The organism is Pseudomonas sp. S44 (assembly GCF_016624805.1).
Taxonomy (GTDB): Bacteria; Pseudomonadota; Gammaproteobacteria; order Pseudomonadales; family Pseudomonadaceae; genus Aquipseudomonas; species Aquipseudomonas machongensis.
In genome coordinates, this window is sequence record NZ_JACVTY010000027.1 from 1 (window position 1) to 57,092 (window position 57,092).

49 protein-coding genes, 2 tRNA genes and 1 pseudogene (1 of these 52 running past the window's edge) are annotated in these 57,092 nt (G+C 62.3%); 35 read left to right on the plus strand and 17 right to left on the minus strand.

Annotation, left to right across the window (positions count from 1 at the left end; genetic code table 11):
* Window positions 1–62 precede the first annotated feature (62 nt).
* The gene (locus IAE40_RS19030) at window positions 63–950 is read right to left on the minus strand and encodes a LysR family transcriptional regulator (protein WP_200603696.1); all 888 of its coding nucleotides are present in this window, start codon (window positions 948–950) and stop codon (window positions 63–65) included.
* Between the two features lie 77 nt (window positions 951–1,027).
* Between IAE40_RS19030 and IAE40_RS19035 the strand changes: the two genes are divergently transcribed.
* A complete protein-coding gene (locus tag IAE40_RS19035; RefSeq protein WP_197892113.1) occupies window positions 1,028–1,792 on the plus strand; it encodes a sulfite exporter TauE/SafE family protein in 765 nt (254 codons plus the stop codon).
* On the opposite strand, the gene IAE40_RS19040 is transcribed toward IAE40_RS19035, so the two are convergent.
* A complete protein-coding gene (locus IAE40_RS19040; RefSeq protein ID WP_065861559.1) occupies window positions 1,782–2,096 on the minus strand; it encodes a putative quinol monooxygenase in 315 nt (104 codons plus the stop codon). The genes IAE40_RS19035 and IAE40_RS19040 overlap by 11 nt on opposite strands.
* Before the next feature lie 196 nt (window positions 2,097–2,292).
* On the opposite strand from IAE40_RS19040, the gene IAE40_RS19045 reads away from it, so the two are divergent.
* From IAE40_RS19045 to IAE40_RS19060, 4 genes are all read left to right on the plus strand, one after another.
* Complete coding sequence (locus IAE40_RS19045; RefSeq protein WP_063542698.1) at window positions 2,293–2,883, plus strand: NAD(P)H-dependent oxidoreductase; 591 nt, start codon at window positions 2,293–2,295, stop codon at window positions 2,881–2,883.
* Window positions 2,884–2,956: 73 nt separating this feature from the next.
* Complete coding sequence (locus tag IAE40_RS19050; protein ID WP_054892645.1) at window positions 2,957–3,853, plus strand: LysR family transcriptional regulator; 897 nt, start codon at window positions 2,957–2,959, stop codon at window positions 3,851–3,853.
* Window positions 3,854–3,970: 117 nt separating this feature from the next.
* On the plus strand, window positions 3,971–5,638 hold the full coding sequence (ggt, locus tag IAE40_RS19055; protein ID WP_125930824.1) for a gamma-glutamyltransferase: 1,668 nt from the start codon (window positions 3,971–3,973) through the stop codon (window positions 5,636–5,638).
* Between the two features lie 128 nt (window positions 5,639–5,766).
* Entirely contained in the window at window positions 5,767–6,504 is a 738-nt protein-coding gene (locus tag IAE40_RS19060) for a hypothetical protein (RefSeq protein WP_153774493.1), read from the plus strand.
* Between the two features lie 50 nt (window positions 6,505–6,554).
* On the opposite strand, the gene IAE40_RS19065 is transcribed toward IAE40_RS19060, so the two are convergent.
* The 4 genes and pseudogenes from IAE40_RS19065 to ypfJ all read right to left on the minus strand — a co-directional run bounded on the left by IAE40_RS19065 (window position 6,555) and on the right by ypfJ (window position 11,336).
* Window positions 6,555–7,610: a methyl-accepting chemotaxis protein gene (locus IAE40_RS19065; protein ID WP_442798145.1), complete on the minus strand. Its 1,056-nt coding sequence runs from the start codon at window positions 7,608–7,610 to the stop codon at window positions 6,555–6,557.
* A 144-nt stretch (window positions 7,611–7,754) separates the two neighbouring features.
* A pseudogene (locus IAE40_RS26110) lies at window positions 7,755–8,165 on the minus strand (methyl-accepting chemotaxis protein); the annotation flags it as partial.
* Between the two features lie 180 nt (window positions 8,166–8,345).
* Window positions 8,346–10,265 (minus strand): methyl-accepting chemotaxis protein, encoded by a 1,920-nt coding sequence (locus tag IAE40_RS19070; RefSeq protein WP_054892640.1) that lies wholly within the window; start codon window positions 10,263–10,265, stop codon window positions 8,346–8,348.
* Window positions 10,266–10,454: 189 nt separating this feature from the next.
* A complete protein-coding gene (gene ypfJ / locus IAE40_RS19075; protein WP_197892120.1) occupies window positions 10,455–11,336 on the minus strand; it encodes a KPN_02809 family neutral zinc metallopeptidase in 882 nt (293 codons plus the stop codon).
* Window positions 11,337–11,578: 242 nt separating this feature from the next.
* On the opposite strand from ypfJ, the gene pcaH reads away from it, so the two are divergent.
* Window positions 11,579–12,298: a protocatechuate 3,4-dioxygenase subunit beta gene (gene pcaH / locus IAE40_RS19080; protein ID WP_063542708.1), complete on the plus strand. Its 720-nt coding sequence runs from the start codon at window positions 11,579–11,581 to the stop codon at window positions 12,296–12,298.
* 11 nt (window positions 12,299–12,309) lie between these two features.
* The gene (gene pcaG / locus IAE40_RS19085) at window positions 12,310–12,915 is read left to right on the plus strand and encodes a protocatechuate 3,4-dioxygenase subunit alpha (protein WP_065861563.1); all 606 of its coding nucleotides are present in this window, start codon (window positions 12,310–12,312) and stop codon (window positions 12,913–12,915) included.
* A 42-nt stretch (window positions 12,916–12,957) separates the two neighbouring features.
* On the opposite strand, the gene trmA is transcribed toward pcaG, so the two are convergent.
* From trmA to IAE40_RS19115, 6 genes are all read right to left on the minus strand, one after another.
* Window positions 12,958–14,043: a tRNA (uridine(54)-C5)-methyltransferase TrmA gene (trmA, locus tag IAE40_RS19090; RefSeq protein WP_054892636.1), complete on the minus strand. Its 1,086-nt coding sequence runs from the start codon at window positions 14,041–14,043 to the stop codon at window positions 12,958–12,960.
* Window positions 14,040–15,335 carry an NCS2 family permease gene (locus IAE40_RS19095; protein WP_054892635.1) on the minus strand — a complete coding sequence of 432 codons (1,296 nt, stop codon included), beginning with the start codon at window positions 15,333–15,335 and terminating at the stop codon, window positions 14,040–14,042. Before IAE40_RS19095 ends, trmA begins: the two co-directional genes overlap by 4 nt.
* Window positions 15,336–15,551: 216 nt before the next feature.
* Complete coding sequence (locus tag IAE40_RS19100) at window positions 15,552–16,775, minus strand: MFS transporter (protein WP_063542712.1); 1,224 nt, start codon at window positions 16,773–16,775, stop codon at window positions 15,552–15,554.
* A gap of 264 nt (window positions 16,776–17,039) precedes the next feature.
* Window positions 17,040–19,850 carry an FAD-binding and (Fe-S)-binding domain-containing protein gene (locus IAE40_RS19105; protein ID WP_200603698.1) on the minus strand — a complete coding sequence of 937 codons (2,811 nt, stop codon included), beginning with the start codon at window positions 19,848–19,850 and terminating at the stop codon, window positions 17,040–17,042.
* A gap of 74 nt (window positions 19,851–19,924) precedes the next feature.
* On the minus strand, window positions 19,925–21,070 hold the full coding sequence (gene lldD / locus IAE40_RS19110) for an FMN-dependent L-lactate dehydrogenase LldD (RefSeq protein ID WP_197892130.1): 1,146 nt from the start codon (window positions 21,068–21,070) through the stop codon (window positions 19,925–19,927).
* 63 nt (window positions 21,071–21,133) lie between these two features.
* Complete coding sequence (locus IAE40_RS19115) at window positions 21,134–22,804, minus strand: lactate permease LctP family transporter (protein ID WP_054892631.1); 1,671 nt, start codon at window positions 22,802–22,804, stop codon at window positions 21,134–21,136.
* A 254-nt stretch (window positions 22,805–23,058) separates the two neighbouring features.
* Here IAE40_RS19115 and IAE40_RS19120 point away from each other — a divergent pair, with 254 nt between their 5' ends.
* Complete coding sequence (locus IAE40_RS19120) at window positions 23,059–23,826, plus strand: FCD domain-containing protein (RefSeq protein ID WP_153774498.1); 768 nt, start codon at window positions 23,059–23,061, stop codon at window positions 23,824–23,826.
* Between the two features lie 35 nt (window positions 23,827–23,861).
* On the opposite strand, the gene smpB is transcribed toward IAE40_RS19120, so the two are convergent.
* Entirely contained in the window at window positions 23,862–24,344 is a 483-nt protein-coding gene (gene smpB / locus IAE40_RS19125; protein WP_027917703.1) for an SsrA-binding protein SmpB, read from the minus strand.
* Window positions 24,345–24,504: 160 nt separating this feature from the next.
* Between smpB and IAE40_RS19130 the strand changes: the two genes are divergently transcribed.
* Window positions 24,505–24,939 (plus strand): type II toxin-antitoxin system RatA family toxin, encoded by a 435-nt coding sequence (locus IAE40_RS19130; RefSeq protein ID WP_054892629.1) that lies wholly within the window; start codon window positions 24,505–24,507, stop codon window positions 24,937–24,939.
* Window positions 24,932–25,234: an RnfH family protein gene (locus IAE40_RS19135; protein WP_065861569.1), complete on the plus strand. Its 303-nt coding sequence runs from the start codon at window positions 24,932–24,934 to the stop codon at window positions 25,232–25,234. Before IAE40_RS19130 ends, IAE40_RS19135 begins: the two co-directional genes overlap by 8 nt.
* A gap of 70 nt (window positions 25,235–25,304) precedes the next feature.
* On the opposite strand, the gene IAE40_RS19140 is transcribed toward IAE40_RS19135, so the two are convergent.
* Window positions 25,305–25,826, minus strand: a complete 522-nt coding sequence (locus IAE40_RS19140; protein WP_054892627.1) for an outer membrane protein assembly factor BamE — start codon at window positions 25,824–25,826, stop codon at window positions 25,305–25,307.
* Window positions 25,827–25,923: 97 nt separating this feature from the next.
* Here IAE40_RS19140 and fur point away from each other — a divergent pair, with 97 nt between their 5' ends.
* A complete protein-coding gene (gene fur, locus IAE40_RS19145; RefSeq protein WP_046788147.1) occupies window positions 25,924–26,328 on the plus strand; it encodes a ferric iron uptake transcriptional regulator in 405 nt (134 codons plus the stop codon).
* 81 nt (window positions 26,329–26,409) lie between these two features.
* Here fur and recN read toward each other — a convergent pair whose 3' ends face one another.
* Window positions 26,410–28,083 (minus strand): DNA repair protein RecN, encoded by a 1,674-nt coding sequence (gene recN, locus IAE40_RS19150; RefSeq protein WP_200603699.1) that lies wholly within the window; start codon window positions 28,081–28,083, stop codon window positions 26,410–26,412.
* Window positions 28,084–28,263: 180 nt separating this feature from the next.
* Between recN and grpE the strand changes: the two genes are divergently transcribed.
* The 8 genes from grpE (at window position 28,264) to IAE40_RS19190 (ending at window position 38,584) form a co-directional block, all read left to right on the plus strand.
* The gene (gene grpE / locus IAE40_RS19155; RefSeq protein WP_054892625.1) at window positions 28,264–28,818 is read left to right on the plus strand and encodes a nucleotide exchange factor GrpE; all 555 of its coding nucleotides are present in this window, start codon (window positions 28,264–28,266) and stop codon (window positions 28,816–28,818) included.
* A gap of 101 nt (window positions 28,819–28,919) precedes the next feature.
* Window positions 28,920–30,845 (plus strand): molecular chaperone DnaK, encoded by a 1,926-nt coding sequence (gene dnaK, locus IAE40_RS19160; RefSeq protein ID WP_054892624.1) that lies wholly within the window; start codon window positions 28,920–28,922, stop codon window positions 30,843–30,845.
* Window positions 30,846–31,046: 201 nt separating this feature from the next.
* Entirely contained in the window at window positions 31,047–32,171 is a 1,125-nt protein-coding gene (gene dnaJ / locus IAE40_RS19165; RefSeq protein ID WP_200603700.1) for a molecular chaperone DnaJ, read from the plus strand.
* Window positions 32,172–32,184: 13 nt separating this feature from the next.
* Entirely contained in the window at window positions 32,185–32,991 is an 807-nt protein-coding gene (gene dapB / locus IAE40_RS19170) for a 4-hydroxy-tetrahydrodipicolinate reductase (protein ID WP_063542722.1), read from the plus strand.
* A 222-nt stretch (window positions 32,992–33,213) separates the two neighbouring features.
* Window positions 33,214–34,350 (plus strand): glutamine-hydrolyzing carbamoyl-phosphate synthase small subunit, encoded by a 1,137-nt coding sequence (carA, locus tag IAE40_RS19175; RefSeq protein WP_054892621.1) that lies wholly within the window; start codon window positions 33,214–33,216, stop codon window positions 34,348–34,350.
* Between the two features lie 106 nt (window positions 34,351–34,456).
* Window positions 34,457–37,678: a carbamoyl-phosphate synthase large subunit gene (gene carB / locus IAE40_RS19180; protein WP_200603701.1), complete on the plus strand. Its 3,222-nt coding sequence runs from the start codon at window positions 34,457–34,459 to the stop codon at window positions 37,676–37,678.
* Window positions 37,675–38,157 carry a transcription elongation factor GreA gene (gene greA, locus IAE40_RS19185; RefSeq protein ID WP_162714345.1) on the plus strand — a complete coding sequence of 161 codons (483 nt, stop codon included), beginning with the start codon at window positions 37,675–37,677 and terminating at the stop codon, window positions 38,155–38,157. Before carB ends, greA begins: the two co-directional genes overlap by 4 nt.
* On the plus strand, window positions 38,135–38,584 hold the full coding sequence (locus IAE40_RS19190; protein WP_081255198.1) for an MFS transporter: 450 nt from the start codon (window positions 38,135–38,137) through the stop codon (window positions 38,582–38,584). Before greA ends, IAE40_RS19190 begins: the two co-directional genes overlap by 23 nt.
* 12 nt (window positions 38,585–38,596) lie before the next feature.
* Here IAE40_RS19190 and yhbY read toward each other — a convergent pair whose 3' ends face one another.
* Window positions 38,597–38,905, minus strand: a complete 309-nt coding sequence (yhbY, locus tag IAE40_RS19195; RefSeq protein WP_200603702.1) for a ribosome assembly RNA-binding protein YhbY — start codon at window positions 38,903–38,905, stop codon at window positions 38,597–38,599.
* A gap of 102 nt (window positions 38,906–39,007) precedes the next feature.
* On the opposite strand from yhbY, the gene rlmE reads away from it, so the two are divergent.
* The 16 genes from rlmE to IAE40_RS19275 all read left to right on the plus strand — a co-directional run bounded on the left by rlmE (window position 39,008) and on the right by IAE40_RS19275 (window position 55,001).
* Entirely contained in the window at window positions 39,008–39,634 is a 627-nt protein-coding gene (gene rlmE / locus IAE40_RS19200; protein WP_054892618.1) for a 23S rRNA (uridine(2552)-2'-O)-methyltransferase RlmE, read from the plus strand.
* 203 nt (window positions 39,635–39,837) lie between these two features.
* On the plus strand, window positions 39,838–41,745 hold the full coding sequence (gene ftsH, locus IAE40_RS19205) for an ATP-dependent zinc metalloprotease FtsH (protein WP_054892617.1): 1,908 nt from the start codon (window positions 39,838–39,840) through the stop codon (window positions 41,743–41,745).
* 8 nt (window positions 41,746–41,753) lie between these two features.
* Entirely contained in the window at window positions 41,754–42,605 is an 852-nt protein-coding gene (gene folP / locus IAE40_RS19210) for a dihydropteroate synthase (RefSeq protein ID WP_153774502.1), read from the plus strand.
* Window positions 42,606–42,622: 17 nt separating this feature from the next.
* Window positions 42,623–43,963 carry a phosphoglucosamine mutase gene (glmM, locus tag IAE40_RS19215; protein WP_054892615.1) on the plus strand — a complete coding sequence of 447 codons (1,341 nt, stop codon included), beginning with the start codon at window positions 42,623–42,625 and terminating at the stop codon, window positions 43,961–43,963.
* Between the two features lie 66 nt (window positions 43,964–44,029).
* A complete protein-coding gene (tpiA, locus tag IAE40_RS19220; RefSeq protein WP_153774503.1) occupies window positions 44,030–44,785 on the plus strand; it encodes a triose-phosphate isomerase in 756 nt (251 codons plus the stop codon).
* Between the two features lie 4 nt (window positions 44,786–44,789).
* On the plus strand, window positions 44,790–45,182 hold the full coding sequence (secG, locus tag IAE40_RS19225; RefSeq protein ID WP_054892613.1) for a preprotein translocase subunit SecG: 393 nt from the start codon (window positions 44,790–44,792) through the stop codon (window positions 45,180–45,182).
* Window positions 45,183–45,203: 21 nt separating this feature from the next.
* Window positions 45,204–45,289: transfer RNA gene (locus IAE40_RS19230), tRNA-Leu, on the plus strand.
* 98 nt (window positions 45,290–45,387) lie between these two features.
* Window positions 45,388–45,464 (plus strand) — tRNA-Met (locus tag IAE40_RS19235).
* 130 nt (window positions 45,465–45,594) lie between these two features.
* Window positions 45,595–46,053, plus strand: coding sequence for a ribosome maturation factor RimP (gene rimP, locus IAE40_RS19240; protein WP_054892673.1), 459 nt, complete (start codon window positions 45,595–45,597; stop codon window positions 46,051–46,053).
* A gap of 59 nt (window positions 46,054–46,112) precedes the next feature.
* Window positions 46,113–47,594, plus strand: coding sequence for a transcription termination factor NusA (gene nusA, locus IAE40_RS19245; protein WP_054892612.1), 1,482 nt, complete (start codon window positions 46,113–46,115; stop codon window positions 47,592–47,594).
* A gap of 27 nt (window positions 47,595–47,621) precedes the next feature.
* Window positions 47,622–50,159 carry a translation initiation factor IF-2 gene (gene infB / locus IAE40_RS19250; protein ID WP_153774504.1) on the plus strand — a complete coding sequence of 846 codons (2,538 nt, stop codon included), beginning with the start codon at window positions 47,622–47,624 and terminating at the stop codon, window positions 50,157–50,159.
* A 118-nt stretch (window positions 50,160–50,277) separates the two neighbouring features.
* Entirely contained in the window at window positions 50,278–50,676 is a 399-nt protein-coding gene (rbfA, locus tag IAE40_RS19255; RefSeq protein WP_054892610.1) for a 30S ribosome-binding factor RbfA, read from the plus strand.
* A 3-nt stretch (window positions 50,677–50,679) separates the two neighbouring features.
* Window positions 50,680–51,597 carry a tRNA pseudouridine(55) synthase TruB gene (truB, locus tag IAE40_RS19260; RefSeq protein WP_065861581.1) on the plus strand — a complete coding sequence of 306 codons (918 nt, stop codon included), beginning with the start codon at window positions 50,680–50,682 and terminating at the stop codon, window positions 51,595–51,597.
* 151 nt (window positions 51,598–51,748) lie between these two features.
* Entirely contained in the window at window positions 51,749–52,018 is a 270-nt protein-coding gene (rpsO, locus tag IAE40_RS19265) for a 30S ribosomal protein S15 (protein WP_029613930.1), read from the plus strand.
* Between the two features lie 259 nt (window positions 52,019–52,277).
* A complete protein-coding gene (gene pnp / locus IAE40_RS19270) occupies window positions 52,278–54,383 on the plus strand; it encodes a polyribonucleotide nucleotidyltransferase (protein WP_065861582.1) in 2,106 nt (701 codons plus the stop codon).
* 264 nt (window positions 54,384–54,647) lie between these two features.
* Entirely contained in the window at window positions 54,648–55,001 is a 354-nt protein-coding gene (locus IAE40_RS19275; protein ID WP_054892607.1) for a BON domain-containing protein, read from the plus strand.
* A gap of 96 nt (window positions 55,002–55,097) precedes the next feature.
* Here IAE40_RS19275 and IAE40_RS19280 read toward each other — a convergent pair whose 3' ends face one another.
* Window positions 55,098–57,092, minus strand: the 3' portion of a protein-coding gene (locus IAE40_RS19280) for a DUF748 domain-containing protein (RefSeq protein WP_442798133.1). The gene runs 987 nt beyond the window's last position; 1,995 of the gene's 2,982 nt are visible here — the last part of the coding sequence; its start codon lies off the right edge, out of view; its stop codon occupies window positions 55,098–55,100.

The following is a 57,092-nucleotide window of genomic DNA, read 5'->3' on the forward strand; positions in this document are numbered from 1 at the left end:
CCCCCCCCCCCCCCCCCCCCCCCCCCCCCCCCCCCCCCCCCCCCCCCCGCTCCCAGGCTAACTCACTCCTCAAGCCCAAGCCGCTCGACCAGCGCCGCCGCATACCCCGGCAACCCGGCAAAATCCCGCGCGCACAGCTGCAGCCGACGATTGGCCCAGTCTTCCTCCAGCGCGACCCAGCGCAAGGGCAGCACCCCCTCCCAGCGTCTCACCGAGGCCAACGGCACCACGCCGACCCCGGCACCCCCGCCCACCATGCGGATCACACCGTCAAAACCCTCGGCCCGCACCCGCACCTGCATCCGCCGCCCAAGGCGTAGCGCTTGTTCTTCCAGGTGCAAGGCGAGGGCGCTGTCCGCTGCCAATCCCACATGACCGTGTACCAGGCTGTCGACGAACCGCGGCGACGGCTCTGCCGCCAGCGGATGGGCCAGGGGCATGATCAGCACCAGCGGGTCCTCCCGAAATGGCCGCACCTGCAAGTGCTCGCTCGGTGCTGCGGTGGAAATGATGCCCAGGTCCGCAATCCCCTGGGTGATCGCCTGCACGATGCGCAGGCTCGGTTGCTCCTGCACGTCGACGCTGACGCCGGGAAACGCCACCAGGTATGCAGCCAGCAACTCCGGCAGGTACTCGGTCAGCGCCGCGGTATTGCACAGCAGGCGCACCTGCCCCTGTTGGCCTTGGGCATATTGGCCGAGGTCGTACTGCAACCGCTCGACCTGCTGGGCGATCAGCCGCGCATGCTGCAACAGCGCCTGGCCCGCAGGCGTTGGCTGCACCCCTCGGCGGTTGCGTTCGAGCAAGGCAATACCCAGCGAGGTTTCCATTGCGCGGATCCGCGCACTGGCCGCAGGCAGCGAAAGATGGCTGCGGCGGGCACCGGCGGTGATGTTGCCGCATTCGAGCGTGTGGCGGAAAAGGCTGAGGTCGATCAGGTCGAAATGCATGTGCCTCTGTCCTGGCAAGAGTCTGGCTGAGTATATGGCAGATTTTCAGCCCATCGCCGAGGGTGCAGGATGGCGTCATGAATACCTTTATCGCGTTGTATCAAGACATGGGGCTGGCGCTTTCGCTGCTGGTTATCTTTACCTTCGCCCTGGCCGGTGCGGTCAAGGGGGTGATCGGTCTGGGAATGCCGACCATCGCCATGGGCATGCTCGGGCTGGCTATGCCTCCGGCGCAGGCAGCGGCGCTGCTGATCGTGCCCTCTACCCTCACCAACCTGTGGCAGCTCGCCTCTGGCGGGCACCTGCGCGGGCTGCTCAAGCGCCTGGGCGGCATGTTGATGATGATCGTCGTGGGTACGCTGCTGGGTAGCCTGTGGCTTGGCATCGACAGCGGCCCATGGGCGGCGCATGCGCTCGGCGGGGCACTGCTGGTGTATGCGTTGTATGGGCTGGTGGGGCCGGGTTTGCGGGTCGCGCCGCAATGGGAATCGTGGCTGGGGCCGCTGTGCGGCCTGCTGACCGGTGTGGTGACGGCAGCGACCGGGGTGTTCGTGATGCCCGGTGTGCCCTACCTGCAGGGCTTGGGCCTGAATCGCGATGAGCTGGTCCAGGCGATGGGGCTGTCGTTCACGGTCTCGACCCTCGCCCTGGCGCTTGGCCTGGCCGGGCAGGATGCGCTCGACGGCCCGGCCCTGGGTGCGTCATTGCTGATGCTGGTGCCCGCCCTGCTCGGCATGTTCGCCGGCACCTGGCTGCGTCAGCGCATCAGCGCCGCGCTGTTCAAGCGCTGCTTTTTCATCGGCCTGGCGCTGCTCGGCGGGCACCTGTTGATCAACGGCTAGCGGAAGAAGGGCTGAGCATTTCGATCATCTGGATATCGAAGTCGCGCTCCAGATAATCCATGCGCTTCTCGAAGAACGCAGCCATGTGCGGCAGCGCCGAGTGCACGTCGAGGGCGGCCTTGTCGGCCCAGACCTCGTAGAACACGAACAGGCTCGGATCTTCCTTGTCACGCAGCATGTGGTACTCGATGCAGCCGGGCTCCTGGCGGCTCGGTTCGACGTAGGCGCGGAACAGGGTTTCGAAGGCTTCGGCCTTTTCAGGGCGGGTCTTGGCTTTGAGGATGAAAGCGAACTGCTCACTCATGGCGATGGCCTGTGCGGGGGAAAGTGAGCAGATTGTATTGCAATAATCAGATGTATATTCGTGACTTGAAGGCAAATGTATTTTGCCGCCACCCGGCTTTTTCCTGCGCTCGCGACTGCCTAATCTGCCGCCATCACTTTTGACTCGGTCGGCAGGCGTACTTGCCTCGGGCCGACCCAGACCTGCGAGGCTCACCATGAAAAAGATTCTTCTGCTCAACGGCGGCAAACAGTTCGCTCATTCCGACGGCCGCCTGAACCGCACCCTGCACGAGGCCGCCCTGGCCTATCTGGACCGCGCCGGTTTCGATGTGCAGCAGACCTTCATCGACGGTGGCTATGACGTCAAGGAAGAGGTGCAGAAATTCCTCTGGGCGGACGTGGTCATCTACCAGATGCCAGGTTGGTGGATGGGCGCGCCCTGGACCGTGAAGAAATACATCGATGATGTCTTCACCGAAGGCCATGGCAGCCTTTACGCCAACGATGGCCGCACCCGTTCCGATGCCTCGCAGAAGTACGGCAGCGGCGGCCTGATCCAGGGCAAGCAGTACATGCTCTCATTGACTTGGAACGCACCGCAGCAGGCCTTCGACGATCCGACCGACTTCTTCGAAGGCAAAGGTGTGGATGCGGTGTACTTCCCGTTCCACAAGGCCAATCAGTTCCTTGGCATGACCGGCCTGCCGACCTTCCTGGCGGTGGATGTGATGAAGCGCCCGGATGTGCCGGCAGCACTGGCAGCGTATGAAGCGCACCTGGCCAAGGTGTTCGGCAAGGCCGAGTGATGACGCGGCGCCACTTGCGCCGTTATCGCCCAGCAGCTATCAATCAGCACTACCCCAAGCCCAAGGCCGCCGCGTGAAAACCCGATCCGAAGAACTCCAGGTATTCGTCGCCGTCATCGACTGCGGTTCGATCTCCGCCGCCGCCGAGCAGATGGGCCAGACCCCGTCGGCGGTGAGTCGCACCCTGTCGCGCCTGGAGGGCAAGCTTGGGACCACGCTGGTCAACCGCACCACCCGGCGCATGGACCTGACCGAGGAAGGGCGTTTCTTCCTCGAGCGTTCGCGGGCCATCCTCGAGCAGATGGACGACATGGAGGAGCGCCTGTCGATGAATCGCCAGACCCCGTCCGGGCGTTTGCGGATCAACGCCGCCGCACCGTTCATGCTGCATGCCATCCTGCCGTGGATCGGCGAGTTTCGCCGCCAGTACCCCGGCATCGAGCTCGAGCTCAATACCGATGACCTGATCATCGACCTGCTGGAACAGAGCACCGACGTGGCCATTCGCATCGGTGAACTGGCCGACTCCAGCCTGCACGCCCGTTCGCTGGGGTGCAGCCCCGTGCAGGTGCTTGCCAGCCCGGATTACCTGGCCCGGCGCGGCACACCGCAGAAGGTCGAAGACCTCAGTGCGCACTGCCTGCTGGGGTTCAGCGCACCTGAAACGCTCAATCAGTGGCCGTTGCGCCATGCTCAGGGCGATCGCTGGCCGATCCGCCCGGCGATCCTCGCCTCCAGCGGCGAGACCCTGCGTCAGCTGGCATTGGCCGGTGAGGGCATCGTCAGCCTGTCGCATTTCATGACCCACGAAGACATTCGCGCTGGCCGCCTGCAGGTGGTGCTGGCCGAGGCCAACAACGGCTATCGCCAGCCGATCCACGCGGTCTACTACCGCAATACTCAACTGGCGCTGCGTATCCAGTGCTTCCTCGATTTCATCCAGCGCAAGCTATCGATGTACGCCTGCTGAGTTGCCTGAACGCGACAGATTTGCCCAAAGACGCCTCCCTTCCTGTGTGCCGTTTGCTTAGTCGCAACGGTTGAGCCTTAAATGAGTGCTCGACAAAAACAACACCAAGGAAGTGTCATGCGTATCGTCATGTTCCAGTCCCTGGCCCTCGGGGCCGCGATCCTGAGCTGTTCTTCCGCCTATGCCGTGACACTCGAAGGTGGCGCGGTGGCGGCGCCCGATCAATATGGCGCACAGGTAGCCGCCGACATTCTCAAGAAGGGCGGTAACGCGGTGGATGCTGCGGTCGCCACCGCCTTCACCCTGGCGGTCACCTACCCGGAAGCCGGCAACATCGGCGGCGGTGGGTTCATGACCCTGTTCGTCGACGGCAAGCCGTACTTCCTCGACTACCGTGAAGTCGCGCCCAAGGCCGCCACGCGCAACATGTACCTGGACGACAAGGGCGAGGTCATCGAAAACCTCAGCCTGGTTGGCGTGCGCGCTGCTGGCGTGCCCGGCACGGTGATGGGCCTGTGGGAGGCGCACCAGAAGTTCGGCAAGCTCAAGTGGAGCGAGCTGCTCACCCCGGCCATCGGCTACGCGCAGAACGGCTTCAAGATCGCGCAGAAGCAATATCAATATCGCGACGATGCCCAGGGCCTGTTCAAGACCGCCACCAACTTCAATGACTACTTCGGCAACATGAAGGTCGGTGAGCTGTTCAAGCAACCCGAGCTGGCCAAGACCTTGGAGCGCATCGCCGACAAGGGCGTCAGCGAGTTCTATCAGGGCAAGACCGCTGACCTGCTGGTGGCGCAGATGCAGGCCGACAAGGGCCTGATCACCAAGGAAGACCTGAAGGACTACAAGGCCGTGTGGCGCGATCCGATCGCCATCGACTGGCGTGGCAATGTGGTCTATACCGCGCCACCGCCAAGCTCTGGTGGCGTCGCTCTGGCCCAGCTGTTGGGCATCAAGGAAGACCGCGCAGCCGACTTCAAAGGGGTCGAGCACAACTCGGCGAAGTACATCCACCTGCTGGCCGAGATCGAGAAGCGCGTGTTCGCCGACCGCGCCGACTACCTGGGCGACCCGGCCTTCACCAAGGTGCCGGTCAAGGAGCTGGTGGCCAAGGACTACCTCGCCAAGCGCGCGGCGCAGGTCAACCCCAATGCGATCTCCGACACCGACAAGGTCAAGCCGGGCCTGGAGCCGCACCAGACCACGCACTTCTCCATTGTCGACAAGCAGGGTAATGCGGTGAGCAACACCTATACCCTGAACCTCGACTATGGCAGCGGCGTGGTGGTCAAGGGCGCGGGCTTCCTGCTCAACGACGAGATGGACGATTTCAGCGCCAAGCCGGGAGCGGCCAACGCCTTTGGCGTGGTGGGTGGGGATGCCAACGCCATCGAGCCGGGCAAGCGCATGCTCTCGTCCATGAGCCCCAGCCTGGTCACCCGCGACGGCAAGCTGACCCTGGTGGTCGGTACGCCCGGTGGTTCGCGGATCTTCACCTCGATCTTCCAGGTGATGAACAACCTGTACGACTATGGCATGCCGCTGGAAAAAGCCGTGGCCGCCCAGCGCGTGCACCATCAGTTGCTGCCCAAGGACACCATCTATTTCGACAGTTATGCACCGCTCAAGGGACAGGTGGCGGAGGATCTGAAGAAAATGGGCTATGTGCTCGAGGATCAAGGCTGGGAGATGGGTGATATCCAGGCGATCCGGGTCACCGGCGACAAGCTCGAGACCGCTTCCGATCCGCGCGGGCGCGGGGTGGGGTTGATCGTTCGCTAACCTGACAAGGGGCGAGGGCATCTTGTGCTCGCCCCTTTGCATACCTGTTATTTCTGTCAGTTGTTGGACCTGCTCACGTTCTCTATAACTCAGGCGACCCTAGTCTGTTCGCCAGTGGAGATTTCGTGATGAGCGTGTCCCAACCCTTGAAGTTCCTGGTGCTGCCGCCCGGCGTATGCCACCTCGAAGCGCCGACGCTAGAGGGCAGTCGCCCTCATCCTGGCTATCCTGGAAATGCCTCGCGGACCTGGTATGACTACGCTTTTGTGCATGCCCAGCGTCACAACAACTTGAACGTTCGTGTCCCCACCACTCATATGAGCGTTGGTGACAAGGTCGTCGTCTCGATCTTTTCTGGCTGGTTGTATGAGTTGCCCGCCGTCGTGATTCAGGCCAGCCATCTGCAAGATGGCCTGGTCCTCGTCCCTTTCCCGGCGAACATGATGATCAGTTGCCAGGGTAAAAGCGCCCATTGCAGCTACCGTATCGAGCGCACTCCCTGCGTGATTGCTGTCTCGAATCCACGTCGCGTGCGTATGGAGTCTCGCATTCGCGAGACGGCTGACGTTCGCACTCCAGCCTTTGTGCGGCCACGCATTTTGCAGGAGGCCGGGAGGCGTGTGTTCTTCATTCCGGCAGTGGGTCTGACCTTCGGCGGCAAGCTGGAGATCAGCTGCTATGACGATGCATTGGGGCTAGAGGTGGAGCGCAATCTTCCTCTGCCTGCGTCAGGTGCTGATTTCAGGCACGACATCACGCCTTGGTTCAATCGTCGGAAATCACCTCGCGGTTGGTTTGCCTACAGCCTGAGCAAAGTGGCAGGCGACAGGGTGTTCTCGGAGCTGCGAGAGTACGATAACTGGTGAACCACCCTGCCACAGTATGACCGGGGCCATGGCACGGCACCGTTCATGACTCAGACGCGGAAGTGGCTGACCATCGTCTGCAACTGCCCGCCCAACCGCGCCAGCTCCACGCTTGACGCTGCTGTTTCCTCGCTGGCTGCCGCCGTTTGCTCCGACACATCGCGCACATTCATGATGCTGCGGCCGATTTCGTCGGCCACGGCGCTCTGCTGCTCGGCTGCCGCTGCGATCTGCTGGTTCATCGCCTGGATCCCCGACACGGTACGGGTGATGCTGGCCAATGAGGTGCCCGCCTTGCGTGCCAGTTCCACGCTGCTGTCGGTCAGCCCGCTGCTGCCTTGCATGGCGGTGGCCACGCGCTGGGTGCCGTTTTGCAGGCTGGCGACCAGCTCTTCGATCTCTTCGGTGGATTTCTGCGTGCGCTGGGCCAGGGCACGGACCTCATCGGCGACCACCGCAAAGCCGCGCCCGGCTTCACCGGCACGCGCCGCTTCGATGGCGGCATTCAGTGCCAGCAGGTTGGTCTGCTGGGCCACCGACTTGATCACGTCCATGACGCTGCCGATCTTCTGGCTTTCCTGTTGCAGCAGGTTCATCGCCTCGGTGGAGTGCTGTACTTCAGCGGCCAGGCGTTCGATCTGGCCGATGGCCTCGTTCACCACCCTGTCGCCGGCACGGGCCTCGCCGTCGGCCTGGGTGGCGGCCTGGGATGCCTGCTCGGCATTGCGTGCGACCTCCTGTACGGTCGCCGTCATCTCGTGCATGGCGGTGGCGACCTGGTCGGTCTCGACCTTCTGATTGTTGACCCCGGCACTGGTCTGCTCGGTCACCGCCGACAGTTCCTCGGCGGCGCTGGCGATCTGGGTCACGCCGTCGCGGATACCGGTGATCAGTGCACGCAGGGTGTCGCCCATGCCCGCGATGCCCTGCTGCAGGGCACCGAGTTCGTCACGCCGGGTGATGTGCAGGCGCTCGGTGAGGTCACCTTCGGCGATCTTCTTCACCACCTCGAGGGTTTCCTGCAAGGGGCGGGTGATCTGGCGGGTGATGACCACGGCGCCGAGCAGGCCGAACACCAGCGCCAGCAGCGCCACGCCCAGTTGCAGGTTGCGCGCCTGGGCGGTATCGACATCGCGTCTGCCAAGTTCGATCTTGTACAGCTCGTCGCTGCGCTTGGTGATCTGCGCCTGCTCCTCGATCATTTCCTGGCGTGCCGTGGCGATCGCCGCCCGGGCGTCGCGTACCGGCTGCTCGGCGTCGGGTTTGCTGGCGATGGCGCGGTAGCCCTGGCGCATCTTGTCCAGCGAGGCGCGGTACTGGTCGATGTAGCTGGCCTGTTCGCGCAGCAGTTGCAGGCTCTGGGGATGGTCGAAGCTGGCGAGCAGTTCCTGCTTGTGCTGTTCGAAGGTGTCCAGGCGGGCCTGCACGGTGGCGGCGGCGCTCTCGTCGCCATCGGCGAGCATGTATTGCAGACGCGCCACCCGCAGGTTGTTCAGGTGCGTGTTGAACTGGGTGATCTGCCCCATCGAGTTGCTGCGTGCGACGAGGTTTTCCAGGCTGTTCCAGCCGGTCAAGGCCAGTGCAGTGGTGAGTAGAAGGACCAGGCCGAAGCCCAGCATCAGTTTGAGTTTGACGCTGATGTTGGCAAACCAGTTGCTCATGGAGGTTCCCCGGGGGAAAGCGCCTGCTCGCGGGATTTCCCGTCACACGGCATTTGTTTTTGTGATGGGCCCTCCGTTGCCGCAGAAGAGATATCGGCAATGTTTGCAGGAGCTGAAACGCCGTTCAGCAGATTTTTTGGGGGAGGGATTGGGGCCGCGACGCGGCCCCGGAAGGCGTGGTCAGACGCGGAAATGGCTGACCAGGGTTTGCAACTGTCCACCCAGGCGCGCCAGCTCGACGCTGGAGGCGGCTGTCTCGTCGCTCGCGGCGGCGGTCTGCTCGGACACATCGCGTACGTTGAGGATGCTGCGGCTGATCTCTTCGGCCACGGCACTCTGCTGCTCTGCGGCGGCGGCGATTTGCTGGTTCATCGATTGGATGCCCGACACGGTACTGGTGATGTTCTCCAGCGACGCGCCGGCCTTGCGTGCCAGTTCCACGCTGCTGTCGGTCAGGGTGCGGCTGCCGAGCATGGCGTTGGCCACCTGCTGTGTGCCGTTCTGCAGGCTGGCGACCAGCTCTTCGATCTCTTCGGTGGACTTCTGCGTGCGCTGCGCCAGGCCACGCACTTCGTCGGCGACCACGGCGAACCCACGTCCCGCCTCACCGGCACGAGCCGCTTCGATGGCGGCGTTGAGCGCCAACAGGTTGGTCTGCTCGGCCACCGACTTGATCACGTCCATGACACTGCCGATCTTCTGGCTTTCCTGTTGCAGCAGATTCATCGCTTCGGTGGAGCGGTTGACCTCGGCGGCCAGGCGCTCGATCTGGTTGATCGCCTCGCCCACCACTTTGTCACCGGCACGGGCTTCGCCGTCGGCGTTGGTTGCTGCAAGCGACGCCTGTTCGGCGTTGCGCGCGACTTCCTGCACGGTGGCGGCCATTTCGTGCATGGCGGTGGCGACCTGGTCGGTCTCGACCTTCTGGCTGTTGGCGCCGGCGCTGGTCTGCTCGGTCACCGCCGACAGCTCCTCGGCCGCACTGGCGATCTGGGTAACACCGTCACGGATGCCGCTGATGAGGTCGCGCAGGGTCGTACCCATGCGCGCAATGCCTTGCTGCAGCACGCCCAGTTCGTCGCGGCGGGTGACCTGCAGGTTGTGGGTCAGGTCGCCACCGGCGATCTTCTCCACCACGGCGAGGGTCTCGCGCAGCGGGCGGGTGATCTGGCGGGTGATGATCACGGCGGCGAGTACGCCGATGAGCAGGGCCAGCAGCGTCGCGCCGATCTGCAGGGTGCGGGCCTCGGCACTTTCGATGTCACGACGTTCGAGCTGGATCTTGTACAGGTCGTCGCTGAGCTTGACGATGTCGCCGCCCTGCACGGTCATTTCCTGGCGGGACACAGCGATCTGGGCTGTCGAGGCGCTGAGCTGGCGAACCGACTCGCCATAGGCACGCACTGCGCCTTCGAACTGCTCGATGGCAGCGCCATCGCTGGTCAGCTGGCGCTTGAGGCCGTCGATTTCGGTGAAGGTCTGCTGCAGTTGGCGCAGCACCGCTTGCTCGGCGACGTCGCTTGGCGCTGCCACATAGCTGCGTACGTCCAGGCGCAACTGGGTCAGCTGCTGGCGGGCCTTGCTGATTACCAGGTATTGCTGCAAGCGGGTCGCATCGCTTTCGTCACGGGCCAGGACATCCTTGCTGATCGTTTCGATCAACTGGATCGCCTTGGTCGCGTTCTGGTCGAGGGTTTCACGGGCCGCAAGGGTGATCTTGTAGCCTGCGCGCATCTTGTCGAGCGAGATGCGATAGTCGGCGATGATCTTGCCCAGCTCACGCAGCAGCTTGAGGTTCTCGGGGCTCTTGAAGGTGCTTTCCAGGTGCTGCTGCTGGGCGCTGAAGGTTTCCAGCTTCGCCAGCGTGTTGGCGGCGGCGGCGTCGTCGCCGTTGGCGATCATGTATTGCAGGCGCGCCACGCGCAGATTGGTCAGGTCAGTATTGAGGCGGGTAATGTCGCTCATCCAGTTGCTGCGATTGATGAGGCTCCCCAGGCTGGTCCAACTGGCCAGGGCCAGCAGGCCGGTCAATACCAGGACCAGGCCGAAGCCCAGCCCGAGTTTGAGGTTCACGCTCTTGTCGGCAAACCATCTGTTCATGCACGCTCTCCAGAAAATGTGTCTTGCAAAATCTCACGTCGCCGGGCGTTGTTCTTGTAGGGGCCAGCTGATGGGTCCACGGGGTTATCGGCCGAATCGGCTGCGGCTGAAACGTTTATCAGCAGAAAAATGACCCATTGGTCGTATTGCGTTCTGGAGAGGCTCTGCAACGCCCGTTGCAGCAGGGCGTTACAGGTTGTGTGCGTTGAAGGTATCGCAGCGGTTGAGGTCGCCACTGCCGAAGCCAGCCTTGAACCAGCGTACCCGCTGCGCCGAGGTGCCATGGGTGAAGGAGTCGGGCACCACGCGCCCTTGCCCCTGTTGCTGGAGGCGGTCGTCGCCGATGGCGTTGGCGGCGTTGAGTGCCTCTTCGACATCGCCGGGCTCCAGCCAGTTGAGACGTTTCTGAGCCTGGTATGCCCAGACACCGGCCAGGCAGTCGGCCTGCAGTTCCTGGCGTACCAGCAGGCCATTGTCGCCCTCCAGGCGCTGGCCGCTGCGGCGTGCGGCGTCGACCTTGGCCGAGACGCCGAGCAGGGTCTGTACGTGGTGGCCAATCTCGTGGGCGATCACGTAGGCCTGGGCGAAGTCGCCGGCGGCAGCGAAGCGGGTTTCCATTTCGCGGAAGAACGACATGTCCAGGTACACCCGCTGATCAGCCGGGCAATAGAAGGGGCCGACCGCCGAGGAGGCGAAGCCGCACGCGGAGTTGACCTGGCCGCTGAACAGCACCAGCTTGGGGTCGCGGTATTGCTTGCCGGCCTGGGCGAACAGGGCTTTCCAGGTATCTTCGGTGTCGCCCAGGATCGAGGCGACGAACTCGGCCTGTTGGTCATTGGCTGGCGGTGCCTTGCCAGCGCCGCTGGGCGCTGCCTGCTGTTGCTCCATCTGGCCGGCGAGCTGGCCGAGGATCTGCAGCGGATCCTGGCCGGTGATCCAGCCGATGCCGATGATCAGCAGCACGGCACCCAGCCCCAGGCCCTTGCCACCGCCGAAGCGCATCCCGCCGCCACCGCCTTCGCCGCGTGCATCCACCACATTGTCGCTGCGTCGGCCTTTTCGCCAATCCATAGAAGTTCTCCGCTGTGAAGGTCGTGCCTGGTTGAAGGGCCGTGCGCTCTGCGCAGCCAGCACCGCAGTCCATCCAGAATAGTCCAGCGCTTCAGATCAGGTCGTCTGACGAAAAGTTGCATAACCAAATGGTTATGTCTGGCGCCCATGTTTTCAATTTTCGCCCTGCGCGACCTGCCGGAAACTGCAAGTCCGCCTGCCACGCACAGGTGGTTCGAACAATTCCAAGAGAGGAAAACGGCATGCCCGCTCAGGACACCAGCCGCTTCGTGATCCGTGATCGCAACTGGCACCCCAAGGCCCTCACGCCTGATTACAAGACATCCATCGCCCGCTCGCCGCGCCAGGCGCTGGTGAGCATTGCCCAGTCGGTAAGCGAAAGCACCGGCCCTGATTTTTCCCACCTGCGCTTCGGCGAGCATGACCATGACCTGTTGCTGAACTTCAACAACGGTGGCCTGCCGATCGGTGAGCGCATCATCGTTGCCGGGCGGGTCGTCGACCAGTACGGCAAGCCGGTGCCCAATACCCTGGTGGAGATGTGGCAGGCCAACGCCGGTGGTCGCTACCGCCACAAGAACGACCGCTACCTGGCCCCGCTCGATCCCAACTTCGGTGGCGTCGGTCGCTGCCTGACCGACCGTGACGGCTACTACAGCTTCCGCACCATCAAGCCCGGCCCCTATCCCTGGCGCAACGGCCCCAACGACTGGCGTCCGGCGCACATCCACTTCTCCATCAGCGGCCCTTCGATTGCCACCAAGCTGATCACCCAACTGTATTTCGAAGGTGATCCGCTGATTCCGATGTGCCCGATCGTCAAGTCGATCGCCAACCCGGACGCGGTGCAGCGCCTGATCGCCCGGCTCGACATGAGCCACGCCAACCCGATGGACTGCCTGGCCTATCGCTTCGACATCGTGCTGCGTGGCCAGCGCCAGACCCACTTCGAGAATCGCTGAGGAGACCCGTCATGCCTATCGAACTGCTGCCGGAGACCCCCTCGCAGACCGCCGGCCCCTATGTGCACATCGGCCTGGCCCTGGAAGCTGCCGGTAACCCGACCCGCGACCAGGAAATCTGGAACCGCCTGGCCCGCCCGGAGGCTCCGGGCGAGCACATCCTGCTGATCGGCCAGGTGTACGATGGCAATGGCCATCTGGTGCGTGATTCCTTCCTCGAGGTGTGGCAGGCCGACGCCAACGGCCACTACCAGGACATGTTCAACCTGGAGAACACCTTCAACAGCTTCGGCCGGACCGCCACCACCTTCGATGCAGGTGAATGGACCTTGCACACGGTCAAGCCAGGCGTGGTGAACAATGCTGCCGGGGTGCCGATGGCACCGCACATCAACATCAGCCTGTTCGCCCGGGGGATCAACATCCACCTGCACACCCGTTTGTATTTCGATGACGAGGCCGAGGCCAACGCCAAGTGCCCGGTGCTCAACCTGATCGAGCAGCCGCAGCGGCGCGAGACGCTGATCGCCAAGCGCTGCGAGGTGGACGGGAAGACGGCGTATCGCTTCGATATCCGTATTCAAGGGGAAGGGGAGACGGTGTTCTTCGACTTCTGAACGAATGCCGGGGCCTGTCAGGTGGCCCCGGCCATCCATCGATCAGCGCCGCACCAGCAGGACCCCGCTTTCCATGTGGTGGGTGTAGGGGAACTGATCGAACAGCGCGCAGCGTTCGATACGGTGGGTATCGTGCAGTTGAGCGATGTTCTGCGCCAGCGTCTCGGGGTTGCAGGAGATGTACAGGATCCGCTCGAAACGCCGGGTCAGCTCGCAGGTGTCCGGGTCCATGCCGGCGCGTGGCGGGTCGACGAACACGGTGCCGAAGTCGTAGCTTTTCAGGTCGATGCCTTCCAGGCGACGGAATGGGCGGACCTCGTTCAGCGCCTCGGTCAGTTCCTCGGCCGACAGGCGTACCAGGCGCACGTTGTCGATGCCGTTTTCGTCGAGGTTGTGCAGGGCGGCGTTGACCGAGGTCTTGCTGATCTCGGTGGCCAGCACCTGGCGCGCGCGGGTGGCCAGGGGCAGGGTGAAGTTGCCGTTGCCGCAGTACAGCTCCAGCAGGTCGTCGCTGCGCTCGCCCATCGCCTCGCAGGCCCAGCCCAACATCTTCTGGTTCACTGCCCCGTTGGGCTGGGTGAAGGCGCCTTCAGGCTGGCGGTAGCTGAAGGTGCGGCCGGCGATGTCGAGTTTCTCCACGGCATAGTCACGGCCGATCACCACGCGCTTGCCTTTGGAACGACCGATCACGCTGACGCCCAGTTGTGCGGCCAGTTGCTGCGCGGCAGCTTCCCAGGCCTCGTCGAGCGGGCGGTGATAGCACAGGGTGACCATGGCATCGCCGGCCAGTGTGGTCAGGAACTCGACCTGGAACAGACGATTGCTCAGGTCTTCGTTGCCCTGCCAGGCGGCCTTGAGACGGGGCATCAGTTCATTGATGCGCTGGCTGGCGATGGGGAAGTCGTCGATCAGAATTGCCTTGTGCTTCTCGCCCGGGGCGAACATCGCGTAGTGGCGTTGACCCTCTTCGCGCCACAGACGGAACTCTGCGCGCAGGCGATAGTGCTCGCGCGGCGACTCGAACACGGCAGGTTGCGGTGCATCGAAGGGCGCCAGCAGCTCGCGCAGGCGCTCGACCTTGGCCTGCAGTTGGGTCGTGTATTGCGAAGGGTCGAAGACGGCACTCATGCGTTGAACCAGCCCAGCTTGATGACGAACAGAATGGACAGGATCACCAGGGCCGGGTTCAGGTCGCGATGACGACCGGAGATCAGCTTGATGGCGGTCCAGGCGATGAAGCCGAAGGCGATGCCGTTGGCGATCGAATAGGTCAACGGCATGGCCAGGGCGGTGACCACTACCGGCGCGGCCTCGGTGACGTCGTCCCAGTTGATCTCGGCCAGGCCCGAGGCCATCAGCACGGCAACGAACAGCAGTGCCGGCGCGGTGGCGTAGGCCGGCACGCTACCGGCCAGCGGCGCGAAGAACAGCGCCAGCAGGAACAGCACGGCTACCACGATGGCGGTCAGGCCGGTGCGTCCGCCGGCACTTACGCCGGCAGCCGATTCGATATAGCTGGTGGTGGTCGAGGTGCCCAGCAGCGAGCCGGCCATGGCTGCGGTGCTGTCAGCGATCAGCGCACGGCCCATCTTCGGCATGTGGCCGTCCTTGCCCATCAGGCCGGCGCGCTTGGCCACGCCGATCAGGGTGCCGGAGTTGTCGAACAGGTCGACGAACAGGAAGGCGAAGATCACGCTGATCAGCCCGACGTCCAGCGCGCCCTTGATGTCCAGTTGCAGGAAGGTCGGGGCCAGCGATGGCGGCATGGAAACGATGCCGCCGAATTGGCTGGCACCCACCAGGATCGACACCACCGTCACGGCGAGGATGCCGATCAGCACGGCGCCGCGCACTTTCAGCGACTCGAGGCCGACGATGAGGAAGAAGCCGAGGGTGGCCAGGATCGGTGCAGGCTGCTTGAGGTCGCCCAGGCCGACCAGGGTGGCTGGGTTATCGACGACGATGCCCGCATTGTGCAGGGCGATGAGTGCCAGGAACAGGCCGATACCGGCGGCGATCGCCGAGCGCAGCGGCAGCGGGATGCTGTTCACGATCCACTCACGGATGCGGAAGATCGACAGCAGGAAGAACAGCACCGCCGAGAGGAATACCGCACCCAGTGCCACCTGCCAGGTGTGGCCCATGTGCAGGACCACGGTGTAGGTGAAGAAGGCGTTCAGGCCCATGCCCGGGGCGAGGGCGATCGGGTAGTTGGCGATCAGGCCCATGGTGACCGAGCCGATGGCGGCGGCAAGGCACGTGGCGACGAAGATCGCGCCCTTGTCCATGCCGGTTTCGCCGAGGATGCTCGGGTTGACGAACAGGATGTAGGCCATCGCCAGGAAGGTGGTGACGCCCGCGAGGATCTCGGTGCGCACGTTGGTGTTGTGTGCTTTTAGTTGAAACAGCCTTTCCAGCATGCCTGCTCCCATGGCGCCGCGGCGCCGTGAATGTATTCGACCCCATCAGCAAAGCACAGACCGTACCGGTTGCCGTGGTTTTGTGGGGGCGGAAAAAAGCCGCGCATCATACCAGCATGGGGGGCGGGGGCCTATGGCTGTTGGTCTTTGTGGCGTGGCGCCCACTGTCGGCGCGGCCTGGTGCCGCGAAAGGGCTGCCAGGCAGCCCCATGAAGACTATTGCGGAGTGTGCATGCGGTCGCGGTTGGCCAGGGTCGGGAACAGCTTCATCCACACGCCGGTGACCACCAGCGTGCCCACACCACCCAGTACCACCGCCGGAACTGTGCCAAACCAGTGCGCAGTGACCCCGGATTCGAACTCGCCGAGCTGATTCGAGGCACCGATGAACAGCCCGTTCACCGCGCTGACCCGGCCGCGCATTTCATCGGGTGTCTCCAGTTGCACGAAGGCGCTGCGGATAACCATGCTGATCATGTCTGCCGCGCCCAGTACCACCAGCACCGCCAGCGAGAACCAGAACGAGGTCGACAGACCAAAGGCGATGGTCGCCACGCCGAACACGCCGACGGCGGTGAACATGGTCCGGCCGACCTTGCGTTCTACCGGGAAGCGCGCCAGCCACAGCGACATCAACAAGGCACCTACCGCCGGGGCCGAGCGCAGCAGACCCAGGCCCCAGGCGCCGGTGAGCAGGATATCCTTCGCGAACACCGGCAGCAGCGCCGTGGCACCGCCGAGCAGCACGGCGAACAGGTCCAGCGAGATGGCGCCGAGGATGTCCGGGCGACTGCGAATGAAGCGGATGCCGGCCAGCAGCGACTCCAGGCTGGCACGGCCGCGCTGGGGTGTCTGCTGGCGCGAGTCGAGGCTGAGCATCAGCAGGCAGGCAATGGCGTACAGCAATACCGTCGGGCCATACACCCAGATGCTGCCGAAAGCGTAGAGCAGGCCGCCGACCGCCGGGGCGACGATGGTCGCTGCCTGGGTCGCCGACGCCGACGCAGCGACGGCGCGCGGGAACAGCCCCGGCGGCACCACGTTGGGCAGCAGTGCCTGGGTCGCAGGCATCTCGAAGGAGCGGGTGGCACCGAGCAGGAAGGCCAGCACGAAGATCAGTTCACGGGTGACGCTGTCGGTGGCACTGCCCAGCGCCAGGGCCAGGGCGATGAGCCCTTGCAGGCACTGGCACAGGGCGGCGACCTTGCGCCGGTCGTAGCGGTCGGCGACATGCCCGGTGTGCAGCATGAACAGCACCCGTGGGGCGAATTCGACCAGGCCGACCAGGCCCAGGTCCAGGACGTTGCCGGTGAGCTGGTAGAGGTGCCAGCCGATGGCCACGGTGAGCATCTGGAAGCCACTGGCGGTGAAGACCCGCGCAAGCCAGAACGCGATGAACGGACGGTGGTGACGCAACAGCAACGGTGCGGACTCAGACATCGGGGGCCAACGGCAGCGGAAGAAGGGGGCTGCAGATTAGCATTTACTTGTAACAAATGGTTGCTAGCTGCTGGGTCAATCGCCTGGGTAGCCGCTCCATTGTAGGAGCGGGTTTACCCGCGAAAAAAACACCGCGCTGCCTGGCACGGGCTACGCCCGTGTTCGCGGGACAAGTCGCAGCGGCGAACCGCCGCTCCCACAGGGGATTGGGCTGACCTTTAGATTTTGAACAAGACAGTTGCACACACAGGGATTGGGCTGGCCTCAGATAGCTCGCGCCCGGGTCACCCGGTCCACCAGATAGACCAATCCGTGATAGTCGATACCACTATGGCTCGACAGCCCGATCTCGCAGGTACGGCTGGTGGAAATTCCTTCGCTGCAGTACTGCACCGCATCTCTCAGGCTGCGCAGGGAATGGGCATTGAGCTCTGGCGTGGTGAAGCCCTTGTCGCCAGCGAACCCACAGCAGTGGATACCCTCGGGAATCACCACCTGCTTGCTGCAACGCCGCGCGAGGTCGATCAGCGCCTGGCTTTCGCCCAGGTGCTGGGTGCTGCAGGTGACATGTACGGCCACAGGTTCCTCCTGTGGGGTGAACTCCAGCTTGTCGAGCAGATACGTGCGGATGAAGCGCACCGGATCGTAGAGGTCCAACCGGGTTTCCCCCAGGTCCTGTACCAGGCGCAAGGTGCAGGGGCTGGTGTCGCAGTAGATCGGATCGAGGCCGCCGCGGCTGGCATGCAGCAGGGCGGCGATCAGTTCCTGGCGCTTGTGCTCGGCCTGCTCGGCGTAGCCCTTGGAAGCAAATGGCTGGCCACAGCAGAGGCTGTCGGCGTTGTCGGGGAAGATCACCTGGTAGCCGGCCTTTTCCAGCAGGGCCTGGGTCTTGTCCAGCAACGAGCGCTGCTCGCGATCGCCATAGGCCGGACCCATGACACGCGACACACAGGCCGCAAGGTAAACCACCCGGGGTCGTGCATCGTGGCTTGCCGGGCCGAAGTCGATCGGTTTGAGCGGTTGCGGCATGGCCGCTGTCCACTGCGGCAGGCGACCGTTGCTGACCTTGCGCAGGCCACTGCTTAGGCGCGCCAGGCGTGGGGCACCGAGCAGCTTGCGTGCGCCGTTGGCCGCGGCGAGGGTCAGGCGTGCGCCACTGAGGGCCGAGTGGAAGTGCTCGGCCAGCCAGTCGGCAGTCTTCAGGTGATCGGCGGCCTGGCCGCGCAGTTTTTTCACCAGTTCGCCGGTATTGATCCCCACCGGGCAACGCTGGGCGCACAGTCCGGTAGCGGCGCAGGTATCGATGCCCTGGTATTGATAGGTCTGCAGCAGCTCGCGGGTGTCGAGGCCGGCACGACGCTTGGCCTGGATATCGCGCCACATGACAATGCGTTGGCGTGGGCTGAGGGTCAGCCCCTTGGACGGGCATACCGGCTCGCAGAAGCCGCACTCGATGCATTTGTCGACGATCTCGTCGGCCGCCGGCAGTGGCTTGAGGTTTTTCAGGTGGATGTCCGGATCGTTGCTGAGCACCACATCCGGGTTGAGGATGCCGTTGGGGTCGAGCAAGCGCTTGAGTGCCCACATCAACTGGTAGGCGTCGTTGCCCCATTCCAGCTCGACGAAGGGCGCCATGTTGCGTCCGGTGCCGTGCTCGGCCTTGAGCGAGCCGCCGAATTCCACCGCCACCAGTTGCGCGACGTCCTCCATGAAGGCCTGGTAACGCGCGACTTCCTCGGCGCTGTTGAAGCCCTGGGTGAAAACGAAGTGCAGGTTGCCTTCCAGTGCATGGCCGAAAATGATCGCCTCGTCATAGCGATGCCTGTCGAACAGCTGGATCAGGCGGTTGACGCCCTCGGCCAGTTGTTCGACCGGGAAGGTCACGTCTTCGATGATCACTGTGGTGCCGGTCTGGCGCACGGCGCCGACGGCAGGGAAGGTGTCCTTGCGAATCTTCCACAGCAGGTTGTACACCGTCGGGTCTTCGCTGAACTCGACCTTCTGCTCGAGCGGGAATTCGGCGATTGACCCCATCACCAGCGCCAGTTGTTCGTGCAGCAGGCTCTGGCTGGCGGCGCGGGACTCGATCAGCAGGGCGCAGGCGTTGTTCGACAGGCCTTTCACCCAGGCCGGCATGCCTGGCATCTCCTGCACCGAGCGCAGGCTGCGGCGATCGAGCAGCTCGACCGCCGACACGGGCTGGCGCTTGAGCACGGTCACTGCCCGGCAGCAGCTTTCGACAGTGGGAAACACCAGCAGGGCGCTGGCCTTGTGCGGGTGGTCAGGCACGGTGTCATAGGTGACTGCGCTGATGAAACCCAGGGTGCCTTCTGAGCCGACCAGCAGGTGCTGGAGGATATCCAGCGGCTGGTCGTAGTCCACCAGTGCGTTGAGCGAGAGGCCGGTGGTGTTCTTCAACCTGTACTTGTGGCGGATGCGGTCGGCCAGTTCGGTGTTGGCGCGGGTTTCCCGGCCAAGTCGGGCAAGTTCGTCGAGCAGTGCGGCGTGGCTCTGCTCGAAGGCGGCGACGCTGGCCGGGTCTTCGCTGTCCAGGCGAGTGCCGTCGGCCAGTACCAGGCGCAGGCCAGCAAGGGTGTGGTAGGTGTTCTGGGCGGTACCGCAGCACATGCCGCTGGCATTGTTGGCGACGATGCCGCCGATCTTGCAGGCATTGATCGACGCCGGATCAGGTCCGATCTTGCGCCCGTAGGGGGCCAGCCAGGCATTGGCCTGGGCACCGATGACCCCGGGCTGCAGGCGGATCTGTTCGCCCTGGTTGCGAATCTCGCGGCCGTTCCAGTTGTCGCCCAGCACGATCAGCACCGAGTCGCTGATGGCCTGCCCGGAGAGGCTGGTGCCTGCAGCGCGGAAGGTTACCGGCACGCGCTCTCGCTGGGCCAGGCGGATCAGCTCGACCACCTCGTCCTCGGATTCGACGCGCACCACCAGCTTGGGGATCAGCCGGTAGAAACTGGCGTCGGTGCCGAAGGCCAGGGTCGAGGTCGGGTCGTCGAAACGGCGTTCGGCAGGGATCAGGCGCTCGGCATCACGCAGGAACGCAGCGGGCAGGCTCATGCAATCTCCTCGCGGGGCCGGCGCGTCTGGCGCGCGACGTGCCCCGGACTATCAGGCGTTTGTTTCGTAAGGGCTCAGGCGCCCAGCTCGCGTACCAGTGAATCGCGGCTGATCTCGCCGATCGACTTGGCGCCGGTCAGCACCATGGCCACGCGCATTTCTTTCTCGAACAGCTCCAGCAGGTTCTTCACCCCAGCCTGGCCATGCACGGCCAGGGCCCAGAGGAAGGCGCGGCCGATCAGCACCGTGTCGGCGCCCAGGGCGATCATGCGCACCACGTCCAGGCCGCTGCGGATACCCGAGTCGGCGAGAATCTTCAAATCACCCTTGACCGCGTCGGCGATGGCCGGCAGGGCGCGGGCGCTGGACAGCACGCCGTCGAGCTGGCGGCCGCCGTGGTTGGAGACGACGATGCCGTCGGCACCGAACTTCACTGCGTCGCGGGCGTCATCGGCGTCGAGGATGCCCTTGATGATCATCGGGCCGTCCCAGAATTCGCGGATCCACTCCAGGTCCTTCCAGGAAATCGACGGGTCGAAATTGTTGCCCAGCCAGCCGATGTAGTCGGCAAGGCCGGTCGGGTTGCCGCGATAGGTGGAAATGTTGCCCAGGTCGTGGGGGCGTCCCATCACGCCGACGTCCCAGGCCCATTCAGGGTGGGTCATGGCTTGCAACACACGACGCATCGGGCCGTTGGCGCCACTCATGCCGGAATGGGCGTCGCGGTAGCGGGCGCCGGGCACGGGCATGTCGACGGTGAACACCAGCGTCTTCACCCCGGCGGCCTTGGCACGCTCCAGGGCGTTGCGCATGAAGCCGCGGTCCTTGAGGACATACAGCTGGAACCACATGGGACGGTCGATGGCCGGCGCCACTTCCTCGATCGGGCAGACCGACACCGTGGACATGGTGAAGGGAATGCCGTGCGCCGCCGCCGCGCGCGCCGCTTGCACTTCGCCACGGCGCGCGTACATGCCGGTGAGACCGACCGGGGCCAGGGCCACGGGCATGCTCAGGGTTTCGTCGAACAGCCGGGTCTGAAGGCTCAGCTCCGACATGTTTCTCAGGACACGCTGGCGCAGGGCGATGCTGGCCAGGTCCGAGACGTTGTGGCGCAGGGTGTGCTCGGCGTAGGCGCCGCCGTCGGCGTAGTGGAACAGGAAGGGGGGCAGCTTGCGCTGGGCCGCGGCGCGATAGTCGGTGGAGGCTGAAATGATCATGGATTCTCGCAGCGTGGGTGGGGTGGGTTGCCGGGCACATGCGCGCGCCCGGCCCCTGTCACTTTAGTGATGAACCAGCATACCGGTCAGCCAGTAGGCCTGGACCAGGGTGATCAGGCCGACGATGGTCGCGAAGAACAGGCTGTGCTTGACGGTGAAGCGGAACAGGTCCGACTCCTTGCCGACCAGGCCGGTGGCGGCGCAGGCCACGGCGATCGACTGCGGCGAGATCATCTTGCCGGTCACGCCGCCGCTGGTGTTGGCGGCGACCAGCAAGGTGTCGCTGACGCCGATCTGGTGCGCAGTGGTGGCCTGCAGCGAGCTGAACAGGGCGTTGGACGACGTGTCGGATCCGGTCAGGAACACGCCCAGCCAACCCAGGAACGGCGAGAAGAATGGGAACGCCGCGCCGGTGCCGGCCAGGACCAGGGCCATGGTCGAGGACATGCCCGAGTAGTTGGTGACGAAGGCGAAGGCCAGCACCATGCCGATCGACAGGATCGGCCAGCGCAGTTCCCAGAAGGTCTCTTTGAAAGTGGTAAGACCAGTTTTGACATTGATCTTCAGGACCCACATCGAGATCAGTGCCGACAGGAAGATCGCGGTGCCGGTGGCGGAGATCGGGTCGAGCTTGAACACGGCCGGCATTGCGGTCGGTGCGGTGACAATCGGGGCAGTCTTGATCACCAGTTGATCGAGGTGCGGGATGGCGAAGTTGAACACGAAGTTGTACATCGCGCCGCCCGGCGCGAACGCAGCCTTGAAGGGCTTGAGGGTCCAGATGGTCACCAGCACGGTGAGAATCAGGAATGGCGACCAGGCCTTGAAGATCTCGCCGAAGCTGTACGGCGAAGGCTGGCTGCCGCCACTGCTGACCACGGCTGCACCGACGCTGCCCTTGGCCTCGGCGAACGCGCGCTTGGGCTGCCAGACCTTGAGGAACAGGGTCAGGGCGATCAGGCTGGCCAGAGCCGAGGTGATGTCCGGCAGTTCAGGGCCGATGAAGTTGGACGTGAAGTACTGGGTCACGGCGAAGCTCAGGCCGGCGACCAGCGCGGCGGGCCAGGTCTCTTTCACGCCACGCAGGCCATCCATCATGAACACCAGCCAGAACGGCACGAACAGCGACAGCAGCGGCAGCTGGCGGCCGGTCATGGCGCCAATGTGGAAGGCGTCGATACCGGTCACTTGCCCGGCGACGATGATCGGGATGCCCAGGGCGCCGAAGGCGACCGGCGCGGTGTTGGCGATGAGGCACAGGCCCGCGGCATACAGCGGGTTGAAGCCCAGACCCACCAGCAGTGCGGCGGTGATGGCCACGGGCGCGCCGAAGCCGGCTGCGCCTTCGAGGAAGGCACCGAAGCAGAAGCCGATCAGCAGCACCTGCAGGCGCTGGTCGTCGGTGATCGACAGTACCGAGCTGCGGATGACTTCGAACTGACCGCTCTTGACCGTGAGTTTGTACAGGAACACCGCGGCAACGATGATCCAGGCAATCGGCCAGAGGCCATAGAGGAAGCCGTAGCCTGCTGCGGCAAGGGCCATGTCGACAGGCATCTGGAAGGCGAAGATCGCCACCAGGATTGACAGACCGAGGGTAATGCTGCCTGCCACGTGGCCCTTGAGGCGGAACACGGCGAGGGCGAGGAAGAAGAACACGATGGGGATGACCGCCGCCAGTGCGGACAGGCCGAGACTACCAAGCGGTGTGTAGAGTTGTTGCCAGGTTTGCATATGGGGTGACCCCTAATTGTTGTTGGTCAGCACTGGCATTGGATAATTGGTAAGACCAATTTACAATGACTGGTCGCTAGGTTAAAAGCCGGATACGGGGTGTGTCAATTTGTCCCAAGCAAAACTTTGGTCGAGTGCCGATGAGCGGAGGGCGAGATCGCGTCGGATCAATCGAGGAATATCTGTCGGGCTGTCGCGGATAGGCGCAGAATAGGCGCCCCGAAATCGGTGCCGGGGTTTGTGGAGAGCATGTGATGGTTTTTGATCAGGTCCGCCAACGGCGCCTGTCCGACGATATCGTCGATCGACTGGAAGGGATGATTCTCGAGGGGACGTTGACCTCAGGGCAGCGCCTGCCCGCCGAACGCGCCCTGGCCGAGCAGTTCGGCGTTTCCCGCCCGTCGTTGCGCGAGGCGATCCAGAAACTGGTGGCCAAGGGACTGCTGGTCAGTCGCCAGGGGGGCGGCAACTATGTGGCCGAGTCGCTGGGATCGACGTTCAGTGATCCCTTGTTGCAGTTGCTCGAGCACAACCCTGAGGCTCAGCGCGACCTGCTGGAGTTTCGTCACACCCTTGAGGCCTCATGCGCCTTCTACGCAGCCCAGCGTGCTACCGAGCCGGATCGGGCGCGGTTGAAGGCCGCCTTCGATGCGCTGCAGGATTGCTATGCCCGCGTCGATGAGGTCAGTCGTGCAGAAGAAGGCGCAGCGGATGCCCGTTTTCATCTGGCGATTGCCGAGGCCAGCCACAATGCCGTGCTGCTGCATACCATTCGTGGTCTGTTCGACCTGCTCAAGCGCAATGTGGTGACCAACATCGGGGGTATGTACCAGCAGCGTACGGAAACGCGCGACATGCTGATCAGTCAGCATCGCGAACTGTACCAGGCGATCGTCGAGGGGCGTGCAGAAGATGCGCGGGAGGTGTCGAGCCGGCACATCCTGTACGTGCAGGAAGTGCTGGAAGAAGCGCAGCAGGAAGCCCAGCGCGTGGCGCGCGCTGAGCGACGCAGTGGGCGCTAGGCAGGTATCGCAGCTATCGCAGGCAAGAGGAAGATCTACTCTTCCTTGCCCTTGTTGCGCACCGCACGCTGCAGCTCGCGGTTGGAGTCGCGCTCGCGCATCGTGTCGCGCTTGTCGAACTCCTTCTTGCCCTTGCCGAGCGCGATTTCGCACTTGATCAGGTGCTTGCTCCAGTACAGCGCCAGGGCCACACAGGTGTAGCCTTTTTGCGCCACGGCAGCCTCCACGCGCTCGAGCTCGCGCTTGTTCAGCAGCAGCTTGCGGGTACGCATGGGGTCGGCGATGACGTGGGTGCTGGCGGTGTTCAGCGGGGTGATGTGGCTGCCGAACAGCCAGGCTTCGCCATCCTTGAGCAGCACGTAGCTGTCGGTCAGGTGCGCCTTGCCGGCCCGCAGGCTTTTTACTTCCCAACCGGACAGGACCAGCCCGGCCTCGAACTTGTGTTCGATGAAGTAATCGTGTCGCGCTTTCTTGTTCTGCGCGATGGTCCCGGTCGGATGTTTCTTTTGCTTAGCCATAGGGGCGGCATTATAGGCAGTCGCCACGTCCTCTGGCTATGGGGTTCGGTGCGCTTGAGCCAGCAGGATGAATCCCGGACAATGCAGGCCTCGTTCCGTTGTACGGAACCGTTCCGAAGCGCTGCGATGCGCTGCCGCCCAGCTTGGAAGTGATGCCTGGATGACTACCCATATTCAACGCTCCGCCCTGCTGCCATACCCTGCCCAGGCGCTCTACGACCTGGTCAACGACGTGGCCAGCTACCCTGAGTTTCTTCCCTGGTGCTCGGACTCGACGGTGCTCGAGGCGAGTGACACGCACATGCGGGCGAAGCTGGAGGTAGCCAAGGGTGGCATGAGCCAGCAGTTCGTCACGCGCAATGTGTTGGTCCCGGGGCAATCCATCGAGATGAACCTGGAAGAAGGGCCCTTCACCCAGTTGCATGGTGTGTGGGTGTTCAAGGCGTTGGGCGAGAAAGCCTGCAAGATCAGCCTCGACCTGTCGTTCGATTACGCCGGGCCGCTGGTGCGCGCCACCCTCGGGCCATTGTTCAACCAGGCAGCCAACACCCTCGTCGATGCCTTCTGCCAGCGAGCCAAGCAGCTGCATGGCTGAGACGCTGGGTATCGAGGTGGCTTACGCGACTGCTGCACGCCAGTGGCTGCTGGCGTGCCGGGTGCCGCAGGGTGTGACGCTGCGTGAGGCTTTGCGTTTGTCTGGTATCGCTGCGCAAGTGCCAGGGCTGGATATTGAAAGCTGCCCGGTGGGCGTGTTCGGCAAGGTCGTTGCCGATCCGCAGCAGCGTCAGGTAGAGGAGGGCGAGCGCCTGGAAATCTACCGGCCGCTGCTGGTCGACCCGAAGGCGATGCGCAGACAGCGAGCCGAAAAGGCCAAGGCTGCACGCGGGTAAAGGTTGTTGCTGTATGCGCTGCGCAATAAAAAGCCCGGACCATGTCCGGGCTTTTTCATGGGCCATACCGTTATTGCGGCGAGGTCTCCAGGGGAGCCGGTGTGGGCACCGGTGTCGTCTCGATGGTGTCGATTTCACGCTGGATCGACTCTTCCGTCGAGCCGGCCTTGGCTGGCTTCTCTGGCTGTTGAGACGGCTGGTTGGCCGGGCTGACGGTCGTGGTGCTGCTGCCGCCCAGGATTTCCTGGTCGCGGCTCACACCTGGCATGAAGTCGCCGGACAGGCTGACCAGTTGGTCGCTTTCGTTGAAGAAGATGCTCATGCGCTCCTGCTGGCGCTTACCGCCGCCAGGCTGGATGCTGTAGAGATAATCCCACCGATTGGTGTTGAAGGTGTCCTGCAGGAGCGGGTTGCCCATGATAAACCTTACTTGCCGTCGGGTCATTCCGGGGCGCAATTGGTCTATCATGTCCTGCGTGACGACATTGCCCTGCTGGATGTCGATTTTGTAAACCCCGGGAAACGAGCAACCGGCGAGTGCGAGCAGTCCCACGAGGGTGAGGCTGGTTAGCAAGAGCTTGGTGTTTTGCATCGGTGGGCGACTTCCACTATCTTGGCTGGACAACGTAAACCCCGATCATACCCGTATTAAGAGAAGCTGCGAAGCAGCATCGGCGAGAAAGCTGACCATGGTTGAAAATAGCGAATTGCGCAAAGCCGGTCTCAAGGTGACCCTGCCTCGAGTCAAGATCCTTCAGATGCTCGATTCGACCGAGCAGCGTCACATGAGCGCCGAGGATGTCTACAAGGCGCTGATGGAAGCAGGTGAGGATGTCGGTCTGGCGACCGTCTACCGTGTACTGACCCAGTTCGAAGCAGCGGGTCTGGTGGTTCGCCACAACTTCGATGGCGGCCACGCGGTGTTCGAGCTGGCCGATGGCGGCCACCACGACCATATGGTCAACGTGGATACCAGCGAAGTGATCGAATTCATGGATGCGGAGATCGAGCGCCGTCAGAAAGAGATCGTGGCTGAGCATGGCTACGAGCTCGTGGACCACAATCTGGTCCTGTATGTGCGTAAGAAAAAGTAACGATTTCGATCGTTATGAACAGCAAAGGCGACCTTCGGGTCGCCTTTGTGCTTTCTGCAACGTGTTGAGGAGTGTGCTGCCTCAGGCCTTGCCGCTAACCACCATCTTGCGCGCATGCGCCAGGGATTCCTTGGTCAGGTCTATCCCGCCCAGCATGCGTGCCACTTCTTCGACCCGCTCACGTTTGCCTAGGCTGGCCACGGCTGTATGGGTGGTGTCGCTGTTGCGCACCTTGTGTACGAACAGGTGGTGGTGCCCTTGCGCTGCAACCTGCGGCAGGTGGGTGACGGTCAGGACCTGGCCGCGCTCACCCAGGCGGCGCAACAGTTGGCCGACGATCTCGGCGGTCGGGCCGCCGATGCCCACGTCCACTTCGTCAAAGACCAGCGTGGGAATGCGCGAGGTTTGTGCGGTGATGACCTGAATCGCCAGGCTGATGCGTGACAGCTCGCCTCCCGACGCCACCTTGGCCAGGCCCTTGAGCGGCTGGCCGGGGTTGGCGCTGACCAGCAGCTCGACCTGCTCCAGCCCCTGGGGCGAAAGCTCATCGCTCTCGTTGGGCGACAGCTCGATGCAGAAGCGCCCGCCAGGCATGCCCAGGCGCTGGATCTCCTGCTCGACCGCCACCGCAAGTTGCGCTGCGGCCTGGCGGCGCAGGTTGCTGAGCTCGACGGCCTTCTCTTTATAGTGCTGTGCATAGGCGGCCAGTTCGCCGCCCAGGCGCTCGATGGATTCATCGCTGGCGTTGAGCCCTTCGAGCTCCTCCATGAGGCGCTGTTGCAGGTGTGGCAGCTCGCTCGGGTGCACGCGGTGCTTGCGAGCGAGCGTATAAAGGGTGTCGAGCCGCTCTTCCAGCGCCTGCAGGCGCAGAGGGTCGGCGTCGAAGTTGTCGAGGAAGCGGTTGAGCTCGCCAACCGCTTCCTCGATCTGGATCTGCGCACTGGCGATCAGATTGACGGCCTCGCCCAATGCCTTGGGTGCATTGTTCACGGCGGTCAGGCGATTGAGGCTGACCGTCAGGGCGCTGAGCACGTTGCCGGAGTCGCTTTCGCTGCATTGATCAATGACCTGTCGGCAGATACCGAACAGGGCTTCGGCATTGGTCAGGTTCTTGTGCTCGTGCTCAAGCTGTTCCAGCTCGTTTTCGCCCAGGCCCAGATTGTCGAGCTCTTCGAGCTGGTAGCTCAGCAGCTGATGACGGGCGCGTTGCTCATCGCCGGAGTTGGACAGACGCTCCAGCTCCAGGCGGGTCTGGCGCCAGCGCTGGGCCGCCAGTTGCACCTGGCGGGCGAGGTCGGTGGCGCCGGCGTACTCGTCGACCAGGCGACGATGCGTATCGGTCTTGAGGAGCGACTGGTGTTCGTGCTGGCTGTGGATGTCGATCAGCAACTCACCGAGTGCCTTGAGGTCGCCGAGCGGGCAAGGGGTGCCGTTGATGTAGCCGCGGCTGCGGCCTTCGGCGGTGATCACTCGGCGCAGGATACATGGGCCGTCGTTGTCGAGGTCGCGCTCTGCCAGCCAGGTGCGGGCTTCGGGGATGTCGATCAGGTCGAAGGTGGCAAGCAGGTCGGCCTTGTCGGCGCCCGGGCGCACCACGCCGCTGTCGGCACGATCGCCCAGCGCCAGGCCGAGCGCGTCCAGCATGATCGACTTGCCGGCCCCCGTTTCGCCGGTGATCACCGACATCCCGCGGGCGAGTTCGAGGTCGAGGTGCTCGACGATGGCGTAGTTGTGAATGGACAGGTGCACCAGCATGAGGGCCGCTCCCGAAGGTCATGTCTGGTTATTTATACAGTACTTTTTTCGCGTCTGCCAATGCCCGCCTGTTGAATGTGGAAATGCCGCTTGCCCCTTGAACCTGATTTTTCCGACCCCATATAACCGGCAGACAAGGCAGGCATGACCTGTAACCAGAAATTGCGGAGGAGAGCACCGATGGCTGACGAACAGCTGGATGAACAAAACCTTAACGCCGAAGAAGCCGGATCCGAAGACCTCGGTGCCCGCGTCCAGGTGCTCGAGGAGCAGCTGGCCGCCGCCAAGGATCAGTCGCTGCGTGTGGCGGCAGACCTGCAGAACATCCGCCGTCGTGCCGAGCAGGATGTCGAGAAGGCTCACAAGTTCGCCTTGGAGAAATTCGCTGGCGACCTGCTGCCGGTGATCGACAGCCTGGAGCTGGCCCTGACCCACTCCAGCGCCGATGACGAAAACGTCAAGCAGATCCGCGAAGGTGTCGAGCTGACCCTGAAGATGTTCCAGGACACACTCAAGCGCTACAACCTCGAAGCCGTCGATCCTCACGGCCAGCCATTCAACCCTGAGCATCACCAGGCCATGGCCATGCAGGAAAACGCCGAGGTAGAGCCGAACAGCGTGCTCAACGTGTTCCAGAAGGGTTATCTGCTCAACGGTCGTCTGCTGCGCCCCGCCATGGTGGTGGTCAGCAAGGCGCCGGCAGCGCCCCAGCCTTCCATCGATGAAAAGGCTTGAAATCCACCGGGGCATCCCCATCTAGGTGTCAAGCCTTCAAGTATTACCGCAGTTGGCCAAAGTAGTCGCTGCTACCAAATTCAAGTTTCGGGAGAGTTAACATGGGCAAAATCATCGGTATCGACCTGGGGACGACCAACTCGTGCGTCTCCATTCTGGAAAACGGTAACGTCAAGGTCATCGAGAACGCCGAAGGTGCGCGTACCACCCCTTCGATCGTGGCCTACGCCAACGACGGCGAAATCCTGGTTGGCCAGTCGGCCAAGCGCCAGGCCGTCACCAACCCGCACAACACCCTGTTCGCAGTGAAGCGCCTGATCGGCCGCCGCTTCGAAGAAGACGTCGTGCAGAAAGACATCAAGCTGGTGCCTTACAAGATCGTCAAGGCCGGCAACGGTGACGCCTGGGTCGAGGCTGCTGGCAAGGAAATGGCTCCGCCGCAGATCAGCGCCGAAGTCCTGAAGAAAATGAAGAAGACCGCCGAAGACTACCTCGGCGAGCCTGTCACCGAAGCGGTCATCACCGTTCCGGCCTACTTCAACGACAGCCAGCGCCAGGCTACCAAGGATGCCGGTCGCATCGCCGGTCTGGACGTCAAGCGCATCATCAACGAACCGACCGCCGCTGCACTGGCCTATGGCATGGACAAGGCCAAGGGCGACCACACCGTCATCGTCTATGACCTGGGTGGTGGTACCTTCGACGTGTCGGTCATCGAAATCGCCGAAGTCGACGGTGAGCATCAGTTCGAAGTACTGGCCACCAACGGTGACACCTTCCTGGGTGGTGAAGACTTCGACATGCGCCTGATCGACTACCTCGTCGACGAGTTCAAGAAAGAGTCCGGCATGGACCTGAAGAACGATCCGCTGGCACTGCAGCGTCTGAAAGAAGCCGCTGAAAAGGCCAAGATCGAGCTGTCTTCCGCCCAGTCGACCGACGTCAACCTGCCGTACATCACTGCTGATGCAACCGGTCCGAAGCACCTGAACGTGAAGATCTCCCGCGCCAAGCTGGAGTCGCTGGTCGAAGACCTGGTCAGCCGTACCATCGAGCCTTGCCGCATCGCCCTGAAAGATGCCGGTATCGATGCGAGCAAGATCGACGACGTGATCCTGGTCGGTGGCCAGACCCGTATGCCGCTGGTGCAGAAAGCCGTTGCCGATTTCTTCGGCAAGGAAGCGCGCAAGGACGTCAACCCGGACGAAGCCGTCGCCATGGGTGCTGCCATCCAGGGTGCAGTACTGGCCGGTGACGTGAAGGACGTCCTGCTGCTCGACGTCAGCCCGCTGACCCTGGGTATCGAAACCATGGGTGGCGTGATGACCGCGCTGATCGAGAAGAACACCACCATCCCGACCAAGAAGTCGCAGGTGTTCTCGACTGCCGACGACAACCAGGGTGCAGTGACCATCCACGTCCTGCAGGGCGAGCGCAAGCAGGCCGCGCAGAACAAGTCGCTGGGCAAGTTCGACCTGTCGGACATTCCGCCAGCTCCGCGTGGCGTTCCACAGATCGAAGTGACCTTCGACATCGACGCCAACGGCATCCTGCACGTCGGCGCGAAAGACAAAGCCACCGGCAAGGCTCAGTCGATCGTGATCAAGGCCAACTCCGGCCTGTCGGACGAAGAGATCGAGCGCATGGTGCGTGACGCCGAGGCCAACGCCGAGGAAGACCGCAAGTTCGAAGAGCTGGCCGCTGCCCGCAACCAGGGTGATGCGCTGGTTCACTCGACCCGCAAGATGGTCGTCGACGCCGGTGACAAGGCTACTGCCGAGGAAAAGGCTGCGATCGAAGCTGCCGTGGTTGCTCTGGAAGCCGCCGTCAAGGGCGACGACAAGGCCGCCATCGACGCCAAGGTCGAGGAGCTGTCCAAAGTCTCCGCGCCAGTTGCTCAGAAGATGTATGCCGAGCAACAGGCTCAGCAGCCTCAGGGCGGCGCTCAGCAGGCAGAGCCGGAAGCCAAGCACGATGACGTGGTTGACGCCGAGTTCGAGGAAGTGAAAGACAACAACAAGCAGTAATGCCTGCATGTTGTCGGCCAGTTCATCGCCATTGGTCGGTGAGCTGGTAGGATGTCGCCGCGCGGGGGCTTGCTCCCGCGTTGGCGTGTCTGGAACACGGGAAATATTTCCAGCATCTGTCAGGGCGCATCAGGCGTGTTGCGGCAGGTGCTGACGGCACGGTGCACAGATGCCGAAAGCCCTCAAGAGTGCAAATGACCTATGGCAAAGCGTGATTTTTATGAGGTCCTGGGTGTCGAGCGCGGCGCCAGCGAAGGTGACCTCAAGAAGGCCTATCGCCGCCTGGCGATGAAGTTCCACCCTGACCGCAACCCGGGCGACAAAGAGTCGGAAGAGAAATTCAAGGAGGCCAACGAGGCCTATGAAGTGCTCTCCGACGCCAGCAAGCGCGCGGCCTACGATCAGTACGGCCATGCCGGTGTCGACCCGAGCATGGGTGGCGGTGGTGCCGGCTTCGGCGGCGCCAACTTCTCCGATATCTTCGGCGACGTATTCAGTGATTTCTTCGGCGGTGGCCGTGGCGGTGGTCGTGGCGGCGCCCAGCGCGGCAGTGACCTGCGCTACACCCTTGAGCTGAACCTGGAAGAAGCGGTGCGTGGCACCACGGTCAATATCCGTGTGCCGACGCTGGTCAACTGCGCGCCGTGCGATGGTACCGGCGCCAAGAAGGGCTCGACGCCGTCGACCTGCCCGACTTGCGGCGGTATCGGTCAGGTGCGCATGCAGCAAGGTTTCTTCTCGGTGCAGCAGACCTGCCCGCGTTGCCATGGCTCGGGCAAGATCATCACCGACCCGTGCAACTCCTGCCACGGCGAAGGCCGTGTCGAGGAATACAAGACCCTGTCGGTCAAGGTGCCGGCGGGTGTTGATACGGGTGATCGCATCCGCCTGTCTGGCGAGGGCGAGGCCGGGGCGCATGGTGGCCCGACCGGCGACCTGTATGTGGTCATCAGTGTCCGTGAGCATTCGATCTTCCAGCGCGATGGCAAGCACCTGTATTGCGAAGTGCCGATCAGCTACACCGATGCGGCGCTCGGTGGGGAGCTGGAAGTGCCGACACTGGACGGCCGGGTCAAGCTGAAGATCCCGGAAGGCACCCAGACCGGCAAGCAGTTCCGCCTGCGCGGCAAGGGCGTGGCGCCGGTGCGTGGTGGTGCGGCGGGCGACCTGTTGTGCCGCGTCGCGGTCGAGACACCGGTCAACCTGAGCCGCCGCCAGCGCGAGCTGCTTGAAGAGCTGCGTGATTCGCTCGAGGGCGACAGCTCCCATTCGCCCAAGGCCAGTGGTTGGTTCGAGGGTATGAAGCGCTTCTTCGGCGATCTCTGACAAGGAACAGGCTATGCGACGTATTGCAGTGATGGGTGCGGCAGGGCGGATGGGCAAGATCCTCATCGAAGCCGTGCAGCAGCAGGCTCCTCAGGCGGGCCTGACGGCAGCGATCGATCGCCCGGACAGCACCCTGGTGGGGGCTGATGCCGGCGAGCTCGCGGCGTTGGGCCGTATCGGCGTACCGATTTCCGATGACCTGACCAAGGTCGCCGACGAGTTCGATGTGCTCATCGATTTCACTCACCCTTCGGTGACCCTGAAGAACCTGGCGTTCTGCCGCAAGGCAGGCAAGGCCATGGTCATCGGTACCACCGGTTTTTCGCAGGACGAAAAGGCCCTGCTGGCGGAGGCGGGCAAGGAGATTCCGATCGTCTTCGCTGCCAACTTCAGCATTGGCGTCAATCTGTGCCTGAAGTTGCTCGATACTGCTGCGCGGGTACTGGGTGACGAGGTGGACATCGAGATCATCGAGGCTCACCACCGGCACAAGGTCGACGCGCCGTCGGGTACTGCGCTGCGCATGGGAGAGGTGGTTGCCCAGGCGTTGGGGCGCGATCTGCAGGAAGTGGCTGTCTATGGTCGTGAAGGCCAGACCGGCGCGCGCAAGCGCGAGACCATCGGTTTTGCCACCGTGCGTGCCGGGGATGTGGTCGGCGATCACACCGTGCTGTTCGCGGCAGAGGGTGAGCGCGTCGAGATCACCCACAAGGCCTCGAGCCGCATGACCTTTGCCAAGGGGGCCGTGCGTGCGTCGCTGTGGCTCGATGGGCGCGAGCCTGGGCTGTACGACATGCAGGATGTGCTCGAGCTGCATTGAGTCGTCACTGGCGACGTCGTTCTGTCGCAATCATGTGTTTTAGAGGCACATATGCGGTAGACCGAAACCTCACTTTTCTGTAAACTACAGCTTTAGTGTATCCACTAAAAGCGCGCAGAGAATTGAATTCAGCACATAAAAGCGGGGTGACGTATCCATACGGCACTCCGCTTTTTTGCAACCTGCGATCGCCCCTTCATGCGTCATTTACGGGAGGTCTTCTTGACAAAGCCAGCCATACTCGCCCTTGCTGATGGCAGCATTTTTCGCGGTGAGGCCATTGGGGCCGACGGGCAAACCGTTGGTGAGGTGGTGTTCAACACCGCTATGACCGGCTACCAGGAAATCCTTACAGACCCTTCCTACGCCCAGCAAATCGTTACCCTGACTTACCCGCACATCGGCAATACCGGCACCACCGCCGAAGACGCCGAGTCCGATCGCGTCTGGTCCGCGGGCCTGGTGATTCGCGACCTGCCGCTGCTGGCCAGCAACTGGCGTAACACCCAGTCCCTGCCGGACTACCTCAAGGCCAACAATGTCGTGGCCATCGCCGGTATCGATACCCGTCGCCTGACCCGCATCCTGCGTGAGAAAGGCGCACAGAACGGCTGCATTCTGGCCGGTGACGATATCAGCGAAGAGGCCGCCATCGCGGCTGCACGTGCCTTCCCTGGCCTCAAGGGCATGGACCTGGCCAAAGTGGTCAGCACCAAGGAGCGCTACGAGTGGCGTTCCAGCGTCTGGGAGCTGAAGACCGACAGCCACCCGACCCTCGAAGCGTCCGAGCTGCCGTATCATGTCGTCGCCTACGACTACGGCGTCAAGCTGAACATCCTGCGCATGCTGGTTGCTCGCGGCTGCCGCGTGACCGTGGTACCTGCCCAGACGCCGGCAAGCGAAGTGCTGGCCCTCAACCCTGACGGCGTGTTCCTGTCCAACGGCCCTGGCGATCCCGAGCCGTGCGACTACGCGATCCAGGCGATCAAAGAGATTCTCGAGACCGAGACTCCGGTGTTCGGCATCTGCCTCGGCCACCAGTTGCTGGCCCTGGCCTCCGGTGCCAAGACCGTCAAGATGGGGCACGGGCATCACGGTGCCAACCACCCGGTCCAGGACCTGGATACCGGTGTGGTCATGATCACCAGCCAGAACCACGGTTTCGCCGTCGACGAAGCCACCCTGCCGGGCAATGTGCGCGCCATCCACAAGTCGCTGTTCGACGGCACCCTGCAGGGTATCGAGCGTACCGACAAGAGCGCGTTCAGCTTCCAGGGCCACCCTGAAGCGAGCCCAGGCCCGACCGATGTCGCGCCACTGTTCGATCGTTTCATCGATGCCATGGCCAAGCGCCGCTGAGCATCCTGCATCAAGGCCCCGGACCGGCACGCGCCGCGTCCGGAAGCGCCTGACCCAGATTGTTCAAGACGGCTTGCCGACTGACCCGCGGATTTGAGTGACAACCATGCCAAAACGTACAGACATCAAAAGCATCCTGATTCTCGGCGCTGGCCCGATCGTGATCGGCCAGGCCTGCGAATTCGACTATTCCGGCGCCCAGGCCTGTAAAGCCCTGCGCGAGGAAGGTTTCCGCGTCATCCTGGTGAACTCCAACCCGGCCACCATCATGACCGACCCGGCCATGGCCGACGCCACCTACATCGAGCCGATCAAGTGGCAATCGGTGGCCAAGATCATCGAAAAGGAGCGCCCTGACGCGGTGCTGCCAACCATGGGCGGCCAGACCGCACTGAACTGTGCCCTGGACCTGGAGCGCCACGGCGTTCTGGAAAAGTTCGGTGTAGAGATGATCGGTGCCAACGCCGACACCATCGACAAGGCCGAAGACCGTTCGCGCTTCGACAAGGCGATGAAGGACATCGGCCTGGAGTGCCCGCGCTCCGGTATCGCCCACAGCATGGAAGAGGCCTACGCGGTTCTCGAGAAACTGGGCTTCCCGTGCATCATCCGTCCTTCGTTCACCATGGGTGGCACCGGTGGCGGCATCGCCTACAATCGTGAAGAATTCGAAGAAATCTGCACCCGTGGCCTGGACCTGTCGCCGACCAAGGAACTGCTGATCGACGAATCGCTGATCGGCTGGAAGGAATACGAGATGGAGGTGGTCCGCGACAAGAAGGACAACTGCATCATCGTCTGCTCCATCGAGAACTTCGACCCGATGGGCGTGCACACCGGTGACTCCATCACCGTTGCTCCCGCACAGACCCTGACCGACAAGGAATACCAGATCATGCGCAACGCCTCGCTGGCGGTGCTGCGTGAGATCGGCGTCGAAACCGGCGGTTCCAACGTGCAGTTCGGTATCTGCCCGAACACCGGTCGCATGGTCGTGATCGAGATGAACCCGCGGGTTTCGCGCTCGTCCGCCCTGGCTTCGAAAGCTACTGGCTTCCCGATCGCCAAGATCGCCGCCAAGCTGGCCATCGGCTACACTCTGGACGAACTGCAGAATGACATCACCGGCGGTCGTACTCCGGCGTCCTTCGAGCCGTCCATCGACTACGTCGTTACCAAACTGCCACGCTTCGCCTTCGAGAAATTCCCGAAAGCCGACGCCCGCCTGACCACCCAGATGAAGTCGGTTGGTGAAGTCATGGCCATTGGCCGTACCTTCCAGGAGTCCCTGCAGAAAGCCCTGCGCGGCCTGGAAGTTGGCGCCTGCGGCCTGGACCCGAAAGTCGACCTGGCCAGCGCCGACGCCTCCAGCATCCTCAAACGCGAGCTGACCGTACCGGGCGCCGAGCGTATCTGGTACGTGGCTGACGCCATCCGCTCGGGCATGACGATCGAAGCAATCTTCGAGCTGACCGGTATCGACCTGTGGTTCCTGGTGCAGATGGAAGATCTGATCAAGGAAGAAGAGAAGGTCAAGACCCTGGCCCTGTCGGCCATCGACAAGGACTACATGCTGCGCCTCAAGCGCAAGGGCTTCTCGGATCAGCGCCTGGCCAAGCTGCTCGGCATCACTGACAAAAACCTGCGTCGTCACCGCCACAAGCTGGAAGTGTTCCCGGTCTACAAGCGCGTCGACACCTGCGCGGCCGAGTTCGCCACCGACACCGCCTACCTGTACTCCACCTACGAGGAAGAGTGCGAGGCCAACCCGTCGACCCGCAACAAGATCATGATCCTGGGTGGTGGCCCGAACCGTATCGGCCAAGGTATCGAGTTCGACTACTGCTGCGTACACGCAGCCCTTGCCCTGCGTGAAGACGGTTACGAGACCATCATGGTCAACTGCAACCCGGAAACCGTCTCCACGGACTACGACACCTCCGATCGCCTGTACTTCGAGCCGCTGACCCTGGAAGACGTGCTGGAAGTCTGTCGCGTCGAGAAGCCGAAGGGCGTGATCGTCCACTACGGCGGCCAGACCCCGCTGAAACTGGCCCGTGCCCTGGAAGAAGCCGGTGTGCCGATCATCGGTACCAGCCCGGACGCCATCGACCGCGCCGAAGACCGCGAGCGCTTCCAGCAGATGGTGCAGCGCCTGAACCTGCTGCAGCCGCCAAACGCCACCGTGCGCAGTGAAGAAGAAGCCATCAACGCTGCTGGTGGCATCGGCTACCCGCTGGTCGTGCGCCCGTCGTACGTCCTGGGCGGTCGCGCCATGGAGATCGTTTACGAGCTGGACGAGCTCAAGCGCTACCTGCGCGAAGCGGTCCAGGTGTCCAACGACAGCCCGGTCCTGCTCGACCACTTCCTCAACTGCGCCATCGAGATGGACGTGGACGCTGTCTGCGACGGCACCGACGTGGTGATCGGCGCGATCATGCAGCACATCGAACAGGCTGGCGTTCACTCCGGTGACTCGGCGTGCTCGCTGCCACCTTACTCGCTGAGCCAGCAAGTGCAGGACGAAGTCCGCGTTCAGGTCAAGAAAATGGCCCTGGAACTGGGCGTTGTCGGCCTGATGAACGTGCAGATGGCCCTGCAGGGCGACAAGATCTACGTGATCGAAGTCAACCCGCGCGCCTCGCGTACCGTACCGTTCGTGTCCAAGTGCATCGGCACCTCGCTGGCGATGATCGCGGCCCGCGTCATGGCTGGTAAAACCCTCAAAGAGCTGGGCTTCACCCAGGAAATCATCCCGAACTTCTACAGCGTCAAGGAAGCCGTCTTCCCGTTCGCCAAGTTCCCAGGGGTTGACCCGATCCTCGGCCCTGAGATGAAATCGACCGGTGAAGTCATGGGTGTCGGTGACAGCTTCGGTGAAGCCTTCGCCAAGGCCCAGATGGGTGCCAGCGAAGTGCTGCCGACCGGCGGTACCGCGTTCATCAGCGTGCGTGACGACGACAAGCCACAAGTGGCTGGCGTTGCCCGCGACCTGATCGCCCTGGGCTTCGAAGTGGTTGCTACTGCCGGCACCGCCAAGGTTATCGAAGCGGCTGGCCTGAAAGTGCGCCGTGTGAACAAGGTGACCGAAGGTCGTCCGCACGTGGTCGACATGATCAAGAACGACGAAGTGTCGCTGATCATCAACACCACCGAAGGCCGCCAGTCGATCGCCGATTCCTACTCGATTCGTCGCAATGCGCTGCAGCACAAGATCTACTGCACGACCACCATTGCGGCAGGTGAAGCCATCTGCGAGGCGCTGAAATTCGGTCCCGAGAAGACCGTTCGTCGCCTGCAGGATCTGCATGCAGGACTCAAAGCATGAGCATTACCAAGTACCCGATGACCGTCCAGGGCGCTCGCGCCCTGGAAGAAGAGCTTTTGTTCCTGAGCAAGACCGAACGTCCACGTCTGAGCCAGGCGATCGGCGAGGCTCGTGAGCTCGGCGATCTCAAGGAAAATGCCGAGTACCACGCCGCCCGTGAGGAGCAGGGCATGGTCGAGGCGCGTATCCGCGACATCGAAGGCCGTCTGCAGAACTCGGTGGTGATCGATGTCACCACCATCGCCCATACCGGCAAGGTGATTTTCGGGACCACCGTGGACCTGGAGAATACCGAGACCGGCGATCAGGTGACCTACCAGATCGTTGGCGAGGATGAAGCGGACATCAAGAAAGGCAAGCTCTCGGCGAGCGCGCCTATCGCCCGTGCCATCATTGGCAAGGAAGAGGGTGATACGGTCGTGGTCAAGACGCCGAGCGGCACCGTCGAGTACGAGATTGTCGAAGTCAAGCACATCTGATCGGCGCCAGCGCGCGCCGTCCCTCGAGGGCATCCTCTGGCAACTGGCCCAGGTATTCTGGGTCGGTGGCCTGTGGGTGTTTCATGTGGGGCTGGTGCCGGCGCTGAAGGTCAGTGGCCTTGCGCCATTATTGGTGCAGGACATCGCCGGGCAGATCGATCGCTGGTTGATCGGCGTGGCGCTGCTCGGGCTGTTGACCCAGTTGGCAGTGCTGGCGAGGGTGGATGGCCTGGCGGCCTGGTGGCGGCAGTTCCGCGGCCAGATGCTGTTGCTCGGCTTTGGTGCCTGTGTCGGCTACTACACGCTGCGCTACGGGATTTCCGTAGGGGAGCGCTGGCAGATGTTCTGTTTCCTGGTGCTGGGCTTTTCTGGCATCGTGCTGGTGGCCCAGCCGGTCCCGGTCAGGGTGCGCAAGGCGCGCCACTGACCGGCGCCACCTTTACTTGTAGCGGTGGATGTTGGACAGCTGCTTGTTCGGCTGTGGGTTCTTGCGATAGATCAGTGCCTTCTTGCCAATGGTCTGTACCAGCTCGGCACGGCCTGCCTTGCACAGTTCGGCAATAGCGGCGGCGCGCTCTTCGCGATCTTCCGAGCGAATTTCGACCTTGATCAGCTCGTGATCGGCCAGCGCACGCTCCAGTTCGGCGATCACACCTTCATTCAGGCCGTTACCGGCAACGATCAGGACCGGTTTCAGGTCGTGACCAATAGACTTGCACTGTTTCTTCTGCTCGTTATTGAGCGGCATAATCTGACCCTTTTCGTCTGATTCTGTAAAATTGGTGGCCATTTTACCCGAGGGCCACTGGCTCCGCCCAGTCAATCACGACGCTAATCATCGAGGTGCCCCGTGGCGCAGCGTTCCAAAAGCAGCCATAACTGGCTGAGAGAGCATTTCAACGATCCTTTCGTCAAGCAGGCGCAGAAGGACGGCTACCGCTCGCGTGCGAGCTACAAACTGCTGGAGATCCAGGAAAAGGACCGCCTCATCCGCCCCGGCATGAGCGTTATCGACCTTGGTGCTGCGCCGGGCGGCTGGTCGCAGGTGACCAGTCGTCTGATTGGTGGTCAAGGACGTCTGATTGCCTCCGACATCCTGGAAATGGACTCGATCCCTGACGTGACCTTCATCCAGGGCGATTTCACCCAGGATTCGGTACTCGAGCAGATTCTCCAGGCGGTCGGCGATTCGCATGTGGACCTTGTGATTTCCGATATGGCCCCCAATATGAGTGGTACGCCCGCTGTGGACATGCCGCGAGCCATGTTCCTTTGCGAGCTCGCCCTGGATCTGGCAACCCGTGTGCTCAAGCCCGGTGGTGACTTCCTGATCAAGATTTTCCAGGGAGAAGGCTTCGATGTGTACCTCAAGGACGTGCGCAGCAAGTTCGACAAGGTGCAGATGCGCAAGCCGTCGTCCTCTCGGGATCGGTCCCGTGAACAGTACTTGCTGGCCAGGGGGTACAAGGGGGAGTGAGCGGGCTGTTGCGGGCTGGCCGATAGTTATTTCCAATCGGCCGCGGCCTCAGGATCGTCCGAACTTCGTGTAGTCTAGGTTTCACAAAGGGTTACAGACGGTGCCTGCGGATGCGCAGGTAATGTAGTAAGTTAGGGCGGTGAATATCATGCGAGGCACGGCTGCGTCGTGCGCCGACCTCAGAGGGTAGCTAATTGAACGACATGGCAAAGAATCTGATCCTGTGGTTGATCATCGCGGCTGTCCTCGTGACGGTGATGAACAACTTCTCCAGCCCTAACGAGCCGCAGACCCTCAACTATTCCGACTTCATCCAGCAGGTCAAGGACGGTAAGGTCGAGCGTGTGACCGTCGACGGCGCCGTCATCACCGGCAAGCGTACCGATGGCGACAACTTCAAGACCGTTCGTCCGGCCATTGCCGACAACGGCCTGATCGGCGACCTGGTCGACAATCATGTCGTGATCGAAGGCAAGCAACCTGAACAGCAGAGCATCTGGACCCAGCTGCTGGTCGCCAGCTTCCCGATCCTCGTGATCATCGCCGTGTTCATGTTCTTCATGCGCCAGATGCAAGGCGGTGCGGGCGGCAAGGGCGGGCCGATGAGCTTCGGCAAGAGCAAGGCGCGCCTGCTCTCCGAAGACCAGGTGAAAACCACCCTGGCCGATGTCGCGGGTTGCGACGAAGCCAAGGAAGAAGTTGGCGAGCTGGTCGAGTTCCTGCGTGATCCAGGCAAATTCCAGCGCCTGGGCGGTCGTATCCCACGTGGCGTGCTGATGGTCGGCCCGCCCGGTACCGGTAAGACCTTGCTGGCCAAGGCCATCGCCGGTGAGGCGAAAGTGCCGTTCTTCACCATTTCCGGTTCCGATTTCGTCGAAATGTTCGTCGGTGTTGGTGCCAGCCGTGTTCGTGACATGTTCGAACAGGCGAAGAAGCACGCGCCTTGCATCATCTTCATCGACGAGATCGACGCTGTCGGTCGCCACCGTGGCGCCGGCATGGGGGGCGGTCACGACGAGCGCGAGCAGACACTGAACCAGTTGCTGGTCGAGATGGATGGCTTCGAGATGAACGATGGCATTATCGTCATCGCGGCCACCAACCGGCCTGATGTGCTCGACCCGGCGCTGCTGCGTCCTGGTCGCTTCGACCGCCAGGTGGTGGTCGGCCTGCCGGATATCCGTGGTCGCGAGCAGATTCTCAAGGTGCACATGCGCAAGGTGCCGGTCGGCGAGAACGTCAACGCCGCCGTCATTGCCCGTGGTACTCCCGGCTTCTCCGGTGCCGATCTCGCCAACCTGGTTAACGAGGCGTCGCTGTTCGCCGCTCGCTCCAGCAAGCGCCTGGTCGAGATGAAGGAGTTCGAGCTGGCCAAGGACAAGATCATGATGGGTGCCGAGCGCAAGACCATGGTCATGTCCGAGAAAGAGAAGCAGAACACGGCTTATCACGAGGCCGGTCACGCCATCGTTGGTCGTGTGGTGCCTGAGCATGACCCGGTGTACAAGGTCTCGATCATTCCGCGCGGTCGTGCGCTCGGTGTGACCATGTTCCTGCCCGAGGAAGATCGCTACAGCCTCTCCAAGCGTGCGCTGATCAGCCAGATCTGTTCGCTGTACGGCGGCCGTATTGCCGAGGAGATGACCCTGGGCTTCGATGGCGTCACCACGGGTGCGTCCAACGACATCATGCGTGCCAGCCAGATCGCCCGGAACATGGTCACCAAGTGGGGCCTGTCCGAGAAGCTCGGTCCGTTGATGTACGCCGAAGAAGAGGGCGAGGTGTTCCTTGGCCGCAGTGCTGGCAGCCAGCACGCCAGCGTCTCCGGGGAGACCGCCAAGTTGATCGATTCCGAGGTGCGCAGCATCATCGATCAGTGCTATGCCACCGCCAAGCAGATCCTCACCGACAACCGCGACAAGCTTGACGCGATGGCCGAGGCCCTGATGAAGTACGAAACCATCGATGCCGACCAGATCGACGACATCATGGCAGGTCGTACGCCGCGCGAGCCGCGCGACTGGGACAACGATGCCGGTACCTCCGGCAATCAGGCGTCCCAGGGTGATCGTCCAGAGTCGCCGATCGGCGGTCCGGCGGCTCAACACTAAGGGTTCATATGACCTCTCAGCAGTACCCGACCCGGTTGCCTTGCGGCAACCGGGTTCTTGATTTGTCCCGTACCCATGTCATGGGTATTCTCAACGTCACCCCTGATTCATTTTCCGACGGCGGTCGCTTCAGCCGCCGCGACGAGGCCTTGCGCCATGCCGAGACGATGGTCGCGGCGGGTGCCACGCTTATCGATGTAGGTGGCGAATCCACCCGTCCCGGCGCTCGCGCAGTGTCGCCCGTCGAGGAGCTGGAGCGGGTCGCTCCGATCGTCGAGGCTATCAGCAGTCGCCTTGATGTCATCATCTCGGTCGATACCTCTACGCCCGCGGTAATGCGCGAGACGGCTCGGCTTGGCGCCGGGCTGATCAACGATGTGCGCGCCCTGGAACGCGATGGTGCGCTGGATGCTGCGGCCGACACCGGCCTGCCGGTATGCCTGATGCACATGCGCGGTGAGCCGGGTAACATGCAGGACAATCCGCGGTATGACGATGTCACCCAAGAGGTGGCTAGCTATCTGGAGCGGCGTATGGCTGCCTGCGCGGCAGTCGGCATCGGCGCGGAACGAATCATTCTTGATCCGGGCTTCGGGTTCGCCAAGAACCTGGCGCACAACCTGAGCCTGTTCAAGCATATGGAAGCACTCTATCGCCTGGGGCGGCCACTGCTGGTGGGCGTCTCGCGCAAGAGCATGATCGGCCAGGCGCTGGATCGTCCGGTCGGCGAGCGGCTGTACGGCAGCCTCGCACTGGCGGCATTGGCCATGACCATGGGGACGAGCATCCTGCGCGTACATGATGTGGCCGAGACCGTCGATGTGGTGCGCATGATCGCTGCGGTACAGAGCGCCGAATAAGAACGTTTGGAGTTTCTATGAGCAGAAAATACTTTGGTACCGATGGTATCCGTGGTCGCGTTGGCGAATATCCAATTACTCCCGACTTCATGCTGAAGCTCGGCTGGGCGGCGGGCATGGCCTTCCGCAAGCAGGGCAATTGCCGCGTTCTGGTGGGCAAGGATACCCGTATCTCCGGCTACATGTTCGAGTCGGCTCTGGAGGCTGGCCTCTCGGCTGCCGGCGCTGACGTGATGCTCCTCGGGCCGATGCCGACCCCGGCCATCGCCTACCTGACTCGCACCTTCCATGCTGAAGCGGGTATCGTCATCAGTGCTTCGCACAATCCGCATGATGACAACGGCATCAAGTTCTTCTCGGGCAACGGCACCAAGCTGCCAGACGAGGTCGAGCTGATGATCGAGGAACTGCTCGATCAGCCGATGAATGTGGTCGAGTCGAGCAAACTGGGCAAGGTTTCTCGCATCAACGACGCTGCCGGTCGCTACATCGAGTTCTGCAAGAGCAGCGTGCCCAGCAGCACTGATTTCGCTGGCCTCAAGCTGGTCGTCGATTGCGCCCATGGTGCCACCTACAAGGTCGCTCCGAGCGTGTTCCGCGAATTGGGTGCGGATGTCACTGTACTGCATGCCCAGCCTGATGGCTTGAACATCAACGAGGGCTGTGGTTCCACGCATATCGAGTCGCTGCAGGCTGCCGTGCTGGTGGGGCATGCCGACCTGGGTATCGCCTTCGATGGCGATGGCGACCGGGTGCTGATGGTCGATCATACGGGAGCGATCGTCGACGGTGACGAGTTGCTGTTCATCATTGCCCGCGACCTCCAGGAGCGAGGCAAGCTGCAGGGCGGGGTAGTTGGCACGCTCATGAGTAACTTGGGCCTGGAGCTGGCGCTCAAGGACCTCGACATTCCATTCGCACGCGCCAAGGTCGGTGACCGCTATGTCATGGCCGAGCTGCTTGAACGCGAATGGCTGCTCGGTGGTGAGAACTCCGGCCATGTGGTGTGCTGCAACCACACCACCACAGGCGACGCGATCATTGCGGCACTGCAGGTGTTGATGGCGCTCAAGCGTCGTGGCGAAAACCTTGCCCAGGCACGTCAGGCGATTCGCAAATGCCCGCAGGTACTGATCAATGTCCGTTATGCCGCCGGTAGTGCCGATCCGCTGGAAAATCCTGCCGTGCAGGAAGCCAGCGCCAAGGTCACCGAGGCGATGGCTGGCCGTGGCCGTGTGCTGCTGCGCAAGTCCGGGACCGAGCCGCTGCTGCGGGTGATGGTCGAGGGGGACGACGAAAGTCAGGTGCGCGGCCACGCCGAAGCCTTGGCCAAGGTCGTTGCAGAAGTTTGTGCCTGAAAGACGCTTGCCAGCGCGATTCTGGTTGGGTAAGATCTGCGCCCACTTTGACCGACGAGGTAGAGCATGCGTCGCCCCATGGTAGCTGGTAACTGGAAGATGCACGGTACCCGCGCCAGCGTCGCTGAGCTGAGCCTGAGCCTGAGTAATCTGGTTCTTCCTGGTGGTGTCGAAGTTGCGGTGTTTCCGCCGTCGCTGTTCATCAATCAAGTCATTGATGAGTTGAGCGGCAAGGGAATCATCGTTGGAGCACAGAATTCTGCAGTACAGCCCGAACAGGGTGCGCTGACAGGTGAAGTTGCACCTAGTCAGTTGGCTGAAGTCGGTTGCAAGTTGGTGTTGATTGGCCATTCGGAGCGTCGCCAGATTATTGGTGAAACGGACGAAGTGCTGAATCGCAAGTTTGCAGCCGCACAGGCAAGTGGTTTGAAGCCGGTGCTCTGCGTAGGGGAAACCCTCGAGGAACGCGAGGCTGGCAAGACGCTCGAAGTTGTCGGGCGTCAACTAAGCAGTGTTATCGATGCATTCGGTATCAAGGCTTTTGCCAATGCAGTAATTGCCTATGAGCCTGTATGGGCCATTGGCACTGGTTTGACGGCCTCGCCTCAGCAAGCCCAGGATGTGCACGCTGCCATCCGTGCGCAGCTGAAGGCGCTGGACGCCGAAGTTGCAGCGAATGTGCAACTTCTCTACGGCGGTAGCGTGAAGGCGGCCAATGCGGCCGAACTGTTCGGCATGCCGGATATTGATGGGGGGCTCATTGGTGGAGCATCCCTGAACGCAGACGAATTCGGTGCAATTTGTCGCGCCGCAGGAAACTGAACATATGCTGGAAACAGTCGTAGTTGTTTTTCATCTGTTGGCTGCACTGGCGCTGGTAGCGCTGGTTCTGATGCAACAGGGTAAAGGTGCGGAAGCAGGTGCATCTTTCGGCGCAGGTGCTTCAAATACTGTGTTCGGAAGCCAAGGTTCTGCTACCTTCCTGAGTAAATTTACTGCTATACTTGCCGCCACTTTCTTTTTGACTGCACTTGGGTTAGGATACTTCGCCAAGCAGCAGGCACACCAGCTGACTCAAGCCGGTTTGCCAGATCCAGCAGTGCTGGAAGTTAAAGAGCAAAAGCCGGCAGTAAATGATGATGTACCGGTGCTCCAGGAACAGAAGAGTGAAGCCGCCCCAAAAGGTGACGTCCCTCCTCCTACCGAAGAGCAGAAGTAACGGGTTTCAAGATGTAATATTGCCGAGGTGGTGGAATTGGTAGACACGCAACCTTGAGGTGGTTGTGCCCATAGGGTGTAGGGGTTCGAGTCCCCTTCTCGGTACCAATTGAAGCATGAGAGCCCGCTTTAGCGGGCTTTCTTGCAGGTGGAGGTCGGATTGACCCTGCACAGGGTTCGGTCTTATACTTTCGCCCCAGCTTTGTCGCGGGGTGGAGCAGCTTGGTAGCTCGTCGGGCTCATAACCCGAAGGTCGTTGGTTCAAATCCAGCCCCCGCAACCAGCTTCAGCGGAGCCCCTTTTCAGGGGCTTTTTGCTAGCTGAACAGTTCTTCGCGTCGTTGTTCAACGGCGCTTTCAGGGATGGGCGCTTCGCCCATTTTTTATTTGCACAGCATGCACGAGGGGGTTCAGGTGTCGAGCAAGCTAGAACAGTTGCAGGCCTTGTTGGCCCCGGTTGTCGAGGGTCTGGGCTATCAGTGCTGGGGGATCGAATACGTTTCCCAGGGTAAGCATTCGGTACTACGCATCTATATCGACAAGGAAGACGGCATCCTGGTGGACGACTGCGAAGCGGTCAGCCGTCAGGCCAGCGCCATTCTTGATGTGGAAGATCCGATCAGCAGTGAATACACCCTCGAGGTGTCCTCTCCAGGCATGGATCGCCCGCTGTTCACACTGGAACAGTTTGCTTCGCATGCGGGCGAGCAAGTGAAGATCAAGCTGCGTACGCCCTTCGAGGGTCGTCGTAACTTCCAGGGCCTTCTCCGCGGTGTGGAGGATCAGGACGTGGTGATCCAGGTGGATACCAACGAATTCCTGCTGCCGATCGACTCGATCGACAAGGCCAATATTATTCCCAGTTTTGACTGAGACGTGCCGGGCCCGGCGGACATTCCGGGCCTAATGGCTTGCGCAAGGCGAGGCGTACGATGAGCAAAGAAGTACTGCTGGTTGTTGAATCGGTATCCAACGAAAAGGGTGTACCACCCGGCGTCATTTTCGAAGCGCTGGAAGTGGCCCTGGCTACTGCAACCAAAAAACGTTTTGAAGACGAAGTCGATCTGCGTGTGGAAATCAACCGCCACACCGGTAGCTACGAGACCTTCCGTCGCTGGACCGTGGTCGACGAAAACGACCTGGACGATCCGGCGATCGAAACCTGGCTGGACAAGATCAAGGACTCTCATCCGGACGCCAAGATTGGCGACGTGATCGAGGAGAAGATCGAGTCCATCGAGTTCGGTCGTATCGCCGCCCAGACTGCGAAGCAGGTCATCGTGCAGAAGGTTCGCGAGGCCGAGCGCGCCCAAGTGGTCGACGCCTACCGCGAGCGTGTCGGCGAGATCATCTCCGGCACCGTCAAGAAGGTCACTCGCGACAACGTCATCGTCGACCTGGGCAACAATGCCGAGGCGCTGCTGGCTCGCGAAGACATCATCCCGCGTGAGACTTTCCGCGTCGGTGTGCGCCTGCGTGCACTGCTCAAGGAAATTCGCACCGAGAACCGTGGCCCGCAGTTGATCCTGTCGCGTACCGCACCGCAGATGCTGATCGAGCTGTTCCGCATCGAAGTGCCGGAAATCGCCGAGGGCCTGATCGAGGTGATGGCAGCATCCCGTGATCCGGGTTCGCGTGCCAAGATCGCCGTGCGTTCCAAGGACAAGCGTATCGATCCTCAAGGCGCCTGCATCGGCATGCGGGGTTCGCGCGTCCAGGCAGTCTCCGGTGAGTTGGGTGGTGAGCGTGTGGATATCGTCCTGTGGGACGAGAACCCGGCGCAGTTCGTCATCAACGCCATGTCGCCGGCCGAAGTCGCGGCGATCATCGTTGACGAGGATGCCCACGCAATGGACATCGCCGTTGCCGAGGACAACCTGGCGCAGGCCATCGGCCGCGGCGGTCAGAACGTTCGCCTGGCCAGTCAGCTGACTGGCTGGACCCTGAACGTGATGACCGAGAAGGATATCCAGGCCAAGCAGCAAGCTGAAACAGGTGACATCCTGCGTAACTTCATCGAGGAACTGGAAGTCGACGAAGAGCTGGCACAGGTGCTGGTCGACGAAGGCTTCACCAGCCTCGAAGAAATTGCTTACGTACCGTTGGAAGAAATGCTCAACATCGATGGCTTCGACGAGGAAATCGTCAACGAGTTGCGTGCTCGTGCCAAGGACCGTTTGTTGACCAAAGCCATCGCTACCGAAGAAAAACTGGCAGACGCCCATCCGGCCGAAGACCTGCTCTCCCTCGAGGGCATGGACAAGGATCTGGCGGCGGAACTGGCGGTGCGCGGCGTGGTTAACCGCGAAGACCTGGCCGAGCAGTCGATCGACGACCTGCTCGACATCGACGGCATCGACGAAGAGCGTGCCGGCAAGTTGATCATGGCCGCCCGAGCCCACTGGTTCGAGTAATTAGGCGCGGCCTGAGGAGAGAAGTGCATGACGCAAGTCACGGTGAAAGAACTGGCCCAAGAGGTCGAGGCACCGGTAGAGCGCCTGCTGCAGCAGATGCGTGAGGCAGGTCTGCCGCACACCGACGCCGGTCAGGTAGTGACCGACAATGAGAAGCAGGTTCTGCTGACTCATCTGAAGAGCAGCCACAAGAGCAAGGCGGAAGAGCCACGCAAGATTACCTTGCAGCGCAAGACCACCAGCACCCTGCGTGTCGCCGGTAGCAAGAGCATCAGCGTAGAAGTACGCAAGAAGAAAGTATTCGTGCAGCGCAGCCCGGAAGAGATCCAGGCCGAGCAGAAGCGTGAGGCTGAAGAGCGCCGTGCCGCTGAGAATGCTGCGCGTGAGAAGGTCGAGGCCGAGACTCGCCAGCGTAACGAAGAGCAGGCTCGCCGTCAGGCCGCCGAAGCTCCGGTTGTGGCGCCTGCGCCACGTGCCGAGCCGGCTCCGGCTGCTGCCGAGCCTGTAGTGGCTGATGCCCCGGTGTCCGATGACGCCGCCGCACGTGCCGCCGAGCGCAAGAAGGACGAGAACCGTCGCAACGAAAACCGCACCCGTGACGACGATCGTCGTGGCGCTGGTGGCGAACGTCGTGGCGAAGCCCCTCGCGTTTCGATCAAGGTCAAGGTCAAGGAGAAGGAAAAAGCTCCGACTCCGCGCGCTGCACCGCGCACCACTGACGAAGAGAGCGATGGCGCGCGTCGTGGCCGTGGCGGCAAGAGCAAACTGAAGAAGCGCAACCAGCACGGCTTCCAGAGCCCGACTGGTCCGGTCATCCGTGATGTCAGCATCGGCGAGACCATCACCGTCTCCGAGCTGGCTCAGCAGATGTCGGTCAAGGCTGCCGAAGTCGTCAAGTTCATGTTCAAGCTGGGTACTCCGGTCACCATCAACCAGGTGCTTGACCAGGAGACCGCTCAGTTGGTCGCCGAAGAGCTGGGCCACAAGGTCACCCTGGTCAGCGATACCGCCCTGGAAGACTCCCTGGCCGAATCGCTGAAGTTCGAAGGTGAAGTCGAGTCCCGCGCGCCGGTCGTGACCGTCATGGGCCACGTCGACCACGGCAAGACCTCGCTGCTCGACTACATCCGTCGTGCCAAGGTCGCCGCTGGCGAAGCCGGTGGTATCACCCAGCACATCGGTGCCTACCACGTGGAAACCGACCGCGGCATGGTCACCTTCCTCGATACTCCGGGCCACGCTGCGTTTACCCAAATGCGTGCCCGCGGTGCCAAGGCGACCGACATCGTCATCCTGGTGGTGGCGGCGGACGACGGCGTGATGCCACAGACCCGTGAGGCCGTTCAGCATGCGAAAGCTGCTGGTGTTCCGCTGGTGGTCGCGGTGAACAAGATCGACAAGCCGGGTGCCGACCTCGATCGCATCCGCAACGAACTGGCCGTCGAAGGCGTGACCTCCGAGGACTGGGGTGGTGACACTCCGTTCGTCAAGGTTTCGGCGAAGATGGGTACCGGTGTCGACGAACTCCTCGAGGCCGTCCTGCTGCAGGCCGAGATTCTCGAACTGACCGCTACCCCGACCGCACCTGGTCGTGGCGTTGTCGTCGAGTCGCGTCTGGACAAGGGCCGCGGTCCGGTAGCCACCATCCTGGTTCAGGACGGTACGCTGCGTCAGGGCGACATGGTTCTGGTTGGCTCCAATTATGGCCGCGTACGTGCCATGCTCGACGAGAACGGCAAGCCTGTGAAGGAAGCCGGCCCGTCGATCCCGGTCGAGATCCTCGGCCTGGATGGTACTCCGGAAGCCGGTGACGAGCTGTCCGTGGTCGCTGACGAGAAGAAGGCACGTGAAGTCGCCCTGTTCCGTCAAGGCAAGTACCGCGAGGTCAAGCTGGCCCGTGCTCACGCCGGCAAGCTGGAAAACATCTTCGAGACCATGGGTCAGGAAGAGAAGAAGACCCTCAACATCGTCCTCAAGACCGACGTGCGCGGCTCTCTGGAAGCACTCCAGGGCTCGCTCGGCAGCCTGGGCAACGACGAAGTTCAGGTGCGTGTCATCGGTGGCGGCGTCGGTGGTATCACCGAGAGCGATGCCAACCTGGCGCTGGCTTCGAATGCAGTACTGTTCGGCTTCAACGTGCGTGCCGATGCCGGCGCGCGCAAGATCGTCGAGCAGGAAGGTCTGGATATGCGTTACTACAACGTGATCTACGACATCATCGAAGACGTCAAGAAAGCACTGACCGGCATGCTCGGCAGCGATGTTCGCGAGAACATCCTGGGTGTCGCCGAAGTGCGTGATGTGTTCCGTTCGCCGAAGTTCGGCGCCATCGCTGGCTGTATGGTCATCGAAGGTACCGTGTACCGCAACCGTCCGATCCGCGTACTGCGCGAGGACGTTGTGATCTTCGAAGGCGAGCTGGAATCGCTGCGTCGCTTCAAGGACGACGCCGCCGAAGTGCGTAACGGCATGGAATGCGGTATCGGCGTCAAGAGCTACAACGACGTCAAGGTCGGCGACAAGATCGAAGTCTTCGAGAAAGTCCAGGTTGCCCGTACCCTGTAAGGGATGGGCGCGGCCCAGGCCCCGTCGCAAGGCGGCTGGCTGGGCCTCTGAAGGTAACGCCCGGTCAGGCACACCCGCCTGACCGGGCGTTTGCCGCTTTAAGATACAGGTAGCAAAAATGGCAAAAGAATATAGCCGTACCCAACGCATCGGCGACCAGATGCAGCGCGAGCTGGCCGAGCTGATCCGCCGTGAAGTCAAGGATCCACGTGTGGGCCTGGTGACCATCACCGCGGTCGACGTCAGTCGTGATCTCGGTCACGCCAAGGTCTTCATCACGGTGATGGGCCAGGATGACGCCGACGCCGTCCCCCAGACCCTGAAGGCGCTCAACAGTGCCGCCAGTTTCCTGCGTCTGCACCTCGGGCGGGCGATGCAACTGCGCAGCGTTCCACAACTGCATTTCCACTTCGATGAAAGTGTCAGCCGGGGTGTTCACCTCTCGGCACTGATCGAACGTGCGGTGGCCGAAGATCGCCTGCACAAGGATGCCGACGAGCTGGACACCAAGGAGTAAGCGGTGGCCCAGGTCAAACGTATCCGTCGTAACGTCAGCGGTATCATCCTGCTCGACAAGCCCTTGGGGTTCACCTCCAATGCAGCGTTGCAGAAGGTCCGCTGGCTGCTCAATGCAGAAAAGGCCGGCCATACCGGCAGCCTCGACCCACTGGCCACCGGTGTTTTGCCGCTGTGCTTCGGTGAGGCGACCAAGTTTTCGCAGTACTTGCTCGATTCCGACAAGGGCTACGAAACCGTCATGCAGCTGGGGCAGACTACCAGCACCGCGGACGCCGAAGGCGAGGTGCTGCAGACCCGTGAGGTGACCGTTGGTCGCGCCGATATCGAAGCCGCGATCCCGCGTTTTCGAGGTGAAATCCGCCAGGTGCCGCCGATGTACTCGGCGCTCAAGCGTGACGGCCAGCCGCTTTACAAGTTGGCGCGTGCAGGAGAGGTAGTGGAGCGCGAGGCGCGTTCTGTTACTATTAACCGCTTGGAGTTGCTCGAGTGCGAAGGCACCCGTGCGCGCCTCTCGGTCGGCTGCAGCAAAGGCACCTATATCCGCACGTTGGTCGAGGATATCGGTGAGGTGCTGGGCTGTGGTGCCTATGTCGCAGAATTGCGTCGCACCCAGGCCGGGCCTTTCGCCCTGGCACAGACCGTGACGCTCGAGGAGCTCGAGCAGGCCCATGCCGAAGGCGGCAACGAAGCACTCGATCGCTTCCTCATGCCGTCCGACAGCGGGCTGCAGGACTGGCCGCTGGTACTGTTGTCCGAGCACAGCGCGTTCTACTGGCTGCACGGTCAGGCAGTGCGAGCACCGGACGCGCCGCAGTTCGGCATGGTCCGGGTACAGGATCACAATGGTCGCTTCATCGGTATCGGTGAAGTGAGCGAAGACGGGCGCATTGCGCCGCGTCGGCTGATTCGGTCGGAATGACCGAAACCACAGGGCAGGGCTTCGGTCGTGCGCTGGGGAACCGAGGATGGCTGTCAGTAGGCACGGTCATACCTCTTTTTATTAATACAGGGATTCAAGTCCCTGGCCTATTGGACCCCGCTTGCGGGATCCGTTTATCAGGAGAAGCCAAATGGCCCTCAGCGTCGAAGAAAAAGCTCAGATCGTTGCCGATTACCAGCAAGCCGCCGGCGATACCGGTAGCCCGGAAGTGCAGGTTGCTCTGCTGACCGCCAACATCAACAAGCTGCAAGGCCACTTCAAGGCCAACGAAAAAGACCACCACTCCCGTCGTGGTCTCATCCGTATGGTCAACCAGCGTCGTAAGCTGCTGGATTACCTGAAGGGCAAAGACACCACTCGTTACAGCGCCCTGATCGGTCGCCTGGGCCTGCGTCGCTAATAGCGGACTGGCCAGTGGTGTGCATGGCGTGTCGCATGCTTGGGGAGCGCTGCTTGTCAGCGCTACCCTTGGACACGCCACGCGTATCTCCGAGGTTGGCAGCCTGATGCCGTTGAGCGAATTTTTCGCAAGACGCCCAGGCTCCCAGCCTCGTGTTGTATCTGGACGGTCAACGGAGTCGACACTCCCTTCCGCCCAAGAATTCGCAAGATCCCAGTTTTCCCAGTTCCCCCAAGAGCCACTGAAAAGGTAGGAAACCGTGAACCCGGTAATCAAGACGTTCCAGTTCGGTCAATCGACCGTCACTCTCGAAACGGGCCGCATTGCCCGTCAGGCCACCGGCGCCGTGCTGGTCACCGTCGACAACGATGTCACCGTGCTGGTGACCGTGGTCGGTGCCAAGCAAGCCGATCCAGGCAAGGGCTTCTTCCCGCTGTCCGTGCACTATCAGGAAAAGACCTACGCCGCTGGCAAGATCCCTGGCGGTTTCTTCAAGCGTGAAGGCCGTCCTTCCGAGAAAGAAACCCTGACCTCGCGTCTGATCGACCGTCCGATCCGCCCGCTCTTCCCTGAAGGTTTCATGAACGAAGTGCAGGTCGTCTGCACCGTGGTTTCCACCAGCAAGAAGACCGATCCGGACATCGCTGCGATGATCGGTACCTCGGCTGCCCTGGCCATCTCCGGCATTCCGTTCGAAGGCCCGATCGGCGCCGCCCGCGTTGCCTTCCATGAAAGCACCGGCTACCTGCTTAACCCGACCTACGAGCAACTGGCTGCCTCGAGCCTGGACATGGTCGTTGCCGGTACCTCCGACGCCGTACTGATGGTCGAATCGGAAGCCCAGGAGCTGACCGAAGACCAGATGCTGGGCGCCGTGCTGTTCGCCCACGACGAGTTCCAGGCTGTGATCAAGGCCGTCAAGGAACTGGCCGCCGAAGCCGGCAAACCAACCTGGGACTGGAAACCAGCCGTTGCCAACACTGCACTGTTCGACGCTATTCGCGCCGAGTTCGGTGAAGCCGTATCCCAGGGCTACACCATCACCGTCAAGGCCGACCGCTACGCGCGTCTGGGCGAGCTGCGCGACCAGGCCGTCGCCAAGTTCTCCGGTGAGGAAGGCCAGCCATCGGCGAGCGAAGTCAAAGACATCTTCGGCGAAATCGAGTACCGCACCGTTCGCGAAAACATCGTCAACGGCAAGCCGCGTATCGACGGTCGCGACACCAAGACCGTACGTCCGCTGAACATCGAAGTCGGTGTTCTGCCCAAGACCCACGGTTCGGCACTGTTCACCCGTGGTGAAACCCAGGCCCTGGTCGTTGCCACCCTCGGCACCGCCCGTGACGCCCAGCTGCTGGACACTCTCGAAGGCGAGAAGAAAGACCCCTTCATGCTGCACTACAACTTCCCGCCGTTCTCGGTAGGCGAATGTGGTCGCATGGGCGGTGCTGGCCGTCGCGAGATCGGTCACGGCCGTCTGGCTCGTCGCTCGGTTCAGGCCATGCTGCCTGCCGCTGACGTGTTCCCGTACACCATCCGCGTCGTTTCGGAAATCACCGAATCCAACGGTTCGAGCTCCATGGCTTCGGTCTGCGGTGCTTCCCTGGCTCTGATGGACGCTGGCGTTCCGATGAAAGCGCCGGTTGCCGGTATCGCCATGGGCCTGGTCAAGGAAGGCGAGAAGTTCGCGATCCTGACCGACATCCTCGGTGACGAAGACCACCTGGGCGACATGGACTTCAAGGTTGCCGGTACCGCCAAAGGCGTCACCGCGCTGCAGATGGACATCAAGATCAACGGCATCACCGAAGAGATCATGGAGATCGCCCTGGGCCAGGCCCTGGAAGCTCGCCTGAACATCCTCGGCCAGATGAACCAGATCATCGGTCAGTCGCGTACCGAGCTGTCGGCCAACGCCCCGACCATGATCGCGATGAAGATCGACACCGACAAGATCCGTGACGTCATCGGTAAAGGCGGCGCCACCATCCGCGCCATCTGTGAAGAGACCAAGGCTTCGATCGACATCGAAGACGACGGCTCGATCAAGATCTTCGGCGAAACCAAGGAAGCGGCAGATGCTGCCAAGCAGCGCATCCTGGGTATCACCGCAGAAGCCGAGATCGGCAAGATCTACGTCGGCAAGGTCGAGCGTATCGTCGACTTCGGCGCCTTCGTCAACATCCTGCCTGGCAAGGACGGTCTGGTGCACATCTCCATGCTCAGCGATGCGCGTGTAGAGAAGGTCACCGACGTGCTGAAAGAAGGCCAGGAAGTCGAAGTACTGGTACTGGACGTGGACAACCGCGGCCGTATCAAGCTGTCGATCAAGGACGTCGCCGCTGCCAAGGCATCGGGTGTCTAAGCCTTATCGGCAATGACTGAAAAAGGACCTCCTCGGAGGTCCTTTTTTATGCGCGCAGAAAAACCTGTTGGACTTGCATCTTGCATGCAGGTTTTTCGCCGGGCTTGCAAATTGCACGATTCCCCTGACAAGTGAAATGCCGTAACTCTTTGTTTTTAAAGGAATCAAGCGAAGCGGAAAAACTGGCACAGCCCCTGCAACTACCTTCATACCTGCAGCCAGGAACCACGGCGCAGATCTTTCGAATAAACAGGAGTGACCCACATGAAGAAGTTTGCCATTGCTGCCGCTACTGCTACCGCCCTGACTCTGTCGATGGCTAACGGCGCATTCGCCGCAGAGGCTACCCAAGCTCCAGTGATGCTGGCTTCCAACCAACCGGTGGCCGATGCCAAGCAAGAAACCTCGGACACCTGGATCACCACCAAGGTCAAGGCTGATCTGCTGACCGAAAAAGGCATCCCAGGCAGCGATATCAAGGTTGAAACCAGCCACGGTGTTGTCTCCCTGTCTTCGGACACGAAGGTCACCCCATCGCAGAAAGAAACCGCGGTGAACATCACCAAGAAGATCAAAGGCGTGAAAGACGTAACTGCTGAAGCGCTGAAAACCGAATAAGGATTGTCCCGCCGGTCAGAAGGATCTGGCCACCCAAAGAGAAAGCCCCGGCATCTGCCGGGGCTTTCTCTTTGCGCGTCTGAAAGTGTTCAGGGATTACTCTGCGTCCAGATGCATCGGTGTGATTACTCGCCCGTCGCTCTCGGCCTGACCCAAGGTAGTGTCGATGAAGTACACCCGGTCATCCTCCAGCTTGCCCTTGTCTACCAGGTAGTCCTTGATGCTGCTCGCCCGGTCCTGGCCGAGGTTGCGCAGCAAGGCCGCGCTTTCGGCCCAGGATTTGATCACTGCCTCGCGCAGCTTGGTGGTGCGCTCTTCGCGGCTGAGCTTTTCCCATTCTGCAGGTGGCTGCTGCTTGAGACGGGTGCGGTAGATGCCCTCGAGCATGGCCGGCTTGTCGCTGTCGTCGATCACCAGCATCGAGGCATTGGCCGGTACCTTGTCACCGCGCCGCTGCAGAATCTTGTACCAGGTCGCCTGGTATTCGCGTTCCAGACGCTGTTGGGCGATCAATGGGCCGTCGCTGCTCTGTGCGCTGGTCCCTTCGATCTCCAGGCGCAGTTCCGGCCGCTGTTGCAGGGCCGAGGCCAGTTTGTCCAGGGCCGACTGGGCCTCGCTGCTGAGATCGCTGGAGCCGGGAGCGAAGGATACGTTGCCCAGATCCTCCGAACCGCCACCGGCAATCAATCCGCCGATGAACTTGAACGGCGCCTGCGCCGCACGCAGCACCAGGTTGCGCAGGGTTTGCCAGACGATCGGCATGACGCTGAACTGCGGGTTGTTGAGATCGCCCGTGACAGGCAGCTCGATGGAGATCTTGCCCTCGGTATCCTTGAGCAACGCGACAGCGAGGCGAATAGGCAGGTCGACGGCATCGGGGCTGTCGACTTTTTCACCCAGTTGCAGTTGCTCCACCACGACCTTGTTCTCGGCCTTGAGCTGGCCCTTTGTGATCACATAGTGCAGGTCGAGATTCAGACGTCCCTTGCGGATGCGGAACCCGGCGAACTTGCCGGAGTAGGGCGTCAGGGTGGTCAGTTCGACGCGCTTGAAGCTGGTGGCGATGTCGAGGCTGGCCATCGGGTCGAACGGATTCAATGCGCCCTTGATGGTCACCGGCGCGTAGCGATCGACCTTGCCTTTGACGTCCACTTTCGCCGGGAGCGGCTTGCGGTTGTCGATGGTGCCGATCTGGCCGTTCAACTGCTGTACGGCGGTGGCGAAGTTGGGCGTCAATGTCAGGTCGGCGAAGTTGGCCGAGCCATCGTTGATATCGATCTGGCCGATTCGGATGCCCAGCGGCTTTTCATTGCTGGCTGTGGCCGGTTTCGCTTGGCTGGCGGTTGGTGCGTCAGCAGGTTGCGGGATGAGAAGGTCGTCGACACTGGTGGTGCGGTCTTCGTTGATGATGAAGCGCGCGTAGGGCTGCAACAGGGTGACCTTGTCGATCGAAAGGGCGTCGCCGTGCACATAGGACAGCCCATCGACGTTCACCTGCTGCCATTTCACGAAGTCGCGCCCCTTGATCGTGTCGAGGGTGTGCAACTGGTTGACCTGGGCCTTGCCCGCCACGCTGAAGGCCAGTGGCTCGGTGCCCTTGAGGTCGACCTTGAGATCGCTGGCGAGCATGCCGCTGCGCAGCTCCAGGCGAATGAACGGGCTGATGTAGGCCTGGGCTACGCGCAGGTCGATGTCGCGGGTACTGACGTCCAGCTTGGCGGTGACCGGTGCCAGGTTGACCTGGCCGGCAGCCTGCAGCTTGCCTTGGCGGCCCACGCCGGTGTCGAGCTTGAGCGTGAAGGGCGACTTGTTGAGGCTGTCAAAGCCTTGCATGTCCAGGTTGAGCGGCCCGACATCGAGTGCCACGGGCTCTTTCTGGCTGCGGTCGGCCAGGTGAATCATGTAGTTGCGTGCCTGAACATCCTTGAGCAGAACCTGCCAGGGTTTGCTGGGCTGCTTGGCGGCGTTTTCCTCGGGGGGCGGCGCTGCGGTGGCGGGCTCGGCCTTTTCCTTGGGGGTGGCTTTGGCGGGCTGACTGGCGAAGAGTTTCTGCCAGTCGAGCTGACCGTCACGTTCGAGGGCTGCCCAGGT

What these genes read in the sequence shown, in the direction of transcription:
- secG (WP_054892613.1), top strand. Translation starts at nt 44,790, where the DNA reads ATGCTGGAAACAGTCGTAGTTGTTTTTCATCTGTTGGCTGCACTGGCG.
- rpsO (WP_029613930.1), top strand. Translation starts at nt 51,749, where the DNA reads ATGGCCCTCAGCGTCGAAGAAAAAGCTCAGATCGTTGCCGATTACCAG.
- carB (WP_200603701.1), top strand. Translation starts at nt 34,457, where the DNA reads ATGCCAAAACGTACAGACATCAAAAGCATCCTGATTCTCGGCGCTGGC.
- IAE40_RS19120 (WP_153774498.1), top strand. Translation starts at nt 23,059, where the DNA reads ATGGTTTTTGATCAGGTCCGCCAACGGCGCCTGTCCGACGATATCGTC.
- glmM (WP_054892615.1), top strand. Translation starts at nt 42,623, where the DNA reads ATGAGCAGAAAATACTTTGGTACCGATGGTATCCGTGGTCGCGTTGGC.
- recN (WP_200603699.1), bottom strand. Translation starts at nt 28,083, where the DNA reads ATGCTGGTGCACCTGTCCATTCACAACTACGCCATCGTCGAGCACCTC.
- IAE40_RS19130 (WP_054892629.1), top strand. Translation starts at nt 24,505, where the DNA reads ATGACTACCCATATTCAACGCTCCGCCCTGCTGCCATACCCTGCCCAG.
- infB (WP_153774504.1), top strand. Translation starts at nt 47,622, where the DNA reads ATGACGCAAGTCACGGTGAAAGAACTGGCCCAAGAGGTCGAGGCACCG.
- IAE40_RS19035 (WP_197892113.1), top strand. Translation starts at nt 1,028, where the DNA reads ATGAATACCTTTATCGCGTTGTATCAAGACATGGGGCTGGCGCTTTCG.
- IAE40_RS19105 (WP_200603698.1), bottom strand. Translation starts at nt 19,850, where the DNA reads ATGAGCCTGCCCGCTGCGTTCCTGCGTGATGCCGAGCGCCTGATCCCT.
- dnaK (WP_054892624.1), top strand. Translation starts at nt 28,920, where the DNA reads ATGGGCAAAATCATCGGTATCGACCTGGGGACGACCAACTCGTGCGTC.
- ypfJ (WP_197892120.1), bottom strand. Translation starts at nt 11,336, where the DNA reads ATGGATTGGCGAAAAGGCCGACGCAGCGACAATGTGGTGGATGCACGC.
- folP (WP_153774502.1), top strand. Translation starts at nt 41,754, where the DNA reads ATGACCTCTCAGCAGTACCCGACCCGGTTGCCTTGCGGCAACCGGGTT.
- lldD (WP_197892130.1), bottom strand. Translation starts at nt 21,070, where the DNA reads ATGATCATTTCAGCCTCCACCGACTATCGCGCCGCGGCCCAGCGCAAG.
- pcaH (WP_063542708.1), top strand. Translation starts at nt 11,579, where the DNA reads ATGCCCGCTCAGGACACCAGCCGCTTCGTGATCCGTGATCGCAACTGG.
- grpE (WP_054892625.1), top strand. Translation starts at nt 28,264, where the DNA reads ATGGCTGACGAACAGCTGGATGAACAAAACCTTAACGCCGAAGAAGCC.
- IAE40_RS19030 (WP_200603696.1), bottom strand. Translation starts at nt 950, where the DNA reads ATGCATTTCGACCTGATCGACCTCAGCCTTTTCCGCCACACGCTCGAA.
- fur (WP_046788147.1), top strand. Translation starts at nt 25,924, where the DNA reads ATGGTTGAAAATAGCGAATTGCGCAAAGCCGGTCTCAAGGTGACCCTG.
- IAE40_RS19070 (WP_054892640.1), bottom strand. Translation starts at nt 10,265, where the DNA reads ATGAACAGATGGTTTGCCGACAAGAGCGTGAACCTCAAACTCGGGCTG.
- pcaG (WP_065861563.1), top strand. Translation starts at nt 12,310, where the DNA reads ATGCCTATCGAACTGCTGCCGGAGACCCCCTCGCAGACCGCCGGCCCC.
- IAE40_RS19115 (WP_054892631.1), bottom strand. Translation starts at nt 22,804, where the DNA reads ATGCAAACCTGGCAACAACTCTACACACCGCTTGGTAGTCTCGGCCTG.
- ftsH (WP_054892617.1), top strand. Translation starts at nt 39,838, where the DNA reads ATGGCAAAGAATCTGATCCTGTGGTTGATCATCGCGGCTGTCCTCGTG.
- IAE40_RS19135 (WP_065861569.1), top strand. Translation starts at nt 24,932, where the DNA reads ATGGCTGAGACGCTGGGTATCGAGGTGGCTTACGCGACTGCTGCACGC.
- IAE40_RS19040 (WP_065861559.1), bottom strand. Translation starts at nt 2,096, where the DNA reads ATGAGTGAGCAGTTCGCTTTCATCCTCAAAGCCAAGACCCGCCCTGAA.
- nusA (WP_054892612.1), top strand. Translation starts at nt 46,113, where the DNA reads ATGAGCAAAGAAGTACTGCTGGTTGTTGAATCGGTATCCAACGAAAAG.
- smpB (WP_027917703.1), bottom strand. Translation starts at nt 24,344, where the DNA reads ATGGCTAAGCAAAAGAAACATCCGACCGGGACCATCGCGCAGAACAAG.
- IAE40_RS19095 (WP_054892635.1), bottom strand. Translation starts at nt 15,335, where the DNA reads ATGCTGGAAAGGCTGTTTCAACTAAAAGCACACAACACCAACGTGCGC.
- yhbY (WP_200603702.1), bottom strand. Translation starts at nt 38,905, where the DNA reads ATGCCGCTCAATAACGAGCAGAAGAAACAGTGCAAGTCTATTGGTCAC.
- IAE40_RS19060 (WP_153774493.1), top strand. Translation starts at nt 5,767, where the DNA reads ATGAGCGTGTCCCAACCCTTGAAGTTCCTGGTGCTGCCGCCCGGCGTA.
- trmA (WP_054892636.1), bottom strand. Translation starts at nt 14,043, where the DNA reads ATGAGTGCCGTCTTCGACCCTTCGCAATACACGACCCAACTGCAGGCC.
- rbfA (WP_054892610.1), top strand. Translation starts at nt 50,278, where the DNA reads ATGGCAAAAGAATATAGCCGTACCCAACGCATCGGCGACCAGATGCAG.
- IAE40_RS19045 (WP_063542698.1), top strand. Translation starts at nt 2,293, where the DNA reads ATGAAAAAGATTCTTCTGCTCAACGGCGGCAAACAGTTCGCTCATTCC.
- dnaJ (WP_200603700.1), top strand. Translation starts at nt 31,047, where the DNA reads ATGGCAAAGCGTGATTTTTATGAGGTCCTGGGTGTCGAGCGCGGCGCC.
- tpiA (WP_153774503.1), top strand. Translation starts at nt 44,030, where the DNA reads ATGCGTCGCCCCATGGTAGCTGGTAACTGGAAGATGCACGGTACCCGC.
- dapB (WP_063542722.1), top strand. Translation starts at nt 32,185, where the DNA reads ATGCGACGTATTGCAGTGATGGGTGCGGCAGGGCGGATGGGCAAGATC.
- IAE40_RS19100 (WP_063542712.1), bottom strand. Translation starts at nt 16,775, where the DNA reads ATGTCTGAGTCCGCACCGTTGCTGTTGCGTCACCACCGTCCGTTCATC.
- greA (WP_162714345.1), top strand. Translation starts at nt 37,675, where the DNA reads ATGAGCATTACCAAGTACCCGATGACCGTCCAGGGCGCTCGCGCCCTG.
- IAE40_RS19140 (WP_054892627.1), bottom strand. Translation starts at nt 25,826, where the DNA reads ATGCAAAACACCAAGCTCTTGCTAACCAGCCTCACCCTCGTGGGACTG.
- ggt (WP_125930824.1), top strand. Translation starts at nt 3,971, where the DNA reads ATGCGTATCGTCATGTTCCAGTCCCTGGCCCTCGGGGCCGCGATCCTG.
- IAE40_RS19275 (WP_054892607.1), top strand. Translation starts at nt 54,648, where the DNA reads ATGAAGAAGTTTGCCATTGCTGCCGCTACTGCTACCGCCCTGACTCTG.